This window comes from Providencia sp. PROV223, assembly GCF_028479245.1.
In the GTDB taxonomy this organism is placed as follows: Bacteria; Pseudomonadota; Gammaproteobacteria; order Enterobacterales; family Enterobacteriaceae; genus Providencia; species Providencia rettgeri.
In genome coordinates this window covers 1-56,252 of sequence record NZ_JAMPNG010000011.1, presented here as the reverse complement: position 1 = coordinate 56,252, position 56,252 = coordinate 1, and the positions used below count along the sequence as shown (strand labels likewise).

At 41.1% G+C, this 56,252-nt stretch carries 69 protein-coding genes and 1 pseudogene; 61 read left to right on the top strand and 9 right to left on the bottom strand.

The features are described 5' to 3' along the window. Positions 1-145 precede the first annotated feature (145 nt). Positions 146-340 carry a hypothetical protein gene (locus PR767_RS13500; protein ID WP_198633990.1) on the top strand — a complete coding sequence of 65 codons (195 nt, stop codon included), beginning with the start codon at positions 146-148 and terminating at the stop codon, positions 338-340. 819 nt (positions 341-1,159) lie between these two features. Next, complete coding sequence (locus PR767_RS13495) at positions 1,160-1,981, top strand: formate/nitrite transporter family protein (RefSeq protein ID WP_198633989.1); 822 nt, start codon at positions 1,160-1,162, stop codon at positions 1,979-1,981. Positions 1,982-2,303: 322 nt separating this feature from the next. Here PR767_RS13495 and PR767_RS13490 read toward each other — a convergent pair whose 3' ends face one another. Next, a complete protein-coding gene (locus tag PR767_RS13490) occupies positions 2,304-3,722 on the bottom strand; it encodes a carbohydrate porin (protein WP_198633988.1) in 1,419 nt (472 codons plus the stop codon). Positions 3,723-4,114: 392 nt separating this feature from the next. Beyond that, positions 4,115-4,336 carry a RecX family transcriptional regulator gene (locus PR767_RS13485; protein ID WP_272520433.1) on the bottom strand — a complete coding sequence of 74 codons (222 nt, stop codon included), beginning with the start codon at positions 4,334-4,336 and terminating at the stop codon, positions 4,115-4,117. A 386-nt stretch (positions 4,337-4,722) separates the two neighbouring features. Here PR767_RS13485 and PR767_RS13480 point away from each other — a divergent pair, with 386 nt between their 5' ends. From PR767_RS13480 to PR767_RS21275, 4 genes are all read left to right on the top strand, one after another. Next, positions 4,723-4,989, top strand: a complete 267-nt coding sequence (locus PR767_RS13480; protein WP_198635248.1) for a type II toxin-antitoxin system TacA family antitoxin — start codon at positions 4,723-4,725, stop codon at positions 4,987-4,989. Then, positions 4,989-5,468, top strand: a complete 480-nt coding sequence (locus tag PR767_RS13475) for a GNAT family N-acetyltransferase (RefSeq protein ID WP_350025304.1) — start codon at positions 4,989-4,991, stop codon at positions 5,466-5,468. The genes PR767_RS13480 and PR767_RS13475 overlap by 1 nt, the downstream gene beginning before the upstream one ends. Before the next feature lie 850 nt (positions 5,469-6,318). Beyond that, positions 6,319-6,474: a type II toxin-antitoxin system RelE/ParE family toxin gene (locus PR767_RS21215; RefSeq protein WP_324256178.1), complete on the top strand. Its 156-nt coding sequence runs from the start codon at positions 6,319-6,321 to the stop codon at positions 6,472-6,474. 174 nt (positions 6,475-6,648) lie between these two features. Further along, positions 6,649-6,768 (top strand): helix-turn-helix domain-containing protein, encoded by a 120-nt coding sequence (locus PR767_RS21275; RefSeq protein ID WP_368924810.1) that lies wholly within the window; start codon positions 6,649-6,651, stop codon positions 6,766-6,768. 859 nt (positions 6,769-7,627) lie between these two features. Here the strand turns inward: PR767_RS21275 and PR767_RS13465 are convergent. The 3 genes from PR767_RS13465 to PR767_RS13455 all read right to left on the bottom strand — a co-directional run bounded on the left by PR767_RS13465 (position 7,628) and on the right by PR767_RS13455 (position 10,359). Further along, complete coding sequence (locus PR767_RS13465; RefSeq protein WP_110592925.1) at positions 7,628-8,650, bottom strand: ParB family protein; 1,023 nt, start codon at positions 8,648-8,650, stop codon at positions 7,628-7,630. A 5-nt stretch (positions 8,651-8,655) separates the two neighbouring features. Further along, a complete protein-coding gene (locus PR767_RS13460) occupies positions 8,656-9,900 on the bottom strand; it encodes a ParA family protein (RefSeq protein ID WP_272520432.1) in 1,245 nt (414 codons plus the stop codon). A gap of 315 nt (positions 9,901-10,215) precedes the next feature. After that, positions 10,216-10,359, bottom strand: coding sequence for a hypothetical protein (locus PR767_RS13455; RefSeq protein WP_267748342.1), 144 nt, complete (start codon positions 10,357-10,359; stop codon positions 10,216-10,218). Positions 10,360-10,408: 49 nt separating this feature from the next. On the opposite strand from PR767_RS13455, the gene PR767_RS13450 reads away from it, so the two are divergent. Next, complete coding sequence (locus PR767_RS13450; protein ID WP_272520431.1) at positions 10,409-10,618, top strand: DUF4113 domain-containing protein; 210 nt, start codon at positions 10,409-10,411, stop codon at positions 10,616-10,618. An 85-nt stretch (positions 10,619-10,703) separates the two neighbouring features. Here PR767_RS13450 and PR767_RS13445 read toward each other — a convergent pair whose 3' ends face one another. Next, positions 10,704-10,940 carry a hypothetical protein gene (locus PR767_RS13445; RefSeq protein WP_267748346.1) on the bottom strand — a complete coding sequence of 79 codons (237 nt, stop codon included), beginning with the start codon at positions 10,938-10,940 and terminating at the stop codon, positions 10,704-10,706. 350 nt (positions 10,941-11,290) lie between these two features. Here PR767_RS13445 and PR767_RS13440 point away from each other — a divergent pair, with 350 nt between their 5' ends. From PR767_RS13440 to PR767_RS13405, 8 genes are all read left to right on the top strand, one after another. Further along, positions 11,291-11,581, top strand: coding sequence for a hypothetical protein (locus PR767_RS13440; RefSeq protein WP_267748347.1), 291 nt, complete (start codon positions 11,291-11,293; stop codon positions 11,579-11,581). 60 nt (positions 11,582-11,641) lie between these two features. Next, the gene (locus tag PR767_RS13435; protein WP_272520430.1) at positions 11,642-13,642 is read left to right on the top strand and encodes a ParB/RepB/Spo0J family partition protein; all 2,001 of its coding nucleotides are present in this window, start codon (positions 11,642-11,644) and stop codon (positions 13,640-13,642) included. A 43-nt stretch (positions 13,643-13,685) separates the two neighbouring features. Further along, positions 13,686-14,063, top strand: coding sequence for a hypothetical protein (locus PR767_RS13430; protein WP_267751299.1), 378 nt, complete (start codon positions 13,686-13,688; stop codon positions 14,061-14,063). 21 nt (positions 14,064-14,084) lie between these two features. Next, the gene (locus tag PR767_RS13425; RefSeq protein ID WP_110592930.1) at positions 14,085-14,351 is read left to right on the top strand and encodes a hypothetical protein; all 267 of its coding nucleotides are present in this window, start codon (positions 14,085-14,087) and stop codon (positions 14,349-14,351) included. A 332-nt stretch (positions 14,352-14,683) separates the two neighbouring features. Then, positions 14,684-15,337: a nitroreductase family protein gene (locus tag PR767_RS13420; protein WP_267751296.1), complete on the top strand. Its 654-nt coding sequence runs from the start codon at positions 14,684-14,686 to the stop codon at positions 15,335-15,337. 348 nt (positions 15,338-15,685) lie between these two features. Then, on the top strand, positions 15,686-15,907 hold the full coding sequence (locus tag PR767_RS13415; RefSeq protein ID WP_198633975.1) for a hypothetical protein: 222 nt from the start codon (positions 15,686-15,688) through the stop codon (positions 15,905-15,907). A 633-nt stretch (positions 15,908-16,540) separates the two neighbouring features. Next, on the top strand, positions 16,541-16,783 hold the full coding sequence (locus PR767_RS13410; RefSeq protein WP_267751294.1) for a hypothetical protein: 243 nt from the start codon (positions 16,541-16,543) through the stop codon (positions 16,781-16,783). A gap of 36 nt (positions 16,784-16,819) precedes the next feature. Beyond that, the gene (locus PR767_RS13405; RefSeq protein ID WP_110592933.1) at positions 16,820-17,014 is read left to right on the top strand and encodes a hypothetical protein; all 195 of its coding nucleotides are present in this window, start codon (positions 16,820-16,822) and stop codon (positions 17,012-17,014) included. Between the two features lie 120 nt (positions 17,015-17,134). Here the strand turns inward: PR767_RS13405 and PR767_RS13400 are convergent, their stop codons facing one another. Both PR767_RS13400 and relB read right to left on the bottom strand, forming a co-directional pair. Beyond that, the gene (locus tag PR767_RS13400) at positions 17,135-17,410 is read right to left on the bottom strand and encodes a type II toxin-antitoxin system RelE family toxin (RefSeq protein WP_110592934.1); all 276 of its coding nucleotides are present in this window, start codon (positions 17,408-17,410) and stop codon (positions 17,135-17,137) included. A gap of 7 nt (positions 17,411-17,417) precedes the next feature. Next, on the bottom strand, positions 17,418-17,642 hold the full coding sequence (gene relB, locus PR767_RS13395; RefSeq protein WP_110592935.1) for a type II toxin-antitoxin system RelB family antitoxin: 225 nt from the start codon (positions 17,640-17,642) through the stop codon (positions 17,418-17,420). A 326-nt stretch (positions 17,643-17,968) separates the two neighbouring features. Between relB and PR767_RS13390 the strand changes: the two genes are divergently transcribed. The 4 genes and pseudogenes from PR767_RS13390 to PR767_RS13375 all read left to right on the top strand — a co-directional run bounded on the left by PR767_RS13390 (position 17,969) and on the right by PR767_RS13375 (position 20,067). Next, positions 17,969-18,187 (top strand): hypothetical protein, encoded by a 219-nt coding sequence (locus tag PR767_RS13390; protein ID WP_267751293.1) that lies wholly within the window; start codon positions 17,969-17,971, stop codon positions 18,185-18,187. Positions 18,188-18,644: 457 nt separating this feature from the next. After that, a complete protein-coding gene (locus PR767_RS13385; RefSeq protein WP_110592937.1) occupies positions 18,645-19,124 on the top strand; it encodes an antirestriction protein in 480 nt (159 codons plus the stop codon). A gap of 106 nt (positions 19,125-19,230) precedes the next feature. Beyond that, positions 19,231-19,500 (top strand): annotated as a pseudogene (locus PR767_RS13380) (LPD29 domain-containing protein); the annotation flags it as partial. A 90-nt stretch (positions 19,501-19,590) separates the two neighbouring features. Then, positions 19,591-20,067 carry an LPD29 domain-containing protein gene (locus tag PR767_RS13375; RefSeq protein WP_272520457.1) on the top strand — a complete coding sequence of 159 codons (477 nt, stop codon included), beginning with the start codon at positions 19,591-19,593 and terminating at the stop codon, positions 20,065-20,067. A gap of 108 nt (positions 20,068-20,175) precedes the next feature. On the opposite strand, the gene PR767_RS13370 is transcribed toward PR767_RS13375, so the two are convergent. Then, complete coding sequence (locus PR767_RS13370; protein ID WP_198635260.1) at positions 20,176-20,622, bottom strand: transglycosylase SLT domain-containing protein; 447 nt, start codon at positions 20,620-20,622, stop codon at positions 20,176-20,178. Positions 20,623-21,006: 384 nt separating this feature from the next. On the opposite strand from PR767_RS13370, the gene PR767_RS13365 reads away from it, so the two are divergent. The 42 genes from PR767_RS13365 to traI all read left to right on the top strand — a co-directional run bounded on the left by PR767_RS13365 (position 21,007) and on the right by traI (position 56,186). Then, the gene (locus tag PR767_RS13365; protein WP_231137047.1) at positions 21,007-21,471 is read left to right on the top strand and encodes a relaxosome protein TraM; all 465 of its coding nucleotides are present in this window, start codon (positions 21,007-21,009) and stop codon (positions 21,469-21,471) included. An 8-nt stretch (positions 21,472-21,479) separates the two neighbouring features. Continuing rightward, positions 21,480-21,707 carry a hypothetical protein gene (locus tag PR767_RS13360; RefSeq protein WP_272520429.1) on the top strand — a complete coding sequence of 76 codons (228 nt, stop codon included), beginning with the start codon at positions 21,480-21,482 and terminating at the stop codon, positions 21,705-21,707. A gap of 225 nt (positions 21,708-21,932) precedes the next feature. Continuing rightward, positions 21,933-22,619: a helix-turn-helix transcriptional regulator gene (locus PR767_RS13355; protein WP_196719172.1), complete on the top strand. Its 687-nt coding sequence runs from the start codon at positions 21,933-21,935 to the stop codon at positions 22,617-22,619. Between the two features lie 78 nt (positions 22,620-22,697). Further along, entirely contained in the window at positions 22,698-22,889 is a 192-nt protein-coding gene (locus PR767_RS13350; protein WP_036965549.1) for a TraY domain-containing protein, read from the top strand. Positions 22,890-23,162: 273 nt separating this feature from the next. Continuing rightward, positions 23,163-23,528: a type IV conjugative transfer system pilin TraA gene (locus tag PR767_RS13345; protein ID WP_272520428.1), complete on the top strand. Its 366-nt coding sequence runs from the start codon at positions 23,163-23,165 to the stop codon at positions 23,526-23,528. Between the two features lie 15 nt (positions 23,529-23,543). After that, complete coding sequence (gene traL, locus PR767_RS13340) at positions 23,544-23,852, top strand: type IV conjugative transfer system protein TraL (RefSeq protein ID WP_267751282.1); 309 nt, start codon at positions 23,544-23,546, stop codon at positions 23,850-23,852. Positions 23,853-23,865: 13 nt separating this feature from the next. Then, positions 23,866-24,435 carry a type IV conjugative transfer system protein TraE gene (gene traE, locus PR767_RS13335; protein ID WP_038601410.1) on the top strand — a complete coding sequence of 190 codons (570 nt, stop codon included), beginning with the start codon at positions 23,866-23,868 and terminating at the stop codon, positions 24,433-24,435. Beyond that, entirely contained in the window at positions 24,419-25,192 is a 774-nt protein-coding gene (locus tag PR767_RS13330) for a TraK domain-containing protein (RefSeq protein WP_267751279.1), read from the top strand. Before traE ends, PR767_RS13330 begins: the two co-directional genes overlap by 17 nt. Then, positions 25,179-26,540 (top strand): TrbI/VirB10 family protein, encoded by a 1,362-nt coding sequence (locus PR767_RS13325; protein WP_267751276.1) that lies wholly within the window; start codon positions 25,179-25,181, stop codon positions 26,538-26,540. Before PR767_RS13330 ends, PR767_RS13325 begins: the two co-directional genes overlap by 14 nt. Before the next feature lie 58 nt (positions 26,541-26,598). After that, complete coding sequence (locus PR767_RS13320; protein ID WP_196719177.1) at positions 26,599-26,793, top strand: hypothetical protein; 195 nt, start codon at positions 26,599-26,601, stop codon at positions 26,791-26,793. Positions 26,794-26,799: 6 nt separating this feature from the next. After that, positions 26,800-27,291, top strand: a complete 492-nt coding sequence (gene rfaH / locus PR767_RS13315; protein ID WP_196719178.1) for a transcription/translation regulatory transformer protein RfaH — start codon at positions 26,800-26,802, stop codon at positions 27,289-27,291. A 19-nt stretch (positions 27,292-27,310) separates the two neighbouring features. Next, complete coding sequence (locus PR767_RS13310) at positions 27,311-27,667, top strand: hypothetical protein (protein WP_196719179.1); 357 nt, start codon at positions 27,311-27,313, stop codon at positions 27,665-27,667. A gap of 27 nt (positions 27,668-27,694) precedes the next feature. Continuing rightward, positions 27,695-27,940, top strand: a complete 246-nt coding sequence (locus tag PR767_RS13305; RefSeq protein WP_272520427.1) for a hypothetical protein — start codon at positions 27,695-27,697, stop codon at positions 27,938-27,940. A gap of 89 nt (positions 27,941-28,029) precedes the next feature. After that, a complete protein-coding gene (locus PR767_RS13300) occupies positions 28,030-28,986 on the top strand; it encodes an SPFH domain-containing protein (protein WP_267751269.1) in 957 nt (318 codons plus the stop codon). Positions 28,987-29,006: 20 nt separating this feature from the next. Beyond that, complete coding sequence (locus PR767_RS13295) at positions 29,007-29,465, top strand: hypothetical protein (protein WP_196719182.1); 459 nt, start codon at positions 29,007-29,009, stop codon at positions 29,463-29,465. 273 nt (positions 29,466-29,738) lie between these two features. Further along, positions 29,739-30,197: a hypothetical protein gene (locus PR767_RS13290; protein ID WP_196719183.1), complete on the top strand. Its 459-nt coding sequence runs from the start codon at positions 29,739-29,741 to the stop codon at positions 30,195-30,197. A gap of 18 nt (positions 30,198-30,215) precedes the next feature. Further along, positions 30,216-30,773 (top strand): hypothetical protein, encoded by a 558-nt coding sequence (locus PR767_RS13285; protein WP_196719184.1) that lies wholly within the window; start codon positions 30,216-30,218, stop codon positions 30,771-30,773. A 56-nt stretch (positions 30,774-30,829) separates the two neighbouring features. Next, entirely contained in the window at positions 30,830-31,102 is a 273-nt protein-coding gene (locus tag PR767_RS13280) for a hypothetical protein (RefSeq protein ID WP_196719185.1), read from the top strand. Continuing rightward, positions 31,092-31,340 carry a hypothetical protein gene (locus PR767_RS13275; RefSeq protein WP_272520426.1) on the top strand — a complete coding sequence of 83 codons (249 nt, stop codon included), beginning with the start codon at positions 31,092-31,094 and terminating at the stop codon, positions 31,338-31,340. Before PR767_RS13280 ends, PR767_RS13275 begins: the two co-directional genes overlap by 11 nt. 41 nt (positions 31,341-31,381) lie before the next feature. Next, on the top strand, positions 31,382-31,669 hold the full coding sequence (locus PR767_RS13270; RefSeq protein ID WP_196719187.1) for a hypothetical protein: 288 nt from the start codon (positions 31,382-31,384) through the stop codon (positions 31,667-31,669). Positions 31,670-31,705: 36 nt separating this feature from the next. Beyond that, positions 31,706-31,942: a hypothetical protein gene (locus tag PR767_RS13265; protein WP_196719188.1), complete on the top strand. Its 237-nt coding sequence runs from the start codon at positions 31,706-31,708 to the stop codon at positions 31,940-31,942. A 7-nt stretch (positions 31,943-31,949) separates the two neighbouring features. Continuing rightward, entirely contained in the window at positions 31,950-32,183 is a 234-nt protein-coding gene (locus PR767_RS13260) for a hypothetical protein (protein WP_196719189.1), read from the top strand. Between the two features lie 51 nt (positions 32,184-32,234). After that, complete coding sequence (locus tag PR767_RS13255; protein ID WP_267751264.1) at positions 32,235-32,468, top strand: hypothetical protein; 234 nt, start codon at positions 32,235-32,237, stop codon at positions 32,466-32,468. A 196-nt stretch (positions 32,469-32,664) separates the two neighbouring features. Beyond that, positions 32,665-33,228 (top strand): type IV conjugative transfer system lipoprotein TraV, encoded by a 564-nt coding sequence (traV, locus tag PR767_RS13250; RefSeq protein WP_272520425.1) that lies wholly within the window; start codon positions 32,665-32,667, stop codon positions 33,226-33,228. A 1-nt stretch (position 33,229) separates the two neighbouring features. After that, positions 33,230-35,995, top strand: a complete 2,766-nt coding sequence (gene traC / locus PR767_RS13245; protein WP_272520424.1) for a type IV secretion system protein TraC — start codon at positions 33,230-33,232, stop codon at positions 35,993-35,995. Next, positions 35,971-36,396, top strand: coding sequence for a type-F conjugative transfer system protein TrbI (trbI, locus tag PR767_RS13240; protein ID WP_196719193.1), 426 nt, complete (start codon positions 35,971-35,973; stop codon positions 36,394-36,396). The genes traC and trbI overlap by 25 nt, the downstream gene beginning before the upstream one ends. Before the next feature lie 9 nt (positions 36,397-36,405). Then, positions 36,406-37,038: a type-F conjugative transfer system protein TraW gene (gene traW / locus PR767_RS13235; RefSeq protein ID WP_196719194.1), complete on the top strand. Its 633-nt coding sequence runs from the start codon at positions 36,406-36,408 to the stop codon at positions 37,036-37,038. Continuing rightward, positions 37,035-38,030 carry a conjugal transfer pilus assembly protein TraU gene (traU, locus tag PR767_RS13230; RefSeq protein WP_267751257.1) on the top strand — a complete coding sequence of 332 codons (996 nt, stop codon included), beginning with the start codon at positions 37,035-37,037 and terminating at the stop codon, positions 38,028-38,030. Before traW ends, traU begins: the two co-directional genes overlap by 4 nt. A gap of 15 nt (positions 38,031-38,045) precedes the next feature. Next, positions 38,046-38,666, top strand: a complete 621-nt coding sequence (gene trbC / locus PR767_RS13225; protein ID WP_196719196.1) for a type-F conjugative transfer system pilin assembly protein TrbC — start codon at positions 38,046-38,048, stop codon at positions 38,664-38,666. Further along, positions 38,663-40,501: a conjugal transfer protein TraN gene (locus PR767_RS13220; protein ID WP_272520423.1), complete on the top strand. Its 1,839-nt coding sequence runs from the start codon at positions 38,663-38,665 to the stop codon at positions 40,499-40,501. The genes trbC and PR767_RS13220 overlap by 4 nt, the downstream gene beginning before the upstream one ends. Next, positions 40,498-41,286 carry a type-F conjugative transfer system pilin assembly protein TraF gene (gene traF, locus PR767_RS13215; RefSeq protein WP_196719198.1) on the top strand — a complete coding sequence of 263 codons (789 nt, stop codon included), beginning with the start codon at positions 40,498-40,500 and terminating at the stop codon, positions 41,284-41,286. Before PR767_RS13220 ends, traF begins: the two co-directional genes overlap by 4 nt. Positions 41,287-41,296: 10 nt before the next feature. Next, positions 41,297-41,599: a hypothetical protein gene (locus PR767_RS13210; protein WP_071548969.1), complete on the top strand. Its 303-nt coding sequence runs from the start codon at positions 41,297-41,299 to the stop codon at positions 41,597-41,599. Between the two features lie 5 nt (positions 41,600-41,604). Continuing rightward, positions 41,605-42,129: a type-F conjugative transfer system pilin assembly thiol-disulfide isomerase TrbB gene (gene trbB / locus PR767_RS13205; RefSeq protein ID WP_231137048.1), complete on the top strand. Its 525-nt coding sequence runs from the start codon at positions 41,605-41,607 to the stop codon at positions 42,127-42,129. A 331-nt stretch (positions 42,130-42,460) separates the two neighbouring features. Beyond that, positions 42,461-42,664 carry a hypothetical protein gene (locus tag PR767_RS13200; protein WP_267751252.1) on the top strand — a complete coding sequence of 68 codons (204 nt, stop codon included), beginning with the start codon at positions 42,461-42,463 and terminating at the stop codon, positions 42,662-42,664. Continuing rightward, a complete protein-coding gene (locus PR767_RS13195; protein WP_196719200.1) occupies positions 42,661-43,056 on the top strand; it encodes a hypothetical protein in 396 nt (131 codons plus the stop codon). The genes PR767_RS13200 and PR767_RS13195 overlap by 4 nt, the downstream gene beginning before the upstream one ends. Before the next feature lie 196 nt (positions 43,057-43,252). Beyond that, positions 43,253-44,629, top strand: a complete 1,377-nt coding sequence (gene traH / locus PR767_RS13190) for a conjugal transfer pilus assembly protein TraH (RefSeq protein ID WP_196719201.1) — start codon at positions 43,253-43,255, stop codon at positions 44,627-44,629. A 12-nt stretch (positions 44,630-44,641) separates the two neighbouring features. Continuing rightward, entirely contained in the window at positions 44,642-47,551 is a 2,910-nt protein-coding gene (gene traG / locus PR767_RS13185) for a conjugal transfer mating-pair stabilization protein TraG (RefSeq protein ID WP_219197711.1), read from the top strand. After that, entirely contained in the window at positions 47,520-48,035 is a 516-nt protein-coding gene (locus PR767_RS13180; RefSeq protein WP_196719203.1) for a hypothetical protein, read from the top strand. Before traG ends, PR767_RS13180 begins: the two co-directional genes overlap by 32 nt. A gap of 88 nt (positions 48,036-48,123) precedes the next feature. Beyond that, positions 48,124-48,330 (top strand): TraR/DksA C4-type zinc finger protein, encoded by a 207-nt coding sequence (locus PR767_RS13175; RefSeq protein ID WP_272520422.1) that lies wholly within the window; start codon positions 48,124-48,126, stop codon positions 48,328-48,330. Between the two features lie 55 nt (positions 48,331-48,385). Further along, entirely contained in the window at positions 48,386-48,775 is a 390-nt protein-coding gene (locus tag PR767_RS13170; protein ID WP_219197710.1) for a hypothetical protein, read from the top strand. A gap of 62 nt (positions 48,776-48,837) precedes the next feature. Beyond that, a complete protein-coding gene (gene traD / locus PR767_RS13165) occupies positions 48,838-51,060 on the top strand; it encodes a type IV conjugative transfer system coupling protein TraD (RefSeq protein WP_196719205.1) in 2,223 nt (740 codons plus the stop codon). Next, on the top strand, positions 51,060-56,186 hold the full coding sequence (traI, locus tag PR767_RS13160) for a conjugative transfer relaxase/helicase TraI (protein ID WP_272520421.1): 5,127 nt from the start codon (positions 51,060-51,062) through the stop codon (positions 56,184-56,186). Before traD ends, traI begins: the two co-directional genes overlap by 1 nt. Positions 56,187-56,252 lie beyond the last annotated feature (66 nt).

The following is a 56,252-nucleotide window of genomic DNA, read 5'->3' as shown; positions in this document are numbered from 1 at the left end:
TTCGTTATTGTTGAAAATTTACATTTTTATAAGAATGTAGCGCTATAGTTATAATGTATTTGACTTTAAATTAGATTGATGGCTATATATGATATCGACAAATTTTAATAATTTTGGAAATATTAGGATACTCAATAGGAATAGTATGAAACAGTTTTTTATTTTGTTTTTTATCGAGTTAATTACTGGATGTAGTGGTACTTTTTTTCCTGAAACTCCAGATGCGTGGGATTCAGGAAACTGTTATAGACGCGCTACTGAATCTTCGTGTTATCGAGTTACAAATGATATGAAACAACGAGAATGGGATAAGTTCATTAAAAATGAAGACAAAAACTAATGGACTACAATTAGATAATAAACTACGGTTTTATTGATACAATGAAATAAAGTCGTGAAGTTGAGTTTTTATATTCAACGTAGGAATAGTATTTCCCCCACATTTTAGACGGTTAAGAGTCCTCTGACCATAAAGTGTAGCTTTATCCATGTTAATAATCCTGGGAGTTTGCCATTTTTTAGCGTACTTGAATATATTTCGTAGTAATCAGTAATCTGCTTTAAGTTACGATACTACGATACCGTGAGCGATAGAATTCAAAGGTTAGTCCTTAATTATAATTAAATCTATACGTACTTATTTTTCTATTTCAGGAGCGTAGTGCTGAGCACAATTATAAATTGTAGTGTATTCTCTCTTCCCTCGGTGAAGTTATCAATAGCTTACGGAGAAACCGTATAGCCTAAAGAATGATAATCTTAGTAAAATGGCGATTTTTAAATGCATTCACGCAAAAAAGTCGTAACGAAAATAACTGTTACTTAAACTTTACAACAATATCAGAATTAAATACTTTACTATAACTTTATTTAAATTATATTTTTATCTGTTTTTAATAAAAGTAAATTATTTATGATTTTTGATGTTTTTCGTTGTTATATTATATTTAATGTTTATTAAGAAAATTATCAGAAGTGTATTATATAATTGCTATAAATTTGTTTTTTTAATTGTTTACCTTAATTTTATTAATTTAATCGATTTGATATTACTTACTTTTCTTAGGTAAGGTAATCTAAACGCGATAACTATTGACTATTTAACTTTTATCGCATCATAATAACACATGACTATACCGTTTGTATTAATAGGAAGTGTATGTCTAAAAATGAAAGTGAACTGAATTGGCGCCAAAGAATGGTGATTGAAGAACACGAAAAGCTTTCACCTCGGCTGATTTATGAAATTATCCGTAAACACGGTATCGAGGAGTTAAATCGCCCCGCAAAAGCGTTGATATTCTCGGGGATAACTGCTGGAATTATCATTAGTTTTTCATTTGTATTTAAAGCTACTTTTAAAGCGTATTTACCGGATTCTGAATGGGCTTTTTTAGTCGAAAATATCGGTTATACAGTAGGCTTTATCATTGTTATTTTAGGACATATGCAGTTGTTTACTGAAAATACAATAACAACGGTTGTCCCTCTTTTTTCTCCTTTTACTTATAGAAAACTGTACCAACTCATCAGATTATGGGGAATAGTCTTTATTTCGAATATCATTGGTACAGGATTAGCGGCGTACTTTATTCTAAATAATCACTTATTTGATCAAAATATTATACAACAACTTGACACAATTGCATTTCATGTTACTTCATATTCTATCACTGAAAATATTATAAAAGGGATCCCTGCCGGCATATTAATTGCTTCACTTGTTTGGATGTTGCCTTCCGTGAAGAATAAAGTTTTGTTGATATTTTTTATCACTTATCTAATGGCATTGGGTGGATTTACACATGTCATTGTTGGTTCTTCTGAAGCCGCTTACTGGTTTTATAAAGATAACCTCAGTTTTTCACACTACCTTTTTACATTCTTATTTCCAACGACTTTCGGTAATATAATCGGAGGTACAGGAGTTTTTACTTTGTTGATTTATGGGCAAGTTAATGAGGAATTGGGAGGTGAATAAGACTTACGACCTTTGCATTATCTTGATAACTGATTATGCTCAGATTTAGTAATTGACTGCTAAGTATTTTTTGGTTTATCTATGAATATCCTGTATAAATAAATGATAGAGACTTATTACAAAAATAATAAATTTATAACAAGCTCTTTATATCGGAAAGAGATTCAGTATCATGAGTAATTAAAACTTTGCAACAGTGCCATTTTTAATATAGAAATACATTAAAACACAAGAGAAATAAATAGAAAATCTTTTTGATAGTTATTTTGCAGCCGTTCTTCCTATTTATTAACAACATATAGGAAGAACGGCCTAACTTAGACTAGAAAAGATATTTGAAGCGAGCACGAATACCATAGCGTTCATCATCATGATGACTAATCAAATTAGTGTTATCGGCATTAATTTTAGAGTAATAAGCCCCAAGATAAATTTTGTAATTATCTATAGCTAAAATTTGAGGTAACTCATAAGAAGCATATAAAGTATGAACATCATATTTACCCGGGATGTTATTCAATACTGAATTAGGGTCTGTCGAAATATTTACTGCATTAAAATCTTTAATATTATTATGCGCATAGATATAACCTAGCTGAGCGCGACGCCATAAGGCATAGCCACCTAACGATAAATCTGTTTCTGCTATTGCATCTAGGTATGCAGTACTGAATGTTAGCTGCACTCCATTATCTGAGTCTTTCTCTACGCTATTCCATCCTAAAGTCATACCATATCCATTACGTTTGGACATATCCTTCCAATGACCATCAACGTTGTCCCCATAGGCATTGTTGATAACTTGGGATTCCATCGCAATAGCCACTTTAAAATCATTCGGCTGCCAAGCCACCACAGGCCTTAAATAAATAACATTTTTCTTATTATCTAGCTGATAACCATGGTAATTAGAGTCATCGAATAAAGCGGTACCATCTTCAACCAATGCGTTAATTTCAAAATACCAATCATCTAATGAATGGGAAAGTTGCACACTACCACCATCACCTGAACGCCCCCGCCCTTCTTTCATCATATAAATATAACCGAACCCATCACTGTATAAATCATTCGCCGTATTACCTGAATACTGTATAAACGTATCTTGTCCTAATGGGAACATGTCATAAGCTTCGTAACGGCCGAGCTTTACTTGCCAGCGGTCCTTTTGCCCGAAATAAAAAGCGGCGTCATCGAGGTTCATTTTTCCTGTCATATCCGCAAGCGGCTGCATAGAAAACCCTGCATAATTTCCATTATCTTTCAGATGATTACCATCTACCCCAATCAAAATCCGTCCATTAATATCCCAATTATCACTCTTATTTGGTTGGTTGTTTTTCCCAAGAGCCGTTCTGACAGACGTAATTTGTCCCTGACGACTCGCCGCATCCATATTGAACTCAACATCACCATAAAGCTTAAGTTCACCGTAATCATTGTGGTATTGGATCCCAGATGTTGATTTTTCTTCACTCTCCCTTGGTACATTTGTATTGGAAATAGGCTCCTTAACAACGGTTGATATGGGTTGTTTGGTCGTTTCATGCATATTCATCACTCGTTCGAGCTTTTCTGCTTTCAGTTCAGCAGCTTCGGCACGTCGTTCTGCCAATTCAGCTCTTTTCTCTAACGCCTCTAGCCTTGCCTCAATAAGGCTTAAATCTGTTTGAGCATCCCCCACCAAAGGGAATAGGATGATAAAAGCTGCTGCAATCGCAGATAACGGTAACATCTTCATATTAATACCTATTTGAATTAAACCAACAAACATCATTGCTAGCGCTTTTTCTTCTCTTTTTTGATTTATCCTGAAGTGAGCTGCCAAGAACATGGATGGTAGTATATAATTAAAGGTGTGTTAACGTTAACATTAAATTAATAAAAGAAAGATCGAACTCACAATTCACTGATTAATCTAAAATAAGCAACGTCAAAAACCATGTTTATCTTTTATTTTAACCAATTGAAAATTAATTAATTTTATAAATTAATAATATAAAAACTAACCATTGAATAACTCATAAATCATATCGCGAAAAAAACTGGATACTTTAAGCGTCTGATTTGTTTTCTTTTTATTTGAAATTATGAGGAAGGTTATCACCAACGAACCAATGCGGCCTTTTCAAATCAATCTACATCTAGAGTGGCAAAATACTTTTCCACAACCGTTTCAGTGAAACTTTTCTGCCGCATTTCTTGTTTTATCCGCAATAGTTCATACCCTTTACGGAAATAACCTTGCATTAATAGCCCCGCGATACGGTCGTCATCATGAAAATATTGCTCACTTAGCCTTTCAAGCACTAATTCAATTAAAGGCTCATCAATAATACCTTCATTTTTTTTCATACATACGCCGTTTCATTCGAGCAAATAGGTCTGCTTTCCCATAATCACAGCGGGAAAGCATAAACAAGGCATATTGACATAGCTCGGATTCATTCATGTCGTTAAACTTTGAGCATTAAATTGGGCGCATTGCGCGCCCAATCTAACATAAACCTTGAAATTCTAAATAATTCCAATTAGTGAACTTGAGTGCCACTTTGCAACAGTCCCCATTTAAATTATCTCTTTAAAAGTATCGCATATAGGCTATAGCATTGATAGTGAATTGATGGTTTTTAGCATATCTCATTGGTGTGTACCTATATGCCACATACGAGAGTGTTGACAATAGATACACATCAAGTTACCGTATATCTATTGTGTATTTGTATATAGGAGTTATAGTCATGCGTAATGCTGCAATTAATCTTCGGGCTTTACCTGAACAACGAGACTTAATCGATGAGGCTGCTAGTCTTCTTGGTAAGAACCGATCTGATTTTATGCTTGAAGTCGCTTGTGAAAGAGCGCAAGCAATATTGCTAGATCAAGTTTTTTTCCAATTAGATAATGAAAAATTTCAGCAATTTAATTTATTACTTGATGCTCCAGTTAATAGTAACCCTGGTCTAGATCGTTTAATGTCAATAGAAATACCATGGAAGGAAATATAGTGAATCTGCAACTATCAACTCCTAAACCATTATCATCATCTCATAGACTAGATGAATTTTTTTGTGGCGAATTATCTTTAGATGATTGGCTAAAGCGTAGGGCTCTATCTAACCATTTGAATGGAGCCAGTCGAACCTTTGTTATTGCAGATTCATATCAACATGTTTGGGGTTATTATGCATTAGCAACTGGAGCAATTTCACACAATGAAGCTACAGGACGTGTTCGTCGAAATATGCCTGAGCCAATTCCAGTTATTGTACTTGGAAGATTAGCAATCGATTTACGTGCTCAGGGAAGAAAACTAGGTGCTTCTTTATTACAGGATGCTGTTGTTAGAGTTAGAACTGTTGCTGAAAATACTGGGGTTCGTGCGTTACTTGTTCATGCTTTGAATGATAAAGCAAAACAATTTTATGAATACTATGGTTTTACTGCATCCCCTATTAGCCCTATGACATTGATGCTTACACTATAATCTAACTTACATTTTAAGTTTTATCTTTTATAAATGGCGTCAACGATACCTTATCATTTACTGAATGCACATAAGTAACATGATAAGTTTCTCGATCTACACTCATACCTTTCATATAGTTATACTCAAATGATATGCCAAACAATATAACTCAAATATTAGAATTTAACTAATGGCATCAATTAAATATATATCATCACAGGCTGAAATTCAGACTGTCATCAAAGCGCTTGGCGTTAATTTAACGTTGAAATAAGATAGTAGTATCACATAGATAAAAGCTAATCAGCCTTTAGCGATAGTGAAAAATAAGTTATCAAAACTAGTGTAAAATACAGTAAAAGCGGTATATCGCTCAGTGAATTTTCCCCTTCAGGACAAGTACAACTGAATTTATTTGAGAGTGCCCTCGGATTCACAAGATAGATGAACTTATACAGACGATTGATCAGAATAATAGTTGAAAAGGTGCTATCTGGTTTACAGCTCAGGTGATTCGATCGCAATCCGCCTTGTGGAAAATGAAGCCGCAGCTTTTTCTCCTCGATGGACTACAAAATTTTCAGATTTTCCCTTTGTTAGAAGTTAATGAGATTAAAAAATAATCTTTCTATTAAGTTCATCGATAATCAATTGATTGCATCAATTATCCACATGGATAAATGTATTTCTCAACTACTTAACTAGATTTTTTTATCCTTTATAAATTGCATTTAATTGCAAATTGGTAGAGGGGGATATGCATACAGTCAAATACCACAAAGAAGTAGAAAAAGAAGCCAATGATTTACCCATTAAAATAAAAGTTAAATATGATCGTATAGTGCAGAAAATGGAATGAAATCCCCATATTTTACAGAAAACAGAAACTAAACCTCTTAGGGATGTATTATTTGAACTCAGAAGTATCAGGAATGATTTAGATCGAGGGCTTTGGGTATATCATAAAGGAAAAATAATTTATATATTGCTGATTTTCATAAAAAATACAAAAAACAGAATTTGAGATCGCAAAAGCAAGATTGCAAGGGATACTGAATGATAAATAAGCACAATGATTTGTACAGTGAATGGATGAAAAAAATCTCAATATTGGGCCGATTATGAAGAAGAACTATAGAAAGAAAAATTTCAAGCTCTGCTAACAGAATGGTGCAATAACGCATGTTTAACTAAAAAATTGGGTGTTAATCACTCAACTATCACTCGTATGGAGTCGAATTTTGATAACGCGAGTATCCGTAATATTATTAAATATGCAGTGGCCTGTGATATTCAAATTTCAATAATCTCACTTTAATTTTGCAGAGTCTGAATAATGGTCATAACACATGCGAGTGTAGCGTGAATCCGTCATATCGACGCTTGCAATCTAAGATTTGGGAAGCCTCGCTCTTTAAGTTGGGGAGCAGGCACGTGGCAATATTTTTCAAAAACAATTAATGCCTTGCTTTTTGAGTAGATTATTGTCTCAATGGGTTTTATGGTGAGCATATAGGCGACAATTAATGTTCGAATTTCTTCTTTTCTCAAAAACAGTTCCGAGGTACATTGGTTGACGATGTTGAAGACACTTCAAGATGACTTCTTGCTATTAAAAGAGGACTTATCAAGCCAATTATTGACAGTACCTTACGCTTATCTAAAACTGCTTATGCTCACAAGCGAATCTCAAACAACTAAGCTCGTAGGAATATTATAATTATATCTTAATGCTATTGTATCGGGATAGTAAAGCAACTTACGGTTAAAATATCCGGTTGTCTGACAATATTCCTTTTTTTGCAATTCCAACAGCAGCTACAAACTCATCAAATAGTCGTCTTTAGGCTATCAGTCGATATATCCCCTCCCCGACTATATCTGGCAAGGGTGATTTATCACTAGCTAGTTTGACTATAATGTCGAATACTCTCTACCTAAATGTAAAGTTTAATAGTATGTTGGATAGAGTAAATACTGTGTAATTTTTGACGAACAAGGGGGTTGTTTTATTACAAAAAAATGAAAATAAAACTATAATGCATTGTTTATATTAGTTTAATTTTATTAGTTGTTTTGGCGAAATACCATTGATTTCGATATGCTATTTTATGGTATGTTGGCTCAGTAAATGGAACACCTCGCCATTTACGGCAAGGCGTAGTCACATTGTTTTTTTATTCTTTACTTTTTTCTTGAACTATTTTAGATAGCTTTAGCTTTATCAAGCGTTCAAGCTCTTGAATAACGGTTTGATTAAGCCTATTAAACTCAAAACGTACTTTTCTACCGTTTCCACTGTAGCTAATACGGGCATATTGATCCTTATTATTGAATTCGACAATATCAGAGGTTTTCCATGCTGAGGCGGGCTTAGTTTTGTCTGTCATCAACTCTAAAATATTTGATAAATCGTCTAATATATTTTTTTGTGTTTCTTGGATATTTTCAATTACTAGGCCTTTACGATTATCTCTGACCTCTTTGCATAGTACTGCTAAATCTATGCCCTCTTTATGTGCATTACTTTGGAGTTTAGAAAGACGGGCATAGAATGTATTAGGTATTCCTTCGCAGTCAGGAAATAAATTAACTAGACGTACATCAATTAATGCTGCCTGAATACGTTTACGAACTGACTCAGTACTTATACCAATATATTGAGCTAATTGTTCATTAGTTGTGAAGTTATTATCCTCCATTAGCTTTTGATACTGTAAACCTACCTCGCGGTAAGAGAGTTTTCGAGAACTTTGCGCAGCACTAATAATAGAGAAAATATCTTCATTGGATATGTCGTTTGGTAAAACCCATAATGGTAGGTCGGTAGATAATTTTATGCAGCAATAGCGACGTCGACTTCCTTCAATTAAGTGGTAAATACCATCCTTTCTGATAGCAATACCTTCAGTATCCACTCCCCGTTGTTTTATTTGTTCCAGAATATCGCCCATGGAGTTCTCATCCAATGCTTCCTGGTTACGTGGATTAAGATAATGAACAACAGTTTGTTCAGAGACTTTATCCCCTGAGACTATGATGTGTTCAGCATCAACTTTGTGCCCGTTTTTCAGTGTAAAGGTTCTTTTGGGGATATTCCCCCCTTTTAAAGAGGGGAGTCCATTTCTCTGCTCAAAACGTGTTTTCTTCGAATTTCCTAAATACATATCTTTGTTTGTGCCTCTTTCTACATCAGTCATGCGGATTACTCACTTTTTGCAGAGAAACTTTTGATTTCATTTATAAATTGTTGATATACCGAACTTACTGACATTTCAGCTATATCGAACTGTTTTGCAGGACATAAATCCTCTGATTTTTTGATATCTAAGACTGTCCTGCCCCTTTCTGCTGCTGCAACAAAAGCCTCTGAATGTTTTATATTAGTTGTCATGAACTTGTCTTGTACGGTACGTACAAGCTTGTTTAATGTTCGAACTTCATGTTGGCTTTTATCATCGACATTAACAGCTAGTACCTTCATCCATTTGATATTTTCTCCTCTAGATGGTAGCTGCTGTAAACGTGCACCAATCGTTAGCATATAATTTGTTGTGGAAGCAAAGTCATACTCACGCGGTGTTATTGGCACTAGTAGTGCATCAGCAGCTTCATTTGTTGACCATATGATTGGCGAGTCTTGTGGTGGGGTGTCTATAAAGATAAGGTCATAATGCTCTTTTAGAACAGGAACGACAATATCTCTAAAACGAGTGAGAAGCTTATTTCGTTCATCTTTGCTTAAGCGCCAGTATAGATCAGTGAATCTATCATCTGTGGGAAATGCTGTAATAACATCCATATTCGGAAGATGAGTACTGAATGGAATATTAGCGATGATATCTGCCTCAGAATAACCTGCTGCTATATATTGAGAATAATCACCATCAGGCTCGTATTCAGCCAGCAAAATATCGGTAATTGTTAGATAAATATCGTCATCATTAGTGGTTCGGATAAGATTATTTCCGATAGAGCCTTGAGGGTCTAAGTCTACGATGCAACAGCGGGCGTTTAGGTTTAGATCTAATGCAGCAGCTGTTGCAATTGTGGCTGTAGTTGTACTTTTTCCTGTTCCACCTTTATGGTTTTCTATGACGATGACTCTTGGCTTATACATATCCGAGTAACGATGGGTTCCCAGTTCTTCCATGATCATTTGAACGTCGAATCGTGTATAAAGATGGTTTTTATTTTGAAAAATAGGTTCGCCAATGATTTTCTTAGCCTGCATTTCAGTCACTATCTTTGAGAATGTATTGCGAGATTTTCCAAAAAAATCAGCCAGAGCTGTTTTGTTTAAACAGTGGTTATATATAAGTCTGTCCAGACCATCTACTTGTTCATCAGTAACTTTAATTGTATTTACTTCAGCAATAGATTCTTTTAATGAAATTTGTTCAGCTTTCATTCGCTGACCAATTATTAGTATTTGATCTAAAATTGACATTTTTTTGCCCCTTTCTTGGTTTTTTACATTATTAATGTAAATTGTGCGTATAACAAGTAAATATTGCTCTTAAGTGCGCAAAATGAAATATTACGCTTGATTATTTGACGGTGATATCTTGGCGAACAAGGGGGTTGTTTTTTGCAGGGAACAGAAAAAATCTTTTAAAAAGCCTGTAATAACAAGAGATACGGTATAACTTTTTTGATATCCTTCACCGGCAAGCACGGTATGTCTTACCGCTAAGATGTTACATGCTCAAATTATTGGCGCACGTTCGCTTGGCCATAAAGTGGTGGGTTACGAGTTACTTCGCTAATCGGTGTGTGCGTTTGCCGAACGCGCAGCAGAAAAACTGTGTGAAGAAAAAACAGTATTGTCGATTAGTGATATTGTGGGTGCAGAGTAACCATTTTTCTCATCATGAGTCGCATTATTATCAGCAAGAAGCCCAAACACTCATTTATCCTACACAAGATACGCGCAATATTATTCAGGCACAGTCATTTTGTTTGACCGACTTTGGCTTCCGAATGTGAAATACAGTAAAATTGGTGAACTGATGCAGACGATTGACCAGATTAATCGCGGAAAAGGGGCTATCTGGTTTGCAGGTCAGGGTATTCAAGCGCAATCCCCCTTATGGAAAATGAAGCAGCAATTTCTCTCACCTCGCTGGACAACGCAATTTTCGGACATTCCTGTCGTAAAATGCTAATCATTGGGTGATGATTTTTTGATCAGCGTTGATATTCATTCATTAATCAGGCTATTAACCTTGTTATTAACAAGGTTATTTCAAGTTATCCACTGATTTTGTGGATACGCTTTTTTTGCGTTTCGGGGCAACGGCTTAATGCTGGCATTGAGCCAGGCTTAAGCCGAACGCCGGATTGACCCCATTTACACACAGTTGGCGCAGGTTCCCCGTACACTCCCGTTCTCGCGCCTGTTTGGGGCGCGCTCACTGGCTCGCCAAATGTGGAAAATGGGGACAACCGGCTTGAAAGGTCAACCGCTGCGCCTTTTACCGTTTTCAACGTGGCGCAAAGGGCAGGGGTGCAGCTCCCTGCGGGACCGCCCCTGGTTCACTGCTTAGCTGCGCTAAGCGTTAATGGCGACTTGCCGTTCGCTTCTCTCGCTGCAAGTCGGGTGCTGCCATCTTCATCACCTGTGTGATTAATCTTTAATCGAGCCCCTCCGCTTGGCCTAAAACATAGCCTCGTCTCGTCATACAGCAAGCGTAAAGTGCACTCCACCAAAATTCTTGTCGCTGCGCTTCCAACAATTTTGTTTCCGCCCTTGCTTCCTTCCTCGTCTCGGCTATGTACGGCCTTTGCAGCGGAGGAACTCAATGAAAGAAATCATTAACACCGAGGAGGATTCAAAAATGTCATCACATCAAAACCTTGCAGCTCCAGAATCTAACGAAAGAAGGGTTAAAACCCTACTGACGCATGAACAGAAAGCGGATTTATTGCATTACATTGCGCCGTTAACACGGTTATTGGATTTATTCGAGGGGAATATTTCACCGGAGTTATACGACGAAGAAATTACGCTGCACAGTGATGCATACGATTCCAACAGTATTTTTATGAAAGACGGCTATCCGATTGGATTTAGTGACAACTTAAACAACATGTTCTATCTGCGTCCTGAACTGATTCAGGCATCTTAGGGTGCTAAGGGAGTTCATGAGCCTCCCTTAGCAAGACAACAATGAAATAAGGAAACATATATGTCTACATTAGAAACTATCATTAACCCAAAACAACGTAAAGCAAAAAAAGGCACAAAATCCGCACAAGCCGACGCGATTTATCAGGCATTGGACAGTATGGAAGCGCATGTATTGCCGTTATCGGCATTGGTACAGAGTGAACTCAACGTCCGTAAACGTCCAATCGATGAAAAAGCCTTGTCAGAACTGGCTGACAGCATTCAAGCGGTTGGGGTGTTACAAAACTTGGTGGTTTACCCGATGTACAATGACGTCTACGGGGTTGCTGCGGGTCAACGTCGTTTACTGGCGTTACAACAATTGGTGGCAAAAGGGCATTTTGCGTCGAGTTTCCCTGTGCCTGTTAAAGTGGTCTCAGAGTCCGATGCGCTGATTATTTCCCTGACGGAGAACAGCCAACGTGAAGCTATGCATCCAGCCGACCAACTTCATGCTTTTATCGAGCTACAAAAAACAGGTAAAAATGCAGCTGAAATCGGTGACTTATTAGGGTTCAGCACTCACCACGTGAAAAAATGTCTGCGTTTAGCAAATATGGCTCCCAAGCTGTTAGCCGAATTGGATGCGGACAATATCACCCTTGACCAACTGCAAGCATTAGCCGGAACGCCTGACCACGACCGTCAATTCATGGTATGGAACAATGCTATTGGGTGGAAAAAAGAGCCACGTTACTTACGTGAAGCGGTTGAAGAAACGAAAACCCCTGTCGAAAATAATCGATTGGTGAAGTTTGTGGGGTTGGATGCCTACCAGCAAGCAGGGGGAACCCTTGAAATTGACCTCTTTACCGAAACAGGATTTATTGAAAACGCCCCACTATTAGAAAAATTGGCACTCGATAAACTCACTGCGTGTGCGGAACTGTTAGCGGATATTGAGGGTTGGCAGTTCGGTACTGCACGTTTAGAGTGTCCGAGCTTTTACGGTAATGACGGGGAAACCTTGTCACTCAGTCATGCGCCCGAGGCGGTCATTCCCCCTGAATTTGCGGATTTACTGGCTGAATTACGTGCTCGTGAAACAGATTTACGCCAGCAATCATGGGAAACCAATGATGAAAATGAACAAGCTGACCTTTGTCAAGCAGTGGCAGACTGCGAAAAGCAAATCGAAGACATTAAAGACCGTACCAAAAATCAGGCGTGGACAGCCGATGGAAAAGCAACAAAAGGCGTAGTTGTCTTCCTTGACCGTGATGGAGAACCGTGTGTCATTAGTGGCGTCATTGACTTAGCACAGCAAGAGCCACAGTGCAGTGAAGCGGAAAGCGAAACTGAAAGTGTGAGTGAGCAATCTACGACTCAAGTTGAGACGGTTTCTACTTACAGCGCAGCGTTGTGCAAAAGTCTCTCTTCGGAGCGCACGTTAGCCGTTCAAGCGGCATTAACACAACATCCAAACGTGGCACTGGCGATTTTGGTTCATGATGCGTGTATTCAGGTATTTGGTTCACCGTATGCCAAAACCGCATTTAACATTAAATTTTCGCTTTCTCAGGACGAGTTACTCAAAAATGCCCCGACCGCCCAAGACAGTGAAGCATTGCAATTACTCAATACGCAATTTGAGTCATGGTCAGCGCGTCTCCCTGACGCGTGGCAAGCCGATTTCTCATGGTTGTTGTCATGGGAGCAAGCGGATTTAGTCGCATTACTGGCGTTTTGTTCCGCGCAAACGTTAAGTGAAGTGAACCATCATGCTCCGCACGATAACACGTTAGCTAAAGCTTTGCGTCCAATTGAGCAGGCGATTGCCTTCGATTTTCGCCAGTGGTGGCAGCCAACAAAAGCCAATTTCTTTGGGCGTATCAGTAAAGACCAAATCAGCGATTGTTTAGCCGAGGCAGGCGCATCAGATAAAGTCCTTGAAGCCGTCAAAATGAAGAAAGGGGATGCTGCGGAGTTGGCTGAAAACACCCTCAAAGATACGCATTGGTTGCCTCGCTGTTTTCTCGATGTAAACGCTGACACTCACAACACCGATAACGCACAATAATCAGACTGGAGGCACTGCCCTGAAAAGGGCAGTGTGAATAATCATGACAACTATTCCAAACCATTTAGCCCTTGTACCCTTTAATGACCGTCAATATGCCGCTGCAAAAGCTATTCTCTTTGTCGAAAATAAAATACAAAAAGGGCAATACCAAAAACGGTATCTCTATGCGAGTGCGTTAATTCGATTTTTTACGGGGAATAAAAACGCTATAACCGCAAAGGATTTGCACTCTACGTTTGTATTATCCTTTGATGACAAGCGCGAAATGCCGTCAAAAAATCGCTATCTTGCCGCCCTTGATACCTTGATTTTGCCCCGTTGTGGTCGGCTCTGGTTCTTTTGGATTTTAATGAAGATATCGATACCCGATCATACGGTGAACAATTACTGGATAATTATACCATTCCCAATAAATTAATCGGTTGAAAGGGTGTTGACGATGAACGAATGGAATGTAGTTTTACTTGAAACTGAAGACAGTTTGCTATCAATGATGCGCGGTGAGCACTCAAAAGAAACGGTGATTAACTCAGCAATTGCCGCGAATGAAATTTCACAGAGTGATCGAGAAACGTGGTTAGCCTGTGAAGATATCTATGTGGATTATTATAAGGCGGTGCCTCGAGAAGGGTATGCAGCCTATTATTATCCCGTCAGTCAGGACGTTAAAGAGGCATTTTTAGCTACGTGTCTCGAGCTATTTTAGGTTGCTAGCGAGACAGGGTGAAATAGAGGATAACAGTACGTTTATGCAATAGCGTGGGTTGAGTATTAAAATAGCGATAACATAATAAAATCTTGTGTTTTTAATTAATTATGATTAAGCCATGAGGTTATGAATTTAATCTACATAGCCGTTGAAGTAAATGGCAGTATTTGATAACTCTAAGGTAATAATTTTTGTTAAAGTGCAACAGTTAAAATTACGAGTCATAGAGTGATATATAACAATAAAATATTTCTATCTGCTATGTTATTTAGTAAACACGCAGTTAGTAGTTTTTATCTATTGTTCTTGAAAAATAAAGGATTAGTTTTATGAGTGAAGTTGATATAGCAAGTATTTCCGAAAAAAGATACACAACAAAACACTACGATGGTTCAAAAGAAGTTTCAAAAAGTGACTTAATAAAACTATTAACTGTATTAAGAAACAGCCCATCATCAGTGAACTCTCAGCCTTGGCATTTTTTTATTATAAACAATAAAAATAACCCTAATCTGCTATTGTCGGGCGTGTTAGACTTTAATCATAGTCGAATAGCCGATTCTACTTATACCATTGTTTTTTGTATAAGGAAGTCAATGGATAATGAATATTTAGAGCATTTAACCAATACCGAAATTAATGACAATAGATTTGAAAATCTAGACATTGCTCAAGAGATGGATAAAGGGCGTCGCTATTTTGTTGAATTAAATAATAGTAGCTCAGAAGAACTTAAAAACTGGGAAAGCAAACAACTATATCTTGCATTAGGTCAATTTATGTTTGCGGCTGCCGCACTAGGGATAGATACAACTGCTATAGAAGGATTTAACAAGGAAGAAACTGATAATATTTTAAATTTAAAGGAAAAGAACCTAGAGAGTGTAGTCATGACTACGATTGGCTATCGCTCTGAAAGTGATTCGAATGCGAAAAGGCCAAAATCACGCCTCAAAGACGATGAGATATTTACTTTCATTTAATGCTTTAACGATAAATGGACGACTGATAGATTGGAAGTCGCCTGTTTAGTCATGAATGACAACAAGTTAATAAAAAGACAATAATCAAAGTTAAATGAATTGTTGATAGCTCTCCTTAAACAGCGGCATCACCCTTTGTCTCTCGGAAAACGAGTATACCTCGTTAGCTTTTGAGTGTGAAAACAGTCCGTTTTGTTAAAAATAGATGAGGCTATACAGGGTGGGATTACATGTAGCTGATTTTAAGTGGTAAAAATAATGAGATTGCACTTTTTGAGCAAAAGTTTAAATCAAAATTCATTCATCATAAAAACACAATAATCCCTTATGGGCTCCTACGGCGGCTCTATGTCCTCGAGCTGCCGCCTACACTCCAGCGCTATTCGTTTTACGAATGGGTTTCCGCAAAGCGCGGAAATGATGTATTGGGTAGGGCGAGAGCAAGCTGCTAAAACAGCCCCGACAGAAATTATCTTAATACAGTTTATGGATGCGTTATCCGTTATGCCCCATTGGATTGATAAGGCAACAACAATACAGAATCATTTAAATTGTAAGAGATGGTTTTAGGGAACGTGACTGATATTTTTGTCAAATTGGACGGACGTTATTTCACGTTTAGGGATGTTTCAACGCTATCTCACGCGCAAATTATTTCGCGTGTGCGTTGTGCTGGACTGCTGGCACAACAATGAAAAAAGCAGGCTTACGCCTGCTTAATCCGAGCCGAGAGATACTTTAGCACAGGAACTCATGGCATCAGCTCACTCAAAGGAGTAGCTCCTATGAACGCAAATATTATTGTATATGCTGCCAACCCTGTAAAGTCCCAAATGCCCGTTGTGTCAAAACGTCGGGCCGTGCGTCACGATATCGCTATTAGTGATATTAAGCCAGCCTATCTGGAAATGTCGTGACATATCGACAAACAACTTAAAGGCAAACAGCCCGTTCGCATCCCTACAATGAATAACCAGTGTTTGGGGCAATTTTTGCGTTGTTTAGAACTGCGTAAATCGTGGATTTAAGTTAACTCACTGCCCCTTTTTAAGGGCAGTTCTGGAACATCGATATGTCACAATTGAGTTTTTTTGATGTGGTTTAAGTTAATCCTCGAAAATAGAACCTCCTGTCACCGCAGAGTCACCCAGTAAGGTACAAAAAAAGACCGAAAAAACAGGCGAAAAAGTCAACCTAACCACGATGAACCCTAAGTCAAACCGCGATTTTCACACCGATTTTATTCAATTATTTAATCAAAAGGCGCGTTATCACAGTCGTGTAGACGTGTTTTGGGATTTTATTCATGTTGCTGCGGTTTCATTAGAAAACAATGTGAAACAGTGCACTGAATTGGAACAAACTTACTTTAACGTGATTGTACGTTATGAAAGAGCCGATTTAGATTTATTCGCCAAATACTTACTATTTGTGTTAATGCCTTAGATCAACAAGCCACTGATTTTTTTAGGAGCGATGTTTATGTCTCTTGAGCTAGGCGAAGGGACATGGGGGCAATTTTTTATGCCATTTCATATCAGCCAGCTAATGGCAAATCTTATCATCGGTGATTACAGCACGATAATTGAAAAAAATGGCTATATCAGTGTGTTCGAGCCAATGTGCGGTAAACGTTACATGTTATATTTTAAACTTACACCCTACATGCTTATGTAGTGACAAATTGAATGAGTCTATTCTAAGAATAGTTATCTTTTTAGTAACATCGACTACCGAAATAGAATATTTCATGGCTAGTCTTGAGCGAATCAATGACTGGCCATAATAGAGCGAAAGTTAAAAGTGTTTATAGACATCTTTTCGATGACCAATAGACAATGCGAGTATGACTAATCGTTCATCTTCAATGGTTGCGATTAAACGATAATCGCCTATGCGATAACGGATAAATTCAGCCTTATCCCCCTTCAATATTTTACCGATTAATCGAGGGTTAATGCTGTTATCTATATTTTTTTCAATATAGCTCTGTATGATTTTCTGATGGCATCGATCTATTTTCTTTAGCTCTTTCTGAAAGCGTTTTGTATATTCAATTCTGTAACGAGGCATAGTTACCTCAAAGCGGGTCAAAGATAGCTTTATGGCTCAACGTCTGATTATCGTTTAGATATTCCTCGTAAGCTTCTTCTGCTAGTTTTAAATCAATTTCATCTTCAATTTTTTCAATAATCGCACTTTTGCAAAGTTCACTGAAGGTCAAACCTTTGGCGTTGGCATACGATTCAAACAAAGATAGTTCTTCATTGTTAAGCCTGATTGCTTTTGTTAAATTTTTTTTCATTGTTCCCTTCCCTCTTTATTGTTATACATTGTATAACTTTTTGTTTATTTTGTCAATTCATATCAAATGGGAGCCAACTTAATTTAATTGCGTGTTACATGGGAAAAATATGAGTTTGGACTAGGGGAAATTCAGATAAATAAAATCCATTTTCATAGGGTTTAGCATAATTTTGCTTATTTAAGCTGGTGACGAAATTGTAAAAATGTCATTACTTATGTTTATTATCTATGGACAATTAGGGAATGGCATACAATGCTGAAAATAAAGGGCTACCACGAATGTAACTAGCCGTTAATGTTACGGTTATCGCTTGTGCCAATTCTATGTTACAACAAGGTTTTAACCCGAAAATGCGCATGATTGTGGTGTGTACCGATATTGATGAAGTGGCTGCCCGTATGTGCTACGTCCAACTGGCATTACTGGGGATTCCTGCCATTGTGAATATTGGTAACAGTTTAACGTTGGACGTTCGTCAAACGCTATATATCCGGATGTTAATGTTAAATTTATTCCGCTTTAAATCCTTTTTAACTGCCTAATTTACTATGGGGTATATTCCCCCTTTTTTGCACATAAGCTTAACCCTGGCGTCGAGCCAGACTCAATCCGGCAACACTAACTCCTGCGCTTTTTAACGCTGACGCGTGGCGCAAAGGACAGGGATGAAAGCTCCCTGTGGGAGCTGCCCCTGATAAACCGCTTAACGTTGTTAAGCTCAAAGGACGCCTTGTGGTTCGATTCTCTCGCTGCAAATCGGGTTGCGTCATTTTCAGCCACTGTGTTTTTAATCTTTCGCCAAACCCCTCCGCTCGGGCTTAAACATAGACTCAACTCGTCATCCAGTAAGCGTAAAGTGCACTCCAGCAAAATTCTTGTCGCTGCGCTTTCCAACAATTTTGCCTCCGCCCTTGCTTCCTTCCTCATTTCGTCTATGCACGCCCTTTGCAGCGCAGGAACTCGACGAAAGAAATCATTAACCCAAAAGGAGGCACTAAAATGACTCAACAACAAAACCTTGCAGCGAGAGAATCTAATGAAAGAAATGGAAAAGACGAAATCGAAATCACGGCTATTGAGGTAAAAAATGCTCAAGCTCGTTTAACATTTTTACCTTCAAAGTTAGGGCGGCACTGTATTACTTTTGAAAATACAATCTATAACTGGATGACTCGGAACGCCGTAGCCTATAACGGCGGTTATTGGGATTTTTATACGTTGTCGAATGGCGGTTTTTATCTGCAACCGACAAAAGGCTATATGCTCACTTCACCGAATGGATTTATGGACGATGTGAGCGCCCAAGAAGCGGGAATAATTGTCACTTTAATGATGTTAAGCCATTTTTCATTTGTGACTTATGAAAAAGGGCATCATGAAGATTGTGAGCGTATTTCTGCTTATTTTCATCAATTACGGGATTTTATTTTTACATTATCCCCTGAATCACAAACCAAAATATTAAACGCCATTGATTAACACTATCCCGCGCAAGTCTCAGGCTTGCGCTTCATTAAACACCATCAATCAATAAATCAGAAAAAGGTAAATGAATATGGAACAGTAAACATTATTATCGGTTGGTCAAGTGGTTTACACTAATTTATATAATCTCGGCAAGGGGGTTATTGTTAATATTCATGGCGACCAAAAACCACAAAGCATAAAGAATATGTATAATGTTATGGTCACAGGGGGCAATGCGGAATTTGATATCGTATTTTTTAATGGGAATAAAACAAATCGTTTACCGGAATGTATTTTATACGGCGTACAATGGAAAATTGAAGGTGAAACGGTTGAACAAGAAACAATTAAATCATTAATTGAAAAAACTGAGGCACATGAACAAACCGAGAAAGCTGAAGAAGAACGAAAGAAAAATGAATTTAAACAAGGTGTCGAATTCCAAAAAAACAACACAGAATATTCACACTTAACACAGATAACCTCTAATTCAGATAAGGAAGTCAAAATAGTCGGTAAAAATATCCGCGCTGAGTTAAAAAAACATTTTCCAAAAACAAAATTTTCAGTTCGTAAACAATATTACAGTTCTTATCATGTTTCATGGACAGATGGTCCGGCAGTGGATGAAGTCGAATCTATAATCAATAAATATGAAACATCGCGTTTTGATAGTTATACCGATTATCATTATAGTGATACATCACCTTTTAATGTAGTTTATGGTGGTGCTGATTATGTTTTTACACATCGTCAATACAGTGATGAAATAATCGCATTGGCTATCAAATCATTGATTGAAAAATATGGCGAGTCTTATGAGTTTGATACCACGCTAATGACGGTTGAAAATTATCATCAAGGAATGTTATACAAAATTGGACGCGAACAAATTATTGGAAATGATGGGGTAGGTGGAGAAATCAACCGTGTATTAAGAAAAACAAGTTATTAAAGAAAACGCGCCATAAAGGCGCGTTTCTCGTTTTAATACTAAGCCACATGCATTACTTAATATCAAATATGATTATAGCGTTAAAAATAGAAAGTAAAAGGAATAAGTTTAGTTATTTTTTTTAATGTTAAGATAAATGTGATAGACCTCAAGCGCGTATTGATTTCTTTTTTTCTCTTGAACCTCTGATTTTTTTAATCCTGCATTATATGCGCCAACCCCTTTCCATATATCCCCTTGTATTTGAATAAATTTCGCCAGATAAAATGCGCCCGTATAAATATTCATACACGGATCTAACCTTAATTGGTTTTCGGTAATGCCATACTGGGCTAATTCATTAAAGTTTTGCGAATGAATTTGCATTAATCCAATCGCGTATCGTGTCGATGATGCTTGGTTAATCGCATTCGGTTGGAATGAACTTTCACGAAAGGCAACCGCACGTAATAAATCAGGGTCAATTTGATAATCATTTCCTGCTTTATCATAACAATCAAATGAAAATGAAAAAGGTGAAAAAATTAACGTAATGAGAATACAGATTATTCGCATACAAAACCCCATAAAATAATAAATACTCTTAACTCAGAATCGCCCATTTTAATTAAAAAATAAAGCACTATTTAAATGCAAGCCAAAAGAAACGAGGAGCAATAAATATGCTCCTCTGAAAGAAAGACATCACACACTACGCAAAATTTCATTTTGCAAGAATTTATCATTAAATCAGGGTGTTAATTAAAAAGAAATGGGTGAAAAATTTATAATTTTTAGTGATAAGCCCATTACTAGCCCAATAATAGCATCTATATGTGGGCTAAATAGATGCACTTTGTGTGTATTGTGAATAATATCAAATAAATAAAATTTCTTATTAAATTTAGTGGTCTAATTGTGGTCTATTGTAATATACTGTTTATATGTGATTTATTTATTATGATTGTAATTGATGGGCTAGTTGTGGGCTGCATGAAATTGCATCACAGCCCACAACTAGCGGCTAGTGAAAACAAAGGAAATAAAAGAATGCCTCGTCAACATATATATATGAAGCAAAAAACATTAGATGGTATCCGTAATTTAGTGGATAAACGGAAAGCCGATGGCGCAGACGCAAACATTTCAAGTGTTGGGTCTGAGTTATTGGATATAGGATTGCGCGTTGTTGAGAATTTAGAAAAAGACAAAGAAGGGGATGATGGGTTATCTTTAGAGGAGCGTTATAAAAAACAATTATTGGAAGAGGTGACTAAATCACGTCAATGTATTCAAATTTTATTCAAAATGATGTTTGATTTAACAGAAATCAAAGAAGACAATCGGTATAATTATCGAGAGTATATTGAGGATTTTAAAAATAGAACTCAATCTATACTAGATGAATATTTTCCTGAGAGCTAGGAGTACATATGGGATTATTTAATTCGGAACCAAAAATTTATCGAAATTTTGATAAGAGAATATTTATTGGAAGTTCAGTAAGTAATGCAAAGATGATTACTAATATAGGATTGGTTAAAGTTTCTGTTCCAGTTCAGGGGGCTAGTTATTCTTTTCAAGATGATGCCTTAAAAGATGAATTGTTAAAGTTAAGTATAGATAATGGGGGGGGAATGCAATTATTAATTTTAGAATAGAAACAGGTAATACTGCGGGTGGTTCGGGATGGTTTTCAAGTTTTATTATTGCATATGGAGATGCTGTTTTTATTGAATATAATGATTGATTTAATCTGTAAATATAGGTATATTTACCTTAAGTAATGTTAATTGCTTAATTAAAATTTAAGAGTCGCCCAATAAAGGAGTTGGTACCTCCCTTATTGAGCTAAACAGATAACCGAAGCCTAAGAGGATGGTTACATGTCTATTCATGATCCTATTGATCTTAATGTAAGATCTCAAGCTATTTTTGATTTTATTGATCGTTTTTTCCACTTATCTTGTGATTTTTTTTCAATATCTGACGAAGATAGCGCTCTTTTATCCGAAAGTGCTAGTTTTAAACACTCTACTCTGTATCCTTCCTATGTTATACCAAAATCTTTATCATCAACATCTTTAGGCTTTAATAACTATAATTTCGATATCACATTATTTAGTTCTGGTAATCTATTTTTTTATCTACCATATAAAACTAGATATATTGAATTCGTTGTTAAAAGAAAAAGGTTTATATTAACTATATATGATAAATTACTTAACTTTCCTTTTGATTATTTTTGTTTGGAAAAAGATGTTTTTATATATGAAGATAAACTTGGCTGTGATTTAGATGTAATTCATGTTCTTGATTATTTTAAAAATAAAGAGTTTATTGATGTTATGAATGAAGATGAGTGGCTAATAATATGGCTTTTAGCTAAAGGCTATACTAGTGAAAAATTATCTTTTATATTTAGCATTAGTAAGAATGCAGTTGATCAATCTATAAAAAGAATTTTATATAAACATAAAATATATAATAGAGATCTATTGGTTAAAGTAGTTCAAATTCTCGGATGGGATTTTTTTATACCTAAAAAAATTATTGATTCTGGCTTCATGTGACTGTGTATTTATCCAGTACGTAAAATGGTCTTACGTAACTAATTTTACTTTAGTAGACTCCAGTTAAAAGGAGTCAAAATGAAAGAAAAAGAATATAAGTCGGTCACAATAAGTGTACCGATTAGTGCTGAAACAAATCGTTTATTAACAGAATCTGCCAAACGAGCACGACGCTCTAAAAAAGTCGAAGCCGTTTTACGATTATCTGATCATCTACGACTTGTTGAACATATTGAAGGGAATTACCAAGAGTTGTTAATTAAATATTAATTTGCTCTATTACTGGGTTTATTCCATTTTGGTTTTTATTTTTGTTGATTACACACAGCAACGGGATCGCTTTGCCTAAAAAAAGGTAGTGCACACCCGGAGCGGTAGCTTTACCCAAAGCTAGGGAAAATTATCGCGTTTTATTTCTTTATTAAGTTAAGTGTTATTTATTTTAAGACTTTTCTGGATAGGGGAATAAAGCGAGCTAATTAGCTCAGTCGTTTAGGTTCTTATTTATTTTACTTCAAAGGGCATTTAATAAGAGGATATATTATGAGTCAAATTGCTATTGATTCACCGGTAACAAAAAGAAAAGGGTTATTTGCACGTGCTTGGAATTCACTGAATTCTAAAGTGGCTAAATCGCTGTGTAAATATGTTGCTTCACCATTACTCTTATGGATGGCAGCACGTGGTTTTGCTCAGGCAGCCGATTTAGCAGCGGCAGGGGCAGCGGATGCAGGCGATACCTTTGGTGAAGGGTCATCGGTGATGTATTACATCATGATCGGTGAAGCGGTGTTGGTGTTCTTAGCGTTTATGCGAGCACAAAACCCTGCATTACTCCTGCTCATTCCTGTCTTTATTGTGGGAACCAAAATCGTCTTTGGTTTAATCGAAGCACCAACAGCTCCTTAATCGATAAGGAGTTGCATGATGGAAAACGAACGTGCTAAGCGATTCATTTTCCCTCAGACATTAACCGAGCAAGGCGGTATTCTTCCATTACCCAATGATGAAACCGCCGTTCTACTAGGCCCCATGTCATGGGGCTTTTATGACGGACATTACATGACTGGCCTTGTGGTTGGTACGTTGCTCTGGTATGCCCTGAGGTACTTCAAAAAAGGGCGGGGAAGTCAGTGGTTACTCAATGCCTGTTATTGGTACTTACCCGCCTACTGCTTCAAAAGTATTTATAAAACTCTCCCTGACTCTGCGTTCAGACTTTATTTAAAATAGGAAGGAGGCTGCCATGAAACTGAGCGCAGCTAAATCCGCCACGAAATACACCTCGTTACTGTTTATTACACTGACCTTTATGTTAGGACTCAGTTTGACTGGTAATATTTTCGCGTGGCTGAGATTAGATGATTTACTCAATAGTCGACAAGAAACGTATATCCCGATGTTTTTTGATACCCCATTTACCTTAACGCGCTCCCATGCGGATGCGAACTACCTTGAATCCGTCGCGCAGTCGTTACTTTTTCTACGCTATAACATCAGTCCCGAATCGGTCAAAGCAAACCATCAATCCTTATTACGGTATGTGGCCAAAGAGGCACGTCCAGAAATGCAAGATGTGTTGGCGGTCGAAGCGAAAGAAATCATCAATAACAACGTCACCTCGGCATTTTATATGACCAAAATGGAAGTTTATCCCGCTGACGGCATTATTGATATTCAAGGTGATCTGAAAACGTGGATAGGTAAGCGTGAATCGTTACCTGAACATAAAAAATTGCGGCTGCATATGAAGTATGCCAATGGAATTAGTGAAGTGATCAGCTTTGAGGACATTATTGATGAAGAAAAAAAGTAATCCGATAAAGCTTCTCTGTTTAGCACTCGCATTTTGTGGTTTTGTCTCGACAGTACGTGCTGAGCCAATGGCGCAGTTGCCAACCCAAATTCCGGTATCTCCGGACTCACAAGTGAAAGTGGGGCTGAGTAACAGTGAACCGAATATGTTGGTTGTGCCAGGTGATAGAATTGTGGCCATCGACAGTGCTCAAGGCATGTTTATCAATGGCAATCAAAAAGGGGCAACAGGTGTTGCGAATGGGGGCGTGGTATTGATGACCGCACAAACCAAACCCTTTACCTTTTACGTCAGAACGGCAGGGGGCTTAACGGTGTCGGTTGTAGCCGTTCCGCAAAAGCGTGATGGTCGCGTGTTGCAGTTCATTTCCAATCAACCGGCACAAAGTGCCGTCGCTAAACGTTGGGAGCGCGCTTTACCGTATCCACGTGTCTTAGTTGAAATTCACAAAGCGTTACTGAATCAACAAACACCAAATGGGTTTATTCCTGCGCCCGTGACGGCTTTACCGTCATTCGCATTACCGTCAGCCTATCGTGTGACGGCAAATAAAATGTGGAATGGCGGTGAGTTGCGAGTCTACCAACTGGATGTGATGAACACCAGTGCCGTCTCACAACCGCTAAGTGAGCGATTGTTCAATCAACACGCGGTGCGCTCTGTCGTTATCTATCCGTATAGCGATACCGTGTTGGCAGGTGCCACGGCAACGGTCTGGTTAACCGTCAGTAATGAGGTTGAAAATGGCAAATATTAATGTTCGCGCAAAGCGAAAACAAACGGCGTTGTTTGTGTTATTGGCCTTGGGATTAACGGGGCTTGGCACAGCAGCTTGGTACATGAGTTTACCCGCTAAACCAAAAACGGCCACAAAGCAATCACGACCCGCTCCCAACATGACAGGTGTAGTGACATCCTCATTTGATAAAAATGTAGGAAAATCAGCGATGGCCGATTTGCAATCCACAGCGTCTCAAATGGATAAGCAAATGAAGCAAGTGAACGCCCGTATTGCGAAACTGGAACAAGAAAATCGTGCGTATCGCGATAAAATTGCTGAGCAGGATAAAGAATTAGCTACCTTAGGTGAAGAACTCACGAAAATGGGAAACGATTTTATACACGGTGATAGCAATAACGGTTTGCCTCAACCACAGCAACTACCCGTAGGAACACTACCCACACCAAATGCACAAGCTAGTCAGCCAATCATTCCGCCGCCAACGGCATTTTATCAAGGTGGGCAATATCCTGTCGGGCAGCCGCAAATCAATGTGAATCCCGTATTAAAGCAAGGCTTGTCCTCTATGACGATTGAGTATGAGGATGAGCAGGAAAATACCGATTTACCGGATTTACCCTACATTCCGTCAGGCAGTTTTGCCAAAGCGATGGTCATTGAAGGGGCTGATGCCAATGCTTCAGTGACGGGGAACAGCAATCCCTCTCCGATGCAATTTCGGTTAACGGGCAAGCTGATTATGCCGAATAACGAAGAATATGATTTAAGTGGTTGTGCCGTCACCGCTGGTGTGTATGGCGATATTTCCAGTGAACGCGGATTAGTGCGTACCGACCGACTGTCTTGCAAACTGTTTGGTCATACCATTGATATGCCCTTTAAAGGCCACGTCTCTTTTATGGGGAAAAACGGCATTAAAGGTGAGCCGGTCATCCGAAATGGTGAGTTAGTCGGCTACGCCTTTGGCGGTGGCTTTCTTGAAGCGGTCGGTTCCGGTTTTTCAAAAGTGGGTGATAAAACGGTGGGGATTGGTGCCAGTAGCACAACCACGATGGCGGATGTGGCGCGTGGTGGTGTTGGCGGTGGGGTGCAGCAATCCGGAAAAATGTTATCGGAATATTTTATTAAACGCGCTGAGCAATACCATCCGGTTATCCCGATTGGTGCAGGCATTGAAATTACCGTGGTATTCCAAGAAGGTTTTCAGCTGAAGTTTATTGAACAAATGAAGAAAGCCAAATCGCAAAAGCAAGAGAGTCAGTCGCTGGAAAACTCCATTAACCAAGGTATTACCGTTTCAAAACAAGCATTAGAACGGATTTCTTTAGGGGATGCCGTCCCCGTTGAGAATATTACGCAGTAGTAGAAGTCCTTTCAGTCTTTATCCTTAATTTTCATTGTCATCATTCAGGTACAACCCAATGCAAAACCGAATTTGTCAGCTAAAAAAGCGGATGCGTTTGAGTACGTTACTTATGACGCTCATTACGATTTCTCCGGCCGCGTTATTTGTTTCCCATCATGTGAGTTGGGACTCGGTCATCTTTTTAGCCATTTATAGCGGGTTAAGTGTTTGGGTTGTACAAATCCTGAGTGCTGACCATCAACTCAAGTGAGTCATCATGGAAAAATGGTATTTATTATATTGTAAACGCGACCAAGTTTTACGGGCAATTGAGCATCTTGAACGTCAAGGCGTAAGTACACATAACCCCACATATAAAACCGAAAAAATGGTAAGGAATCGTCGTAAAACTGTGATGGAACCGTTGTTTCCCAATTATTTATTCGTGAAGTTTGATTATGAAGTTATCCACTTTTCAACAATTGGCTCAACACGAGGGGTGAACTACTTTGTGCGCTTTGGTCAGAATCCCGTGGTTGTCCCCAATGAAGTGATTGCGACGCTTGTTGTACCTGACTTTGTTAAAGAGATGAGTGATAACTTGCCGCAAAAAGGGGATGAAGTTGTCATTACAGACGGTGTTTTTGCGGGGATTCAAGCCATTTATAACGAACCGGATGGTGAAGCACGTTCGGTGTTGCTCCTTAAAATCCTCAATAGAGACGTTCCCAAAGTTGTCGATAATCGTAGCTTTGAAACCATCAAATAGCAGAGGGTGGAAAAGAATTATGACGATACTGTATACGATAACTGCTTCACTTTTTACTGTCATATTTATCTTAGCTATCTTTACTTCATTTATAGAAGATGAGTTAACTAAAGGTATTGTTGGCGCAGTTGCGGGCGCGGTTGTGGCTATATGTCTTTTCGGGTTGTATGACAGCATATTTGGAGAACAGACAGGAAGTGTGAGCAAAGGAGAATATAACTCAACTCAATGCCAGTTAATTGAAACCAATATTGATAATGGGATATTTCAGCCAAACACCAATAAGCTCAAGTGTAGGGATATGATTGAAAATGTGTCAGTGGATGAATATCAAGAGGCGATCAAGGCTTATAAAAAATCACAAGCTAATCGCTAAGTTCAAAATTAATAAAATGAGAAAATAATGGAACGATTGCAAGCTATTATAATTATTTGTGTTATTGGTGCATTTGGTTTTTTAGGTGCTAAATTAATCATCTATTGGGACCAGAATATAGAGTATCGTCGTATCAATAATTTTATTAAGCATTGCGCGTCACCTGTAAATCATGAATTGGCGGATGGGTTATATCGTTACCAATGTGATGCGGGCTACTATACCAACTCATTATCACCTGAAAAGTTTCAAGAATTAAAAGCGAATAAATAAGTATTTATTATTTATTATTTATTGTTGTCCTACCTAATTTTTATCCACTTTATTTCAATTGTCCTATTTCAAATATATCGAGGTAAAACATGGCTCATTTTATTGAACATGCAGGTTTATATACCACGCTCATTGTTTTTATTATTTGTTTATTTACTTGGTTAGCAACGTGCATTGTGATAACTAAACAAAAAACAGTGAATATCATTGAGCAATTTGGTCGTTATGTTTCTACCAAAGAGGCTGGAATATCATTAAAACTACCCGCCCCTATACAAACTGTCGCAACAACCATTGATATGAACATTATTTCGTTAAAAGAAAAACTGGAGTTAAAAACTAAAGATAATCTCTTTATTACCTATCCTGTCGCCCTTCAGGTGCAAGTGTTAGACCCCGTTAAAGCCTGTTACGAGTTGGAACAGCCACACAAGCAAATATTATCCTTTGTCGGCAGCTTCATACGGTCAGAAGCGGGTAAACATGAGTTTATTGAGTTGTATGCATTGCGTAATGAGTTAGAAGAGGAAGTGATTAAACACTTGGGAGATAAGCTGGCTGAATTTGGATGGCAAATTAAAGCGGTTTTAGTGGATGAACCTATTCCATCCCAGGATGTTAGAAAATCCTATGATGCGGTTAGCGAATCACTGCGTAATTTGGAAGCGGCCAGAAATAATGCGGAAGCTCAAAAGGTTTCATTGATTGCAGAAGCTGAAGCTCAAAAAGAGGCGAAAAAACTTTACGGGGAAGGTATTTCTGCTCAGCGTGATGCCATCGCGACAGGATTTTCAGAGTCCATCAGTAAACTGGCTAAATCGATGGGAACCACGGAGGAACTTGCAGCGGCATTTTTACTGCAAATGACAAAGTTCGATACCATTCGAGAATCATCGACTAATGGCTCCTTAATCATTACCGATGCGCAATCCAACTTTGAATTAAATAACACCTTGAATTTACAAAATACATTTCGAACCTTCGCTCAGGGGTATCAGGATGTTAGCACACCCAAACAGGCAAAGAACGTCGATGACTTGAGCTAATAAAAAAGGGAATACATAAAATGAAACTTATTACAGGGCTCATTGGCTCTATTTTTATCGGGTATATATTAACCTCCGTGGTGCTGACTCAAGTAGCGCAAAAAAAAGTTGATGAGGTTTATCATTGTGTTCAAAAAGCCAGTGCCTCTCTTGATAGGAAATTAATAGAACATCGTGATATTGGTCGGTTTATTCAATTAAACGATGCGGGAGCGCAAAGTATTTTCTTTTGGGGAGATAATCCCCATAAATCAATGCAAACAACTACGGGTGTATATGAATTAATGACCCAGGAGCTAGAGATACCTAAAAATGCAATACTCACCCTCAATCGTTATGAATATGCACATGTAGACACGTGTCTTTACGACTATATGGCGGAATACGATATCCCAATTAAGGATGACATTAATCAAGCCAGCTTTATTTGTTACAAGCAAGATAATGAAGAAACTTGTTTGATGTCGAGCAGTAAATAATGGATTGATTCATGAAAGTAAAAATAGCGGAAACCATTAAATTTATTATAGCCGCTCTTATTGTTTGTTGGGCTATATATTTTATGTATTCAAATCATCAACATTTTAATTAAAAAGCAATAGTTGATGGTAAGCGTTACTCTGAATTGCCAATTATCAAAACGGTGGAAAAAGAGAAAGGGGTATTTTACTTTTTAGGGGATGAGAAAAACCAAATTGAAGTTAATAAAAGATACTATGATTTGGCGATCAAGGCTTATAAGGAAAGTCAACGTGAAAAATAAAAAGTTATTTAACTATATTATGCTGGTAAACAATATTCCTGATCACGTGTTTAATCAAAGGCAAGCTAGAACACTTATTTTGACCTATCTATTTATCGTTGTTGTTATGGTTTATATTTTAAATTGGATAGGCTCTCTGTTAATTAATGATTTAAACCTACCAATCTATGTTTCCGGGATTGTGCTTGCGTTTGTTATCACTGCCATTATGTGCGTTAAGTTTAATTTGGCAAAAAAGTTTCCGATTAAGTATGAACGTTTAGATAAACTCCTCAGCCAATATAAGCCAAATAACCCTGAAGCATACGACCATTTAAAGAAAGAAACGGCTGAAAATCCGGATAACTTCCCTGTTTATTTGGAGGAGTGGATTGCAGTAGAAAAAGAAACGTATGACGAATACAAAGCTAAACCCAAGCACTACCAATTTACGGATAGCGAAAATTAGTTCATACAAGGAAATATCATGAAACGAACGTATTTACCGACTGATGGCGTGTCTTTAGCAAGCATTGTGGCGAAAGGGACGCACAATAATGACTGGAACGGGGCGGGTGTCGGTGTCGGAAGCGGCGGTCTTGTTGTTGGTGGTGCTGCGGGACAATCAATATCACGGTCTGAACTAGCCAGAAACTTAGGTGTACTGGAAAAGGCACCAAAGCTTAGGCCTGCTGACTATAATGTATTGGCAATTCCCATGTTTTTTATCATGTTGCTATTTATGGTTATGCCCGTAATGAATATCGAAAAATACCAAATGATTACCAGTATTACACTGATTGTTCTTGGTATAGCTTGCACTACGGTGTATGGCATTTACTTTTCGGGAGCGAGAAATAAAGAAATAAAGGAAGAAAATGCCAGTTTGAAGCGTGAGTATGAATTGAAAAAAACTATCTATTATCGATTGCGATTTGTTGAGGCTGATTTTGTTGTTTTTGACCCCGTGACGGGATATTGGGACTATGCAGAAAAAGAAAAACTAATTTCATTAATAAAAAAAATCAAAGAAAAATATCAATAAGTCAAAAAAACATGAGATTAATTGTGTTTTAAAATCTAATAAAAGGTAAGGTTAATATGGAAATAAATTTATGGTGGTTGCCTTTATATATAGTGATTTTTTTAGTTATTATTTTTTCTTGGTTAATTTACTCGGGGAAACGTGAGGATATTGAAATACATATTCCAAATGGTGAGCGGTATTCTAAGCTTGAGATTTTTAAATCAATTGAACGACATGGGAAAGTTATCTATTACTTGGGTGATGAAAAGAATCAAATCGAAGTTTCTAAAGTAGATTACGATTATGCAATTAAAGCCTACCAAGAGAGCGTGAAAAATGAAAACTAAGTCTAAAGAATTGAGTGCAATTTGTTTAAGTCATTTAATGCCAAATATTAATAACACCCATCATTACTATCTTGCTTCATTCACTGTTGCTGCAAAGAGAAAAATCATATTCATTGATGAAATATATTATTTAATGTGGGCGGATAGGAAGCTTAAGGCAGAAAGGACGCTCTTTAATGCAGCGAGAGCTGCAATTGATAATTGTTCTATACGGATTAGGTTAAATAAAAGCAATTAATAATTGTGCTCTTCCTTATGTTAATTAAATTGGAGATGAATATGATAAGTGAAAATTCAATAAAATTATTTATGTCTTTTCTTTTTGGTATGGTCGTAGCATTACTTTTGATTGTTTTTTTACGTAATACAAATGATGAACGCCAGGTAAAGGCGTTTACTCAGCTATGTAATGAGTTTGAGGTTCAAGTAACGGACAAGGATTATCGATTATCATGTGATAAAGGTTATATTGATATTGATGCCAAAGGTTATTTGATGGCAAATGATATAATCAAAAATGAATCTAGAAATAATGTTTTCTCCTTCATTTCTAGTCTTGTTATTTAGATCTTAAAAGATAAATGAATATAATTAGAGGTATCAATGGGTAATTTTATATTTGGTTTAATTGTTGGTTTTGGCGTAGCGCTACTCATTGGTTATGTGGCTAATGTGAACAGTATGGATGAAGGCAAGGCCTTTTTAAAAACCTGTCCAGAATACCGTGTTGAGATTAATAATGAAAATTATAAGTTGACGTGCGAAAGCGGATATATAGAAATGAGCGCCTACCGTTATTTGGAATTTATTAAACAGAAAGAATCTTTAGCTAGTCATTGAAATAATTATGAAACGAAAATTAAAGATTAACTGGCTAGGGCGCTGCGTGGTATGTGGCAGTGAAAACAGTATTGTTGAAACCGAGTTTGGTTCAGAAAACTTCCTGTTTGAGAAAGATAAAATTACATGTGTAGGCTGTGGTCATCAAGGCCTTGTGGTCGTTGAAAATGACGTTGCCTATGCCATTTGGCATTCTGTAGAGGCGTTTCGCACTTATACACAAAGCGAAGAGAGGGATTAAATTTATTTCAACCCTCGGGTTCCTTTTCTCAAATTATCAACAGGATTAATAATGGATATACAGTTTAAAGATTTTACGATAGATGGGGTTATTATTTCTAATTTAAAAGGTGTTAGGCGTGACCGACGGCTAATGAATGATAAAATGAACCAATGGCTAAATGAAAATAATATAACCGATATTATTAATATCGAATCCTTGGAATATGAGGTCCCTCCAACTATTGGAAGCCTTGGTGGTGTTAAATTTCACGGGTTTTGGCTTTGGTATAAAATCATCAAGTAACGTCTTTCGTTTAAATTCAAATTCCTAGAAACTCACTTGTCTCAAAAAGTACATGATTATCCGTTAATTAACCATATTTAATTAAATGGTTATGAATAAAAATATTTTTTTCGTCACTGAATAAGCGGCGACACAAATTCATCGTTATTTCTCCACAAAACACTTCTTTTTGTCATTCATTTATAAGGTTCATTTTATGAAAAAATTCCTAATTCTAGGCGCATTAACCTTGCTCGCCGGTTGTACTGCGGGTATGAAAGATTCCTTTGATTGTAATGCCACCGCGCAAGACAGCTGCATGACCATGGAAGAAGCCAATCAAAAGGCAGCACAGCAAAATATCACGTGGAACCATTCTTCTAATGGGGAGGGCACTTCCCAAAAGCGAGTTGAGTTGCCGCGGTTAGCGCCGTTGGCAACCCCGACAGTACCGGTTGTGACAACCGCATCTCCGGCTCAGTCGGTTCGTACTGCGGTGCAGGATAATCGCACTTCCTTACAGACCATGAACGCGTTGGGGGCATTTGAACAACCCTCTGCTACAGTCAAAAAGTCCGTGCCACCGCATTCACTTCCGCCCGTTCAGCAACCGACACAAACCTGGTCGAGTTGGAGTGATATTGGCATGGCACCGCCTCAACGATTACCGACCACGACGGCTCGCTTATGGATAGCCCCGTGGATAGATGAACAAGATAACCTGTATCAGCCTGCGGTTGTCTCTTTTGTGGTGAAAGATGGTCAGTGGAGAGTCCAGTAACATGAATGAAAAACCGTCCTTAATCGATAAGCTGCTTGGCCCGTTTCTCCCCAAGTCAAAAGACATTGTGTTTGATGACGAACCAGAACCGGTATCGTTGCAAGAAGCGTTATTCAAAAATTTATTTACCGCATGGCGAGAGCCGGATGGAAGTAAAGGGGCATCTGAAGCCCTGGATAATATGGATTACCCTTCCTTTTGTAGCGTATTACCGTATCGAAATTATGATGCGAAGTCTGGCCTTTTTATCAATAAAACCACCATAGGCTTTTTGTTGGAGTGTACGCCACTGGTGGGGGCGAATGAAAAAATTGTCGATGCACTGGATTATTTTTTGCGCAATAAACTCCCGCGTAAAACGCCATTAACCTTCATGTTATTGGGCAGTAAGTGCATCAGTGAACAGTTAGGCTATGGGCTAAAAGACTTTGGGTGGCAAGGGGAAGAAGCGGAGAAATTCAACCATATCACGCGTGCCTTTTACGAGCGTGGTGCTTTGGAGGGGCTGAATAATAAGCTCAATCTGCCGTTATCGTTACGCAATTACCGTTTGTTTGTGTGTTATGCCGAAGAGCATAAAAAAGCCGATGCTCTGACGTTACAAAAGGTGAATCAAACTCTCAGTATCGTGATGGAGTCCTTGGCTGGCGCATCCCTGAACTGTGAGCAAATGAACGATAAAGGATTACTGCAACTGGTACGTGAAATTACTAACTTTCGACACGACCAGATTGCGTTGCCAAGCAATGAAGTTGACCCGTATGAGTCGCTCAATGACCAGTGCGCTGACCGTTCGATCAACGTTGAAATTCGGCCCGATGCTATTCATCAGTCGTTATCGATGGAAAAAGGCCAGAAAAGCAAAACGCGTATCATGAATTACATGCTGGAGAAAAACCCAACACAATTCGCTTTATGGCAAACGGGCGATAACTTGAGTAATTTGCTTGATCCTGCATCCAGTGTGTCTTGTCCGTTCGTCATAACCGTGTCCGTGTATGTTGAAGATTTGGTGAAAACCCAAAATGAGGCCAAGAAAAAGTTCATCACAAATAACAGTCGGGCTAACTCCAAGTACATCAATTGGGTGCCTGGGGTTAAGCGTAAAGCCGAAGAGTGGGGGGCGTTGCGTGAAGAGCTGGATGCCAATCAAACCGCTCTCGCGCGTTACAGTTACGGTATCTCCTTATTTTGTGAAGACGATGATGATAAAGCGTTAAAAGCGGAAATGGCATTGATGAATACCTACACCACTAATCGCTTAAAGCTCTGTCCAACAACGTTTATGCAATTACGCAACTATTTGGCGCTATTCCCTTTTGTCATGCAAGAGGGGCTTTGGGGTGACATGGTGCGTTCAGGCGGCACATTGAGAGCGAAAGCCTTTAATGTCGCCAATTTATTACCCGTGGTGGCCGATAATCGGATTTGTCCAAAAGGCTTACCTATCCCGTCGTATCGGCACCAACTCTCCTTTCTCGACATTTTTCAGCGGGGGAAAGGCCTCGGAAATGACAATTTTAATGCCGCCGTGTGCGGGACGTCAGGTAGTGGTAAATCCTTCCTCATGCAAGCGCTTATTCGTCAAGTGCTTGATGCAGGCGGTTGGGCGTATGTGCTGGATATGGGGGATTCGTATAAAGAGCTGTGTCACAGTCTTGGGGGTGTCTATGTGGATGCTCGCGACCTTAAATTCAATCCGTTTGCGGGTGTGGTGGACATTAAAGAGGCGGCAGAAAGTATTCGTGATTTGCTATTGGTGCTGGCCAATCCGTCAGGTGACATGGATGACACGTCAAAATCTATCCTATTGACTGCGGTTCAGCACGTTTGGGAAGGCGTAGGCCCCGCTAAACGCAAAGGCAATAAAGCCTTGATTGATGATGTTTCGAATTATTTAGTCTGGCGCCTCAATCGTAAGCAAGGTGCAGAGAAATCTGAACTAGATGAACAGCTAGATGAACAGTTAGATACGGTCATCACGGAAGGTGAAACGGTGCGTAATAGAATGCATGAAATTGTGGTTTCACTGCAAAAATACACCACTGAAGGATTGTACGGGGAGTACTTTAACAGTGACAAGCCGGCACTGAATGAACAAGTCCGCTTTACCGTACTCGAAATGGGCGGACTGCAAAACAAGCCCGACCTGTTAGCCGCCGTCATGTTCTCGATGATGATTTTCATTCAGCAACGGATGTACTTAACGGAGCGCAGTATGAAAAAACTGGCGGCCATTGATGAAGGTTGGAAACTGCTGGATAACAAGAGTCGCTTTGTCGCCGACTTTATTGAAGGTGGTTATCGTACAGCCCGTAAATACGGTGGCTCTTACATTACCATCTCGCAAGGGATTGAAGATTTTGACGGTGATGGTGCCAGTACTGCTGCGAAAGCCGCGTGGAGTAACTCCTCGTTCAAAATTATCTTGCGTCAAAATATGGAAGCGTTCCGTAAATACAACCAGAAAAATAATGACCAATTCAACCCCGTTGAACGCGCCATTATTGAAGGGTTCCCTGCGGCAGGGGATGCACATTTCAGTGCCTTTATGCTGCGAATTGCAGGACGCTCCTCGTTCCATCGGTTGCTGACTGACCCGATTAGCCGAGCGTTGTACTCAACCGATGGGGATGACTTCCAATTTCGTGAAAACCTCATGGCGGAAGGACTGTCACAACAAGCGGCGTTATTGGCACTGGCTAAGCGCAAATTCCCACAAGAAATGGAGACCTTATCCCAATGGCAGAGTCAAACACGACATTAGTCGACAAGGCAGTAAAAACCCCTGCTCTAGGCATGAGCCGTCGCCGCAAACAATGTTTAAAAGCCATGAGTTTTTTTATGGTCATTGCGGTGGTACTTAGCTTCAGTATTTCGGTGTTTGTGGTGCGCTGGCTTGCCCCCGTTACCGTCACTTTCGACATGACAGGCACGGTCAACCAGTATCAGCAACAAATGGCCATGCAGTTTAACAGCGAAAACCCATTGAGCGAACAGCAAATTGCAGATGCCACTCACCGTTTTCAAATGGCGCTCAGTGACAGTTTATCCGAGTACCAACAGTCACATCAGGCCCTGATTTTAGTCACGCCTGCGGTGGTGATGGGCGCGGAAGATATCACAGTCGATATTCAAGCCGCGATTGCAGACAAAATGGCGCAATAAGGAGCGAGCATGAAGCGATTACAATTATCTGTCGTTGCCTTGTTATTCAGTGTTCCCTGTTTTGTTACCGCCAAAGATCTCGGTGTATGGGGGGATGTCTACCCCGTTCAAGAGCAAAGCATGTTGGACTTTATCCAAGGGCGGTTAAAACAAATGGAAGGGACGGGCGAAATCGCGCAGATGCAACAAGATTTTAAAGATCGCGTGATTGAAAACACGTTGCGTCCACCGCCTGTGGATTGGCTCAGTACGGATACCGAAGCACATACAGTGTGGTACGACCCGACATTTACGGTTCAAGGGGATTATGCCGATCACAATGGCGTGGTGTTTGCCCGCCAAGGCGACAAAATTAACCCACTCAGTCATGTGGCACTGGGGCAAACTCTTTACTTTTTAGATGCGGATGATCCGCGCCAAATCGCGTGGATGAACGCACAGCAGCCCGCAACTTTGCGTTATAAAGTCATTTTAACCAACGGCAATATTAAAGAGGCCACAGAGGCACTGAATACGCGCGTGTTCTTTGACCAAGGGGGCAGTTTAAGTCGTCAGCTCGGGCTTCAGTATATTCCCGCAGTCGTCACACAAGAGGGCGACAAACTCAAAATCGTTTCGGCGGCGATGCAGGAGGGGCGATGAGGAAATTTATCCGTTGGTTATTGAGTACCTGCGTACTGGGGTGTGTAACAGTAGCAACGCCAGCGAAAGCCGATGTGATGTGTGAAGGGAATTTTGTTAATCCGATCACCGATATTTGTTGGGATTGCCTGTTTCCGATGACCATTGGTAATGTGCCTGTTTTCCCTGGTGTGGCACCGGATACAGAAAACCCGTCGATGCCGATACAAATTTGCCCGATGGGGATTTTATACCGCATTGGTTTAGCGATTGGTTATTGGGAGCCCTTTGCTTTGACCGATGTGACCCGTTCACCGTATTGCATGGTGAATTTAGGCGGTTTTAACATCAATGTCGGTAAGATGGGCGGGGGTAAAGGCACGCAAAATGACCCTGCGACCCAAGGGGCGTTTTACCATGTCCATTGGTACAAATACCCACTGACTTATTGGCTCAATATCATTACCTCGGCAGGCTGTTTAGAGCGCGGGGATATGGATATCGCCTATTTGTCGGAGCTAGACCCTCTATGGAATGACAGCTCGTTGTCGTCAATTATTGCTCCTGAAGCGTTTGTGTTTGCCAATCCCATCGCGCAAGGGGCGTGTGCTGCGGATGCGATTGCCAGTATTGGCAGTAAGCCTTTAAATGCGCTCTTTTGGTGTGCCGGTTCACAAGGCAGTATGTATCCGTTTACGGGGTATACGGGGAATGAATTTAGTCCGCAGGCGTCCTCGGTTCTGCTGTCTGAGCGCATGGCGTTTAAGTTGCATCGGCAAGGATTAGTGATGAACAGCGTCGGGAAAAATCAGGAGGTGTGCTACACCTACCCATCCCCGATTATCCCGAAAGACCGTTATCGCTATCAAATGGTGAACATGTACCCCGATACCGCGCAATGCCATCCTTTTGGACGTTCCGTGATGCGCTGGCAAACAGGGCATGCTTCACCTAACAGTCGTAAAAACTTCGGTTATCTCATCTGGCGTAAACGTAACTGCGTTTTCCTCTAACACGAGGTCCATTTCATGAAATCCGTTTTCTTTTTATTCGCAAGCGTGTTGCTTGCGCCGACGAGTCATGCCTTAACGGATGACCAACAGTTTTTAGAACAGCTGCGCGACCAAAGCGCGGCCTTGCGGGAACACTCCTTGCCGCCGGATGGCTTTAAGCCACCGGAAATCTCGGCCAAGGATAAAGCCTGGATTGATAGCTTATTAGCCAAACAACAGCAGGCGCAGCAACAGGCCGCGGATGCGGCTAAAGCGCAAGCCGTGCAGGAAAGTCCCTTTGTTTACTTTGTGTCGTTTTCGATTTCTGAAGCCGGACTCAAACAGATGGTGCCGGAGGCGACACAACTCGGTATTCCCACCTTGATTAATGGCTTGATTGACAATGACTTTCGTAAAACGGCCAGTGCCGTGTTTGAACTGACCAAAGACAGTGGTGAAGGGGGCGTACAAATCGACCCGAAAACCTTTGCACAATACGGCATTACGCAAGTACCCGCACTGGTGGTGCGCTGTGAGCAAGGCTTTGATGTGGTATACGGCAATATTCGCTTGGTCTCGGCTATTGAGCGGATTGCCAGCAGTGGCGATTGTCATGAGGTTGCCCGTGATTGGTTGGTATCGAGGGCGCGGCAATGAAACGGTTATTGATTGCATTATGCGGCGTGGGGGCTCTGTCACTGGGTTTTGCGGCCAATGATTATAAAGCGGGGTCGGAATTTGCCAGCGGCCTGAAAAATAAAGGGACTGACACGATAAAAAACACCAATCCCGCCAATATCATTCCGAACTATACGGCCAATCCGTCAGAAAGTGGCTATTACGGTGGGGTGACGTCAGGCGCAGCCTCAGGGCTAGAAAATGCGGGCATGAAAGCCATGAATGAGACGGAGGCGGGGCAAACCACGATGGAGGTCATGAAAAATCGCCCACCGGATAAGTTAGATTTGGACGCTCCGTTCTTAAAAGCAGGGATTGATATGCGGGAAAAAGCGGAGTCGGAAAGCGGGCAAATCACGGTGCCCTGCCAGGATGTGACGCTGGATAAAACCGAAATCACGTCACACCAATGTGAGCGAACGCCCGCAGCCAGTTTAGCCTGTACTCGGACAGCCAAAATTACGTGGGAGGAGGTTGACGGGTGGGAAAATCAAACGATTGTTGTGCCGCCCTCTGATTTTGCTTACCACTGGCATGGTGACCGATGGTCGTTTTCGTTCAAATCTCCCGTCACAGGCACCATTCAAAGTGCAACCTTAACACTGAACTCGGGGTTTTTATTTAATCAGCATGTCATTTTTATGAATACGACATTTCAAATGTTAAATGCAAGTCGTTACACATTAAATGCACGAAATATGGCGTTGAAAGAGGGGGAAATTATTGCCTCCAATCGGATTTGTGTCGGTAACAATGGCGAGTTGTGTCGAGTGGGTATTCAAGAATTGGTTTATCAAGCCTTTGCGTCAACAAAAACGGCGACCTTAACCTTAAATATGATGGTGACAGTTAAAGTTAAAACGCCATCGCCCAAAATTGAATGGGTTGAACATTGTCCGTTTGATAAATCCGAAGAAGTGAAGGTGGAAACCCAGTGTACTGAAAAAGGGGGTACCAAAACGGTCACTGTGGGTGGTAAAAAATACGATGTTTACAGTGAATGTTGGCAGTATACCGATTATTACGCCAAGCAGTCAGCAGATAATGGCAGCTGCGGTGATTACATGAAAAATCCCGCCTGCACCATTGTGAAAACCACCTGCATTGAATCCGTTGGCAGTACCTGTTTGCGTGAGCAAGCGGTGTTTTCCTGTGAAAAGGGGCTGACCGGAGGCGGGAAAATGTGCGGTGTTGAGTTGATTTGTGCCAGCGGCGAGTGTGACCAAATCAAGAATGACAAGGCGAACAGTTTCCAAAAAGCGGTATCCGCGTTAGCGGCCGTGGCCGCCGCAGGGGAAGATGTGGCAGAGCTCAATGACGTGAACGTCAGGGCCTTTACGGGTCAGCGTTATACCTGCCGTAAAGCCGCTGCAGGGTTTAATAACTGCTGCAAAAGTGGCGGTTGGGGGAGTGATGTGGGGCTGGCGCACTGTGACAGTGAAGAAAAAGCCCTGGGTAAAGCCAAAAGTCGCAATCTGACTATTTATGTTGGCTCATATTGTTCTAACAAAGTCCTCGGGGTGTGTCTTCAGAAGAAAGAAGCCTACTGCGTATTTGACAGTAAACTGGCCAAAATCGTGCAAGAGCAAGGGCGTGGCGGGCAGTTACGGATTGGGTTTGGTAGCGCCAAAAACAGTGACTGTCGTGGTATCACCGTCGATGAGTTGCAGGCCATTAACTTTGACCGACTGAACTTTGCGGATTTCTATGCCGATTTGGAATCGGGCACGGATATCCCTGCTGACCAAGAGTTGATTGACCGTGTGAAAAATCAAATCGCCAATGGCCTACAAGGGCAAGGGGGGCAAGGATGACAAGACGGATTTTAATATTGCTCATCAGTCTGGTGATACCCGGAGCGGGATTGGCCAACAATGAGGAAAGGGTTGAAACGCGAACGTATGTGGATGAGCCCATCGTCGGTTGGCACTGGTACAACGAACCGCAACCGGAAGAAGATGAGGAGCCGCCAGAGCCAGAGCAAATCCCGCTTTCGACGTTATCACCGACGGTGCAAAAAAAGGTCATGCAAAAGTTGACAGAAGAAGCCTTAGACACCGCGATTATGCAGCCCTCGCCACAAAATGCCCTGCGATACATGGCGTATCAGCGCTTTTGGTTGGAGCAATCCGGTAAATTTGAGCGGTCAGTAAAAAAAGGGTTATTGCTTGACCCTACCCTTGATTACAACTTAGAGCACAGTCATTACAACAGTACGGTGCCATTGCAACTATCTCAACTGCAAGACAAGGAAAAAGCGGCGATTCAATCGTTATCGTCACAATACGGTGTGTTTTTCTTTTATCGCGGACAAGACCCACTGGATAACCAGTTAGCCACTGTGGTTCGGGAATTTGCACTGTCACACAATATTGCGCTTATTCCCGTATCCGTGGATGGGGTTCGCAGTGAAGCACTTCCTGAGACGCGACCTGATACGGGGCAAGTCGCCAAAATGGGTATCACCCATTTTCCTGCCCTGTTCTTAGTTGACCCTAAAAGTGAACATTACCAACCGCTTGCGTATGGGTTTATGACGCAAGATGCGTTAGCACGCCGCTTTTTAGATGTAGCCACAGATTTTAAGCCTAATTATTAAGGATAAAGACATGACAAAACCTACGATAAAAGAACGATTAATTGAAAATACGTTGATTTACCTTGGCATGACGTTGATTTTTGCCTCACTGATTTTTTATGGACTGATCCATTACTTAATCGATATTCGTCACGGCGTTTTAAGTGAGTCTACAAAGCAAACCCTTCAAATGATACAAGAAACCGGCATGGTATTTATTTTTGCGCTCGGGGCTGCGACGTGTTTAGCAGGGATGTTCTATGCCGTCATTAAAGCTTGGCAGCGCATTAAAGCCCCGACCGTTTTTCCGGAGGATGAGGAGAAAACATCGTGAGAATAATGATGTTAGCGATAATGTTGTTCTTCAGCGGTCTAGTTCAAGCGAGTGTGATGGACGATATTGCAGAACTTGAAGCCCATAAAACAGCCCCTTCAGAACGTGAAACGGTGATTGAAGAAGAAACACCGACAACTAATGTTAATACTGTCGCCGTTAAGCCGTACCGATTACCGAATGGAAAGGTCATCAATTTAAATGATTATACCCTGGTGTTGTTTATGCAAGCCAAGTGCCCGTATTGCCAGCAGTTTGACCCGCAATTAGCCTTACTGTCAGCGCAAACGGGATTTAAGGTTTTTGCGTACACGCTCGATGGTCAAGGCGATATGGCGTTTCCCAATGCGATACCCGCCCCCGCTGAAGTGGTGCAAACTTTTTTTGGGGCAGGCATGCAAGTTGTGACGCCGTCGGTCTTTTTAGTTGAGGTGAACACATTGCGAACATACCCACTGCTACAAGGGCTAACGGACATGCAGGACGTGATGAACCGTATCAACAGTAACTTAATGTTGGCGACACAATAAAGGAGAGTTGGTGACTGAAAATGCGTAAAGCGCAAAAAGATGTGTAATAAGTGCTTTTTTTAGTGTTAGGTCTGTGGGGATAGGTACTTTAACTCCTGGCCTATCTTTAACTTTTTAAAATAGAGGTCGTATGATGATTGATAATCAAGACGATACCGAAAACCATGATGAAATAAATTGTGAGCAAAATGCAAAACTTCAAAAAAGAATTCGTGAATTAAGAAGATATCAATCCCGTGAAGCGAAATGCTACGACTAGAGCACTTCTGAGTTTATTGGTTATGTTATAGCCGGTTTGGTTCTTTGGTTTGTGATGCATAAGGCGTTTGAGATGGCGTGTTGGCCAGAGAGTAAACTCGACGCTGACCCTAACTATTTAGGAACAAAAGGACTGTGGAATGTGGCTATGTATGTTGTGCCGTTTTGTTTTTGGGGGCTTGCGATAAGACACTTTGTAATAAGTGTCATTTCTTGGGTTGAATATACCTTTGCACATTTAAAAATAATCCGCCTGAAAAAGAAGTTAGCCAAATGAAAAAGCGGGATTATCACATCATCGACCCGCTGATTGAGCCGTTGGTGAAAACCTTCAATCAATGCGGTTTTAGTACTTATGCTTCCTGCCAAGGGCACGGTTGGCCTGTTGACTATTGGAAGCCCTATATCGCGTTTATATCGACAACTGAACACGCAGGGCGGCTTGAACGACGCTTACGAGAGGATATGGAATCCCCATTCCCCAAGCTTAACTGGGGATGGATGATTAATGGTGGATTTAATGATACCTATCAATTGTGTTTTTCACTGCGGCTTTGTGGGCATCGTCGAGGGTATTATCGCTACTGGCGGCCGTCAATCAATCATGATTTTGCGGTTATCGAGAAGATACTCATCACCGAGTTTGGTTCTCATTCTTCAATGGAATAACGCTATTTTGCTCGTTATCTCTCTTTAATCTCACTTTACTTTTTAATGCCGACACGCAGCAACGTTGCGGGTGATGGCACTCAATAAGGTTTACCCACAATGAATGATTTAATTAACCCTATTCCTTGCTGGAATAAGGCGATAAACCCTGCCTTATTTTCGTGTTGGCCTATTTATCTTCAATCCGGAGGCCCTGATGCGTAAAGGACTCATTGCCGTTATGTGTTCGGCATTACTCAACCAAACGGTGGCGGTTGCCAATGTGAACAGCGACATGAATAACTTCTTCAATAAATTGGGCTTTGAAGGTAATGCCACGGATGCCCGAGCTTGGGAGGGGCAAGCCGCAGGCTATGCCACAGGCGGTAATTTATTCCTGCGTAGCCAAGTGAAGCAGTTGCAAATTGCGTCATTCACGCCGCCATCCATCAATGCGGGGTGTGGGGGGATTGATGCCTACCTTGGGTCTTTTTCTTATATGAACAGTGAGCAGTTGCAGCAATTTATCAAACAGATGATGACCAATGGAGCGGGGTATTTATTTGATTTGGCATTGCAAACGACTGTACCTGAACTGAAATCGGCGAAAGATTTTGTGCAAAAAATGGCGGCAGATATCAATAGCATGAATATTTCTTCATGTCAGGCCGCGCAAGGCATTATTGGTGGGCTGTGGCCCACCAATACCGTGGCCTCACAAAAAATCTGCCAAGACATTGGTGGAGAAACTAACCTGTTTTCAGACTGGGCGGCTTCACGTCAAGGGTGTACGGTCGGCGGGCAGATGAACAATGCCTTTAATAAAGCCCCTGAGAACATGAAAGACCAAATCATGCAGAATAAAAACTTGATGTGGGAAATCTTAGCCAAAAGTCAGTTTTTATCCGGCGATAACGAGTTAAAAGAGTTGGTCATGAACCTGACAGGCACGCTCATTTTTGATGTCAAAGGGAATGTCAAAAGCACCATTCCCAAAGTGAACCGGCAAGAACTCATCAAAACCTTGATGGAAGGCGGCACGATGACCATTGAGGGATGTGTGTCTACCGTGGATTGCCTGGAGCTAAAAAGCAAAAAAATCACCATCAGTAGTCAAAATGGCCTTATCTCCATGACCAAAACCATGATTGAAGGCATTCAAGGCAAGTTACGCAGTGATGAGGGGTTAAGTGCCAAAGAAAAAGGCTTTATTCAAAGTACCTCTATCCCAATTTTAAAGTACTTGGTTGACCCGATGCAGCTGAATATCCAAGCCAATTTATTACCGGCTCTGGCCGATTATATTGCCTACGACATTTTACTTCAGTACCTGCAGGAGTTGATTGACCAAGCAAAAGGGGCAATGGGAAGTCGGAATTACATGGAAGAAGCGGTGAAACCGTTGCGAGAGAACATCGCCGAAGCTTCTCGCCAATTGGAATCCCTGCAGCAAATGGTCAACACCAAGGCCAATGTCTTGATTGAGCTGGAGCGGCAGATGAGTTACTTGCGCCAACAAACCTCCAGTCAGCTGCAAGAACGTTTTATGCAAAACACCCGCTTTAATATCGTCACCCCTGAAACCCAAAAATAAAGGAGCCACAATATGGCCGTGATAGATACCGTCTATGTGCTCGGCGGCGGTGAATACATGATGCAAGTATTCAACGGCGTCGCTGCATTGATAGGCTCTGATACGTGGGACTCCATGTTCCGCATTGTATTATCGATTTCTGCGGTATCCGTATTGATATCGTTCATGAAAGCGCATGACCCGAAAGAGCTAATTAAATTTACCGCGATGATTGTATTGGTATCCAGTGTGTTGTTAGTGCCGAAACGGACGGTGCAAATTATTGACCGTACCAACCCGACGGGGGTCTATTTAGTCGATAATGTCCCGTTAGGGTTAGCGGCACCGGCTAAATTTATTACCTCGATTGGAACGGGATTGACTGAGTTGTATGACATGATATTCCATACCCCTGACTCATTAACCTACAGTAAAACCGGCATGTTGTTTGGGGCAAATCTAGTCGGTAATCTCAGTGATGCGATGATGGTTGATGGTGATTTGGCGGAATTGATGGGGCTTTACACTAAAAACTGTGTCATCGGGGATATTTTAATTAACCATAAATATTCATTCCAAGAGCTGATGAGTAGCCGTGACCCTTACACGCTCATTTTCCAAAAACCAAGCCCGTTACGCGGCATTATTGTGCCCTACGGTAACACCGCTGCCGTTGGCGCTAATGGTGTTGCACAAAGTGGTTTCTGGACGTGTGCAGATATAGCAAAACATGTCTTAATGCCAAAACTCAATATCGATACACAAACGGGTGGAAAAACCTGGAATTACATGGTGAAACAAATCTTTGGTGGCCGTCCTGATGCCAATGTGTTGTACAGTAATATGATGGGCGATAGCTATAACTTTTATTATCAGGGAGCAGAAACTGCCAGTCAGTTGATGCGAAATTCCGTGGTGATGAACGCGCTTAAAAACGGCATCAGTGCTTACAGTGCGCAAAGCGGTGATACCGCCAGTTTAGTGAACTTAGCCTCCACGTCGTCATACAATAAAATGCGATTAAGTTGGGCGACCTCTTCTCAGGTGGCCGTTTCCTTTGTACCGATATTGAATACCATTTTGTTGTCGTTAGTGATTGCACTCTTTCCTATTTTTATCTTATTGGCGGTCATTCATTCGCTTTCGGTGAAAATGCTCTTTAACTACATTATGTCTATTATTTACCTGCAATCGTGGCCGCCCATGTTTGCCATTTTAAATTATGCGACCAGTTTTTACTTGCGAGGAAAAACTGGCGGATTGGATTTTAATCTGGCCAATCAAGCCAGTATCCAACAAATGCACAGCGATATCGGATTAATTGCCGGTTGGCTATCTATATCGATACCCTTTATTGCCGTTGCGATAGTGAGAGGATTAGGTCCTGCAATCGCACAAGCGGGGAATTATTTGGGTACTGCCATCAACAGTTCGGCGACAGCCACTTCCTCACAAGCGGCGGACGGAAACTGGTCATTTAATAATATGCAATCAGGCAACGTAGCAGGCAATAAATGGGATACCAATGCCAGCTTCCGTGATGGACAGATGACGCGGCAACTTGCCAGTGGGGCAAGCAGTACCGTTACCAGTAGTGGCCAAGAAGTGATGGATATCAGTGGGGCGATGTCGAGATTACCTGTATCTATTAAAGGCAGTGAGGCTGTGGTGAGCTCGTTACAACAAAGTGCGAAGTTCGCTAAAACCCAAGCTGCGCAGTCGCTGAGTGCGTTCCAAAGTTCAGTGAATTCCGCATGGAATCAAGCGTCACAATTCACTAAGCAATTTGGTAACAGTGCAACAGCATCTACCTCCACAGATTCGGGATTAAGTGGCAATCAGGCGGAAGGCTTTAAGAAAGTGATTAACGCTACTGAAACGCGAGCTAAAAATGACAATATTAGCAATGAAGAAGCATTCGCTAAGCTTTTGAGTGAGAGCTTTGATGCTTCTAAAACCATGGGGGCAAAAGCGGAAGGCGGGATATCACTCCCGGTTATTGGAGGAGCTCAAGCATATACCGATGGTAATACCCGAGATACGGACAGTAAGCAAAGCAGCGTACAAGAGCGAGGTTCAAGGCATCAAGATACACGCAGTGAATCTGGTTCACAAACGACTCGCGACTTTACTGAAGGCTTAGATATGCTCAATAGCAGCAAGATCTCAGAAGGAACCAATCGACACGATAATGAGGCGAATTCAGAAATTAATCAAATGGTTGCAACGCTGAATGTCGCGAAAAATCAATATGAACAATACTCGAATAGCTTAACTGAAAGTAAGGAGTTAAGTGATATGGCGAGCTTCGCTCAAAATAACAGTGCACAGATTGATAGTAATCTTGATCAAGAGTTTGCCAGCTACGTTAGACAAAAAGCACCAAGTCAAGCGGATGAATTACTCAGTAATACCAGTGATATCCGTGTGGCAAAAGAAAGGGATGCTTTGGCTCAATCGTTTGTCAAAGAGCGGTTACTACCAAAACTGGAGAGTGAATATTCTCAAAATCGTGGAACTATAGAAGCAAAAGGTGAGGCGGCTTCCGGTGGAAATCTACCTTCATCAAGTGATTTAATTGCAGAGCATGAATCTAATGACAAACGGATTAAAGCGATGAGTGAAGGCGCAGAAATAAAACATGATACAGCTCAAAATGTGATCTCAAAAGAGACGTCAACAAAAGGAAATATTGCTAATATTAAAGATAAAATAGTTGAAGGAAAAAAAGAAGTTGATAATCAACAAAAGGTATTAGAAAGTAATCATCAAATGAAAGTGAATAAATATGATCAGCAGATGGAGATTGAAAAAGATAAGAAAGCTAAAGCAGGACTGCTTTATGATAAAAAGAATCATGAGAAAGCAGAATCAAAAAATAACGAAGAAGATAATGGAATAATGAAAAGAGATGAATATAATAAATATAAAAATAGTGATTAATACAATATTATTTTTTGTTTTAATTACTTATGGATATAGTGTAAACGCCAACACAAAAGTAATTGGTTTGACTATTAATGAATCCAGCTTGGACGATGTTAATAAACTTTATACAACCGAGCGTGATGGAAATAACGGATATTTAATTAGTCATGAACAAATACCAATAGATGGAGTTGAGGAGGCATTTGTAACTATACATGAAAATAGAGTTAAAGTTGTTGGGTTTAAATTTTTTGACTCAAAGTATCCCTACTTACGAGATCTACTAAAATCAAAGTATAAGCTAATTAGTGAGGATGGGGATTACCCATTCCCTGCAGCTGCAACTTTTGAAAATGATGGAGATATGATTTTTCTTAAAAAAGACCTTGGAAAGAGCGTTGATCTCATTTATGTTAATAAAGAATTTAATATTTTAGTTAATAAAAGTGTTAAAAAAAGAAAGGAAGCAGAACGTGATAATGACTTTGGTCATTTATAATCCTAACGCACTTCGTTTGTTAACGATCTATTCCCCTAAATAATAAATTTTTCAGGGGAATAGACCGTCTCGTCTCAAGAGGTTTCCAATGGCTGATGAAATTGATGTCTCTCAAGCTGAGAGTGATTTTTTGCTGTCTCTAAGATTGAGTCAACGTGCTCAATATCAGGGGCAGAGTGCAAAAGTGTGTGTTGAGTGCGGTGATAATATCCCGCTTGCTCGTCGAATCGCGTTACCAGGCGTTCAGCACTGTGTGGGGGGTGTCGAGCGCCAAGAGTTGTTCCGCTCCAGATAATTATTCTCCACATAAATATCACCGTATTTTTCCTACAATCTTTATTGAGGTTACAATGAAAAAAACAATCCGTAATAAAGCGGTGTTCGCTTTATCGTTACTATTTTTGTCAAATATCACCTATTCATCAGAAGAAAAGAATAAACTTGATGAAGTTATGCTTTATTTTACATTATCTCAATGCAGTGAGTATGTGATTGGTAATCAACATCCCGATAGAACGCTTGAAGAAAATATAACGACTTATTTGGATTACCTGAGAATAAACAAAAAGGATGTTTCGCTTCTCTCACAGGAAATCATTAAATTTAAAGATAGCTTACCCACATTAGGTCTTGTGTTATTAAATGATGATACAAATAGAGATAAGGAGGTTTCGTTTTGTGCAATAGCATCAGCGCATTATATTGAACAGCTAAAAAATAAATTGAAATTAACAAAATAAGTGTCCTTCCTTCTCTGCTTTAAACCCTATCTTTTCCCTTATTAATTTAGAGTGATTTCATTATGAGTTCAACCAAGCATATTACGCAGGGTGGACAAGTCTTTAGCTATATGCTCGGCATGTTCATGCAAGTGAATAAGCGAATATCTTTTTGGCTTATTCTACTTTTCTTGATTATCTTTCCGGTCATTTTTTATTTTAAAGTACCGCTACAAGAGATTAAAAATGGCGGATTATATTGGTGGTTATATTTAACCGCAGGCGGTGAAAAAGCCTTATATCGCGTGGCACCAATTTATGAAGTGGATTTTGATGGTCAACTATATCGGTTTACGTCTGATGCGATATTAAAAGACGACTACATGATCTATGCCGGTAATATCGTGCTACAAGAATTGGGATTATCCTTATTATGGGCGTGTATTGTCATCATTGTGCTGTTTTTTGTCATCTATCGAGTGTTTCATGGCTTAGGTAAGCGTCAAGCGAATGATGATGTGATAGGCGGTCGTACACTCACGGAAGATATTAAGTCTGTTCGCAACCTGCTTCATGCACGACGCGAAGCGTCACCTATTACTTTTGACGGATTACCCCTGAAGCTTAACAGTGAAGTGCAAAACATGCTAATGCATGGTACGCCTGGCTCAGGAAAATCAAATACCCTCAATAAATTACTTATCCAGCTCCGCAAACGGGGTGACATGGTCATTGTTTATGATAAAGGGTGTTCGCTCATTAAGCGACATTACAATGAAAATATTGATAAGTTATTGAACCCTCTAGATAAACGATGTGAAAACTGGGATTTGTGGCGTGAATGTGTCACCACACCCGATTTTGACAGTGCGGCCAATACCCTTATTCCTCAAAGTACCTCAGAAGATCCTTTCTGGACAGGGTCTGCGCGGACGATATTTACAGCGGTGGCCGCAAAACTCGGTAAAGATGATAAACGCAGTTATAACAAGTTATTACGGACTTTATTAGCGATTGATCTTAAAACGTTAAGGGCTTACGTGGCGGGAACAGAAGCTAGCAACTTAATGGAAGAGAAGGTTGAAAAGACAGCCATTTCAATCCGTGGGGTTCTAACCAACTATGTTAAAGCCTTGCGCTACCTACAAGGGATTGAGCGTAATGGCAAACCCCCATTTGCGATCCGTGAATGGATGAAAACCGTCAACGAGAAAAAAGACCGTCATGGTTGGCTGTGGATCACCAGTAATGAACGTGAACATGAATCATTAAAGCCATTAATTTCCATGTGGTTATCGCAAGCCGCAAATACGCTATTGGAAATGGGGGAGAACCCTGAGCGCCGAGTGTGGTTTGTTTACGACGAATTAATTTCATTACATCAACTCCCAAGCTTGCCCTTAGTTTTGTCGCAAGGCCGTAAATTTGGGGGGTGCTTTATTCTCGGGTTTCAAAATAAACCTCAACTGAACGTGACCTACGGGCCTGAAAATGCCGATGCGATGATGGATTTACTCAATACCCGTTTTTTCTTTCGTTCACCGGATGAAAGTGTTGCTAATTGGGTGCGGGGTCAGCTCGGGCAAACCCGTAAAAAAGTGGCGAGCGAGCAATATAGCTTTGGCCCTGAAACAGTAAGGGATGGGGTGTCATTCAGTAAGCAGCAAGAGGATGTGGATTTAGTCAACTACTCCGATGTGCAAAAGCTGCCCGATTTATCGTGTTATATCACGTTACCTGGCGAATACCCCGTGGTGAAACTCTCCATGCGCTATGAAAAAATGAAGCCGATCGCAGCGGAATTCATTGAGCGTCCAATTAATGACAGTTTAGATCAGGAAATTGAAGCCGAGATTAACACACGATTACAAACTGATGCGCTACCCGAATTGATGACACAAGCGATTGATAGCTTAATTAGCGGAAAACCGATTGAAACCCCCATTGATACAGCACAAAACAATAGCGATCCGGAAGTGGCTCAGACTCAACCACAGCCTATCGTTGAGCTTGAATCGAAGTCAGTCACACAAAACTCAACGCCGATAACAACGGAAACCGCAGTATCCGACAATCCACCGGAAACCCAAGGCGGTCAAGAGGTCATCATTGATAACGTCAAAGTGAACACCGAAACAGGGGAGATTCTCGGACGCGTTATTGATGAGGAACAAAACCCACAAGACCTGTATGACAGTTACACACGCATGCGGCAGGACGAAAAGGAAATTTTTAACCGACCCAAACCTTCCCAAGAAAAGCCAAAACACATAAATGATGATCATGATGAACCGGAGATGTGGTGATGCTGACTGTTGCACCGATTGCCAATAATGCGGCAAATTATTATACCCATGAAGACAATTATTATTTCCTCGGCAACCTTGAAGCCCGCTGGATGGGTGAAGGTGCTAAATCCCTGGGATTAGAAGGCGAAGTCACTAAAGACCAATTAGGTGAAATCCTTGAGGGGCGCTTACCCAATGGCCAAAGTCTTGAGCGGATGGAAAACGGTAAAAACGTCCACCGTGAAGGGCATGACTTAACGTTTTCAGCCCCTAAAAGCGTATCGATACTCGGTATTGTACTGGGCGATAAGCGCATGATTGAGGCTCATAATCGTGCCGTTGAGGTTGCGCTCCATGAAGTAGAAGGTCTTGCCTCTACACGGATGATGGTTGAGGGAAAAACCTCACTGGAAATGACCAAAAACCTTGTCGTTGCGGCATTTAACCATGATACGTCTCGGGAGCATGATCCACAGCTCCATACGCACGCGCTAGTCATGAACATGACAGAACACAATAGTGAGTGGCGCACGTTATCCAGCGATACACGAAGCAAAATGGGGTTCAGTGAAGCATTGTATGATTTACGGATCGCATTAGGGGAAATCTATCAAAATACGCTGCGTAAAGAGATTGAAGGAATGGGATTTAAAACCCACAACGCAGGACGTAATAGCTTGTGGGAAATTGATGGTGTTCCAGTGACGCCCTTCTCTCAACGTCGTCAGCAAATCCTCGATGCGGTGGGGCATGAAGCTTCACTCAAATCCCGTGATGTGGCGGCGCTTGATACCCGTCAGGCCAAAACAACCCCTGAAAAAAGTGAGTTATTAACCGACTGGTTTGACCGTTTGGAGAAAAATAGTTTCGGGGCCGATGCGCGTAAAGCGTTTTACGCTGAAGCCGAGCAGCGCCTTGCTAAAGGGGATATGGGGGATACCTCTCGGGAGATACAGCCCGATATCACCCGCGCTGTCACCGATGCCATCGCGTTACTCAGTGATAAGCAGCTCAGTATGACTTACAGCCAAGTATTGGCTAAAACGCTTGGGGGATTGGAAGCTCGTGCGGGCATGATAGCACAGGTGCGTGAAGCGATTGATGTGGCGATTGAACAGCGTCAACTTATCCCACTGGATGAGAAAAAAGGGTTGTTTACCTCCTCCATTCATTTGATGGACGAGCTGAAGCTGCAACAAATTGCCACTGACATGAAGCAACATAACCGCACGGTCAGTTTTCAGGCGCGGACAGAGGCCATCAGTCCCGTGATGGAAAAAGTAGCTGATACCTTACCTAGTATTGCCATTGTGGCCAGTCAGGGACTGGGTAAAGCCCAGCGGGACGGGGTATTAGACGGTGTTACTATGGCCCAATCACAAGGGCGTGATGTGGCGGTGATGACCCTCGATGCGGCCAGTGCTAAAGCCTTTGCCAATGATACGCGTTTTGCTTATGTGCCGAAAATGACCCTAGGTGATGGTCAACCGCTTAAACCCAACAGTACCTTAGTGGTGGCTAATGCGGAAAAACTGTCATTGAAATCGGCCTTATCTCTATTGGAAAGTGCTCAATCTACCAATGTGCAGGTGCTCATGATGGACAGTGGCGGACGTAAAGGCACGGGAAACGTGTTGGCAACGTTACAAGATGCGGGAGTGCCGCGTTTTCAAGGCGAGGCTTCATCTGTCTTGACGGTGAAAACCGCGCATATACCCGATAAAAATCATCGTTATGCGGCACTGGCGGCGGATTACGCGCAGCTGCACAGCGACATGAAACCCGTGGTTGCGCAGGTCAGTGGCGTTCGGGAGCAAAAAATCGTGACCGATACCATTCGCCAAACGCTCACCGAGCGTGGGATGCTCAGTGAAAAAACGGTAACGGTGACCCAACTCAAACCTGTGTGGCTCGACAGCTATTCGCGCAAGCAAATCGACAGTTACCGTGAAGGCATGGTGATGGAGCGTTGGAATGCGGATAAAAAAGAAGTTGAACGCTACACTATTGACCGAGTGACACCTGAAACCCGTTCTGTCACCTTGCTTGACAGCCAAGGGCAAAAACAGGTGATGAAACCCCAACAATTTGATGGTCAATGGAGTGCCTATCAGCGTCAAACGATGGAAATTGCCCAAGGTGAACAGTTAACCATACTGGCGAAGCAAAATAAGCTCTCTGCACGTGACAGGGTCACGGTATCGGGATTTATGCCAAACGCCATTATGGTCAATTTCAACGGAAAAACGCACCGTATTGATGTACGGGATGGTGTCAAAGCCGATTATGGTTATGTTACCGCGCCAGGGCAACAGGCTAACGATACGGGCACAGTGTTATTGGCCGCGTCAGCGCGGGATACACAGCCCACCTTACTCAATACGGCTGCACGCAGTGGTGACCATATTACCGTGTATACGCCACTGGATAAGATGGAAACAGAGCGTCGCTTATCGCGTTCGCCTATCTATCAGCAAGCGCGACAGTTAGCGGGGGTTGATGGATTAGACGGCAAAGCGATTGAGCAAGCCGCCGATAAAGCCACGGAAGCGTTATTGTCTAAGCCCGAAAAAGCTCTGCAACAAGGCATGGCGTTAGCGCAAGGGAGTCAGGTTTTTTTCTCGCGCATCGATGCGATTGCCAAAGCGTTACCATTACACAACTCGCTCGACAGTCAATCGCTGGGGAAAGCCTTTGACCGCTTAGTCGCCCAAAAAGCCATTATCCCCGTGACCAGTGGTAAAGGCGCAGCCCAACAACGCTATGTGGCGGCCAGTACCTGGGAGATGGAAAAACAAATCCTCACGACGATTTTAGCGGGCAAAGACACACAAACTCCGCTGATGGCGTCTGTTCCCGAAGCGCAACTGAACGGATTAACCTCAGGGCAAAAAGCGGCGACTGAGCTGATTTTAGGCAGTCGTGACCAATTTGTTGGCATTCAAGGCTATGCCGGGGTGGGGAAAACCACGCAATTTACAGCTGTTCTCAAGGCACTGGACACGCTCCCTGCCACGCAGCGACCCGAAGTGATAGGCCTTGCGCCCACGCACCGCGCCGTCGGAGAAATGGCGGCAGTGGGGGTTAAAGCGCAAACCTTGCAAGCCTTTTTGATGGATGCGAATCAACGCCAACAACAAGGTGAAACGCTCGATTTTAAAAATACCCTGTTTTTAGTCGATGAAAGCTCCATGATAGGCAACCGAAATTTAAGTGAAGTCTTGCAAATCATTGCTCAGGGTGGGGGGCGAGGCGTGCTCAGTGGGGATACGGCTCAGTTATTGTCAGTGGACAGTGGGACTCCCTTTGTACTTGCACAAGACCGTTCTGCACTCGATACCGCCATCATGAAAGAAATTGTGCGACAAAATCCCGAGCTTCGCCCTGCCATTGAAGCCATCATCGCCGGTCAAGTTCAAACGGCTATCGATACGATGAATAGCGTGACACCGGATGTGGTTCCTCGTCGAGCAGGCGCAAAATTGCCCGAACAGTCGGTGGTAGACTCAGGCAATAAGGTCATCACACATATTCTCGATGATTATCGCAGTCGAACGCCTGAAGCCCAAAAAGAGACACTCATTGTCGTGCAAACGAATGTCGATAAAGATGTTATTAACCGCGGTATTCATGAAATTTTAATCAAGCAAGGGCAATTGCAAGGGGGGAAAGCCGTACCGATATTAGTGCGCGAAAATACCCATACCGAAGCCTTGTTATCAACGGCGGGGATGGCTGAGCATGCGGGTAAAATTGCACTCATTCAAGAGCAGTACTATCGGATTGCGGTGACAGAGGAAGGGATAAGTGATGGGGTTGTGACCCTGGTTGATGAAGAAGGGAAAGGGCATTTACTCTCGGCCTTTGAAAGTAGCTTGCTGGATATTGGTATTTACCGCCAAGAAGGGCGTCACATTGCCGTCGGCGAAAAAATCACCTTTACGCGCACAGACAAAGAGCGTGGACGCGTGACGAACAGTGACTGGACAGTCAGCGAAGTCAATGAACACGGGCAAATCACCCTGACGAATGGTGAGGAGTCACGCGTGCTTGACCCGAATGGGGCATTGACTGACCAACATCTGGATTACGGCTATGCCGGCACCGCACATAAAGCGCAAGGGGCAAGCAGTCCGTATGTGATTGTCTTAGGGGGCGTCCAATTAGGACGACGTATGCTCGCCACTTTGCGTGATGCGTATGTCGCTTTATCCCGTACTAAAGCCCATGTCCAAACCTACAGTGATGATTTGGATAAATGGACAAGTAAAATTACAAACCCGGGCAACCGAAAGACGGCCCATGATGTGCTGTTGGCTGAACAAGACTATGCCGCCAAAGTGGGTAATCAATTGTTTGACCATGCGAAACCCCTTAATGATACGGCGATTGGTCGGGCATTAAGCCGCCAAATGGGATTGGGTGAGTCACACGAAGGAAAATTTGTTTACCCGTCCACCAAGCACCCCGAACCGCATGTCGCGTGGCCTGCTTTTAATGAACACGGCAAAGCCCAAGGTACGGTATTACAAGCCATTGAACTCGACGGGGATAAATTGCAGGGGCTTCGCGCTGAAGGGCGTTTACTGGGGAGCGAGCAGGCACAATTTATTGTTGTGAAACCCAGTCAAAACGGGCAAACCGTGATTGTGAACAGTCTAGAATCCGCCTTTGAGACGATGGAACAGCAACCCGAGCAGGGTGTGGTGGTGCAGCTCAATCCCGATGAACGTTTACACACGGCCATGATTGAGAAAATCACGCAAGGGGAAGTGAATAACGCCTATGCAAACCCAAATGCCACGCAAACCGATAAAGCGGACAGTGACCCGAAAAACCTGCAAACCCCCGAGGAGCAGGCGATTGATAAAGCCTTAAAAGAGGCTGAAGCTGCCCTACGTCAGCAAGCAAACAGCGAGCCTAAAGTGCCAGAACTGAGTGAGGACGAACTGCGGCATGTGATGGCGCAAGAGCGTGATAGCTTGCTGAAAGGGGAACATGACTTAATGGAGGCGAAAGAGCGAGTCATTGAAAAGGCCGTTCAGCTTGAACGTGAACATCAGCAGCAACAACGGGACGTTTTGCGCCAACAAGAACGTGAAATGGTGATGGAAAAATCCCGAGACCGTGAATTTGGTGATTAACACCCTGTTATTTCTGTTTTAACCCGCATTGTCGGCGATTTCCGCCAGTTTCTTTTAGTTTTCTCC

What these genes read in the sequence shown, in the direction of transcription:
- traG (WP_219197711.1), top strand. Translation starts at nt 44,642, where the DNA reads ATGGCCGTGATAGATACCGTCTATGTGCTCGGCGGCGGTGAATACATG.
- PR767_RS13210 (WP_071548969.1), top strand. Translation starts at nt 41,297, where the DNA reads ATGACAAAACCTACGATAAAAGAACGATTAATTGAAAATACGTTGATT.
- PR767_RS13305 (WP_272520427.1), top strand. Translation starts at nt 27,695, where the DNA reads ATGGAACGATTGCAAGCTATTATAATTATTTGTGTTATTGGTGCATTT.
- PR767_RS13275 (WP_272520426.1), top strand. Translation starts at nt 31,092, where the DNA reads ATGAAAACTAAGTCTAAAGAATTGAGTGCAATTTGTTTAAGTCATTTA.
- PR767_RS13425 (WP_110592930.1), top strand. Translation starts at nt 14,085, where the DNA reads ATGAACGAATGGAATGTAGTTTTACTTGAAACTGAAGACAGTTTGCTA.
- PR767_RS13500 (WP_198633990.1), top strand. Translation starts at nt 146, where the DNA reads ATGAAACAGTTTTTTATTTTGTTTTTTATCGAGTTAATTACTGGATGT.
- PR767_RS13265 (WP_196719188.1), top strand. Translation starts at nt 31,706, where the DNA reads ATGGGTAATTTTATATTTGGTTTAATTGTTGGTTTTGGCGTAGCGCTA.
- PR767_RS13345 (WP_272520428.1), top strand. Translation starts at nt 23,163, where the DNA reads ATGAGTCAAATTGCTATTGATTCACCGGTAACAAAAAGAAAAGGGTTA.
- PR767_RS13365 (WP_231137047.1), top strand. Translation starts at nt 21,007, where the DNA reads ATGATTGTAATTGATGGGCTAGTTGTGGGCTGCATGAAATTGCATCAC.
- PR767_RS13405 (WP_110592933.1), top strand. Translation starts at nt 16,820, where the DNA reads ATGTCTCTTGAGCTAGGCGAAGGGACATGGGGGCAATTTTTTATGCCA.
- PR767_RS13360 (WP_272520429.1), top strand. Translation starts at nt 21,480, where the DNA reads ATGGGATTATTTAATTCGGAACCAAAAATTTATCGAAATTTTGATAAG.
- PR767_RS13440 (WP_267748347.1), top strand. Translation starts at nt 11,291, where the DNA reads ATGTCATCACATCAAAACCTTGCAGCTCCAGAATCTAACGAAAGAAGG.
- PR767_RS13320 (WP_196719177.1), top strand. Translation starts at nt 26,599, where the DNA reads ATGCAAAACCGAATTTGTCAGCTAAAAAAGCGGATGCGTTTGAGTACG.
- PR767_RS13495 (WP_198633989.1), top strand. Translation starts at nt 1,160, where the DNA reads ATGTCTAAAAATGAAAGTGAACTGAATTGGCGCCAAAGAATGGTGATT.
- PR767_RS13195 (WP_196719200.1), top strand. Translation starts at nt 42,661, where the DNA reads ATGAAAAAGCGGGATTATCACATCATCGACCCGCTGATTGAGCCGTTG.
- PR767_RS13280 (WP_196719185.1), top strand. Translation starts at nt 30,830, where the DNA reads ATGGAAATAAATTTATGGTGGTTGCCTTTATATATAGTGATTTTTTTA.
- PR767_RS13255 (WP_267751264.1), top strand. Translation starts at nt 32,235, where the DNA reads ATGGATATACAGTTTAAAGATTTTACGATAGATGGGGTTATTATTTCT.
- PR767_RS13485 (WP_272520433.1), bottom strand. Translation starts at nt 4,336, where the DNA reads ATGAAAAAAAATGAAGGTATTATTGATGAGCCTTTAATTGAATTAGTG.
- PR767_RS13285 (WP_196719184.1), top strand. Translation starts at nt 30,216, where the DNA reads ATGAAACGAACGTATTTACCGACTGATGGCGTGTCTTTAGCAAGCATT.
- traH (WP_196719201.1), top strand. Translation starts at nt 43,253, where the DNA reads ATGCGTAAAGGACTCATTGCCGTTATGTGTTCGGCATTACTCAACCAA.
- traW (WP_196719194.1), top strand. Translation starts at nt 36,406, where the DNA reads ATGAAGCGATTACAATTATCTGTCGTTGCCTTGTTATTCAGTGTTCCC.
- traF (WP_196719198.1), top strand. Translation starts at nt 40,498, where the DNA reads ATGACAAGACGGATTTTAATATTGCTCATCAGTCTGGTGATACCCGGA.
- PR767_RS13220 (WP_272520423.1), top strand. Translation starts at nt 38,663, where the DNA reads ATGAAACGGTTATTGATTGCATTATGCGGCGTGGGGGCTCTGTCACTG.
- PR767_RS13300 (WP_267751269.1), top strand. Translation starts at nt 28,030, where the DNA reads ATGGCTCATTTTATTGAACATGCAGGTTTATATACCACGCTCATTGTT.
- traE (WP_038601410.1), top strand. Translation starts at nt 23,866, where the DNA reads ATGAAACTGAGCGCAGCTAAATCCGCCACGAAATACACCTCGTTACTG.
- PR767_RS13260 (WP_196719189.1), top strand. Translation starts at nt 31,950, where the DNA reads ATGAAACGAAAATTAAAGATTAACTGGCTAGGGCGCTGCGTGGTATGT.
- PR767_RS13180 (WP_196719203.1), top strand. Translation starts at nt 47,520, where the DNA reads ATGAATATAATAAATATAAAAATAGTGATTAATACAATATTATTTTTT.
- PR767_RS13480 (WP_198635248.1), top strand. Translation starts at nt 4,723, where the DNA reads ATGCGTAATGCTGCAATTAATCTTCGGGCTTTACCTGAACAACGAGAC.
- trbI (WP_196719193.1), top strand. Translation starts at nt 35,971, where the DNA reads ATGGCAGAGTCAAACACGACATTAGTCGACAAGGCAGTAAAAACCCCT.
- traV (WP_272520425.1), top strand. Translation starts at nt 32,665, where the DNA reads ATGAAAAAATTCCTAATTCTAGGCGCATTAACCTTGCTCGCCGGTTGT.
- PR767_RS13410 (WP_267751294.1), top strand. Translation starts at nt 16,541, where the DNA reads ATGAACCCTAAGTCAAACCGCGATTTTCACACCGATTTTATTCAATTA.
- PR767_RS13270 (WP_196719187.1), top strand. Translation starts at nt 31,382, where the DNA reads ATGATAAGTGAAAATTCAATAAAATTATTTATGTCTTTTCTTTTTGGT.
- PR767_RS13460 (WP_272520432.1), bottom strand. Translation starts at nt 9,900, where the DNA reads ATGTCAATTTTAGATCAAATACTAATAATTGGTCAGCGAATGAAAGCT.
- PR767_RS13170 (WP_219197710.1), top strand. Translation starts at nt 48,386, where the DNA reads ATGAAAAAAACAATCCGTAATAAAGCGGTGTTCGCTTTATCGTTACTA.
- PR767_RS13330 (WP_267751279.1), top strand. Translation starts at nt 24,419, where the DNA reads ATGAAGAAAAAAAGTAATCCGATAAAGCTTCTCTGTTTAGCACTCGCA.
- traU (WP_267751257.1), top strand. Translation starts at nt 37,035, where the DNA reads ATGAGGAAATTTATCCGTTGGTTATTGAGTACCTGCGTACTGGGGTGT.
- relB (WP_110592935.1), bottom strand. Translation starts at nt 17,642, where the DNA reads ATGAAAAAAAATTTAACAAAAGCAATCAGGCTTAACAATGAAGAACTA.
- traD (WP_196719205.1), top strand. Translation starts at nt 48,838, where the DNA reads ATGAGTTCAACCAAGCATATTACGCAGGGTGGACAAGTCTTTAGCTAT.
- PR767_RS13465 (WP_110592925.1), bottom strand. Translation starts at nt 8,650, where the DNA reads ATGACTGATGTAGAAAGAGGCACAAACAAAGATATGTATTTAGGAAAT.
- traC (WP_272520424.1), top strand. Translation starts at nt 33,230, where the DNA reads ATGAATGAAAAACCGTCCTTAATCGATAAGCTGCTTGGCCCGTTTCTC.
- trbC (WP_196719196.1), top strand. Translation starts at nt 38,046, where the DNA reads ATGAAATCCGTTTTCTTTTTATTCGCAAGCGTGTTGCTTGCGCCGACG.
- PR767_RS13310 (WP_196719179.1), top strand. Translation starts at nt 27,311, where the DNA reads ATGACGATACTGTATACGATAACTGCTTCACTTTTTACTGTCATATTT.
- PR767_RS13200 (WP_267751252.1), top strand. Translation starts at nt 42,461, where the DNA reads ATGGCGTGTTGGCCAGAGAGTAAACTCGACGCTGACCCTAACTATTTA.
- PR767_RS13415 (WP_198633975.1), top strand. Translation starts at nt 15,686, where the DNA reads ATGTCCTCGAGCTGCCGCCTACACTCCAGCGCTATTCGTTTTACGAAT.
- traL (WP_267751282.1), top strand. Translation starts at nt 23,544, where the DNA reads ATGATGGAAAACGAACGTGCTAAGCGATTCATTTTCCCTCAGACATTA.
- PR767_RS13430 (WP_267751299.1), top strand. Translation starts at nt 13,686, where the DNA reads ATGACAACTATTCCAAACCATTTAGCCCTTGTACCCTTTAATGACCGT.
- PR767_RS13350 (WP_036965549.1), top strand. Translation starts at nt 22,698, where the DNA reads ATGAAAGAAAAAGAATATAAGTCGGTCACAATAAGTGTACCGATTAGT.
- traI (WP_272520421.1), top strand. Translation starts at nt 51,060, where the DNA reads ATGCTGACTGTTGCACCGATTGCCAATAATGCGGCAAATTATTATACC.
- PR767_RS13295 (WP_196719182.1), top strand. Translation starts at nt 29,007, where the DNA reads ATGAAACTTATTACAGGGCTCATTGGCTCTATTTTTATCGGGTATATA.
- PR767_RS13325 (WP_267751276.1), top strand. Translation starts at nt 25,179, where the DNA reads ATGGCAAATATTAATGTTCGCGCAAAGCGAAAACAAACGGCGTTGTTT.
- PR767_RS13490 (WP_198633988.1), bottom strand. Translation starts at nt 3,722, where the DNA reads ATGAAGATGTTACCGTTATCTGCGATTGCAGCAGCTTTTATCATCCTA.
- PR767_RS13400 (WP_110592934.1), bottom strand. Translation starts at nt 17,410, where the DNA reads ATGCCTCGTTACAGAATTGAATATACAAAACGCTTTCAGAAAGAGCTA.
- rfaH (WP_196719178.1), top strand. Translation starts at nt 26,800, where the DNA reads ATGGAAAAATGGTATTTATTATATTGTAAACGCGACCAAGTTTTACGG.
- PR767_RS13355 (WP_196719172.1), top strand. Translation starts at nt 21,933, where the DNA reads ATGTCTATTCATGATCCTATTGATCTTAATGTAAGATCTCAAGCTATT.
- PR767_RS13435 (WP_272520430.1), top strand. Translation starts at nt 11,642, where the DNA reads ATGTCTACATTAGAAACTATCATTAACCCAAAACAACGTAAAGCAAAA.
- PR767_RS13420 (WP_267751296.1), top strand. Translation starts at nt 14,684, where the DNA reads ATGAGTGAAGTTGATATAGCAAGTATTTCCGAAAAAAGATACACAACA.
- PR767_RS13385 (WP_110592937.1), top strand. Translation starts at nt 18,645, where the DNA reads ATGACTCAACAACAAAACCTTGCAGCGAGAGAATCTAATGAAAGAAAT.
- PR767_RS13370 (WP_198635260.1), bottom strand. Translation starts at nt 20,622, where the DNA reads ATGCGAATAATCTGTATTCTCATTACGTTAATTTTTTCACCTTTTTCA.
- PR767_RS13390 (WP_267751293.1), top strand. Translation starts at nt 17,969, where the DNA reads ATGTTACAACAAGGTTTTAACCCGAAAATGCGCATGATTGTGGTGTGT.
- PR767_RS13175 (WP_272520422.1), top strand. Translation starts at nt 48,124, where the DNA reads ATGGCTGATGAAATTGATGTCTCTCAAGCTGAGAGTGATTTTTTGCTG.
- trbB (WP_231137048.1), top strand. Translation starts at nt 41,605, where the DNA reads ATGATGTTAGCGATAATGTTGTTCTTCAGCGGTCTAGTTCAAGCGAGT.